Genomic DNA, 47,535 nt, shown 5'->3' with positions numbered 1-47,535 from the left:
GGCATTGGCGGACGAAGGAATCCCGGGCTTGATGCAAACGACGACGTTCATCATCGCGCTGGCTGACCAGTTGCTCTCGGCGTTGCACCAATTCCCGTAGCCGCTCGCGCTCTGGCGAAGGCACCGTGCTGGGCGCTTCCTCCAGCGTCTGCGCCAGATGCGCCAGGACGGCTGCATCGATGGGATCGGTCTTGGCCAGCTTGCCCATGGCCGTGGCAAAGGCTCGCACCCGTGTGGGGTTCAGCCGCGAAACCCTGTGACCGGCACGAGACAGGCTGAACATCACTCCGCACTCATAACCGCCGGTCGCCTCCAGCACGATACGTTCGGGCTTTTCCTCGGCGAACAGCGCCAGCAACTGCTGGTGGCCCTGCTCGTCATTGGAAACGCTGAAGTTCTTGCCTTGTGGACGCAGCCATACGGCCAGCGAATCCTTGGCGACATCGATACCGACCCAACACGTCATGACCAAACCCTCGTAAACTGCACGGCGAGAGCACTCTGACTGCCCACGCTTGTGGTTCGAGGTTTAGCTCGTTCAACTGTTCGGGCTTGAGTCAGAGGACGGCGGGAGGCAGCTTGGGCTCCTACTCGTGCTCGCAACACCGCGGACCTGCAGCTTGCCTCCCGTCGCTCTCATCTTCGATCCTATCGAAAGTCGCTGACACAAGCGGACCTTGTCCGCGATAGCCGGAGGTATCGGCGCGATTCGCGGATAAGATCCGCTCCTACGCTGCCCCACCCATGCCGTAACCATGTAGGAGCGCGCCCTGCGCGCGAAATCGCGGGCAGGGCCCGCTCCTACAGGTCGCCGTGAGGCGTGGCACTCTCCCCCGTAGGACCTTGTCCGCGATAGCCGGAGGTTCCGGCGCGATTCGCGGATAAGATCCGCTCCTACGCTGCCCCAGCCATGCCGTAACCATGTAGGAGCGCGCCCTGCGCGCGAAATCGCGGGCAGGGCCCGCTCCTACAGGTCACCGTGAGGCGTGGCACTCTCCCCCAAGGAGCGGACCTTGTCCGCGATAGCCGGGGGTATCGGCGCGATTCGCGGATGAGATCCGCTCCTACGCCGTCCCACCCGCACCATTCCCATGGGCGGCGCAATCCGCCTGCCTCTACCCCGCCAAACGCCCCCGAGGCGGGGCTTCAGCCGGCCACGCGCACCTGCGGGCGGCGCGTGGTGCCGGCCAGTTCCCGGGCCAGGCAGTGGTCGAGGAACAGTTCCATGTAGCGGAAGCTCTTGCAGATGGCCGCGCGCAGTTCGTCCCAGCGCCCGGGGGCGATTTCCTGGCCGCACAGGGTGCAGATGATCTCCAGGGCTTCCCAGGGGTGGTCGTCGTCGTAATGGGCGTGCAGGCGCAGCCACTTCATCGCGCTCTTGCGCAGTTCCGCCGGCAGCGTCTGCTCGTAGGCGTCGCTGGAGCAGACCAGCGCCGACCAGTCGCCGGTCACGCCCTCCACCGCGTAGTTGGTGGCCGCCATGGCCACCGCCAGGTCGTCCGAGGCGCTGCTGTGCCAGCACCAGTGGCCGAGGGCGTGCAACGCCTCGGGCACCTCCTGCGCACGCAGCGCCGCCAGGCCCACGCCATAGGCCTCGGCCCAGCGCAGCCAGTGGTCGGCGTGGTTCAGTTCGACGCGGATGTTGCGCATCAGCCAGCGCCGCGCCATGTCCTCGCCGGGGGAACGGCCGAAGCGTGTCTTCAGCAGATTCTGCGACATATAGAGGGGGAACTGCTCGACCACCGGCCAACCGCCGATGAGGTAGGTGCGCATGGTCGCGGCGCCAATCTGGCCGTCGCGCAGGCGGCGGTAGAACTCGTGCCCGGAGACCGCGCGGCGGGCGCCTTCGCAGGCGGCCACCAGGTCCTGTGCCCACTGCGGGTAGCTGGTCAGGTCCTTCAGCGACCCGACGCGGAGAAATGCTTCGTTCATGCTGGCCCATCCTTGTGCGTCGACGAAATCGACCGCCAGACTAGATGACGGGCCGCCGGCTGTCACCGTCCGGAGGTGGTGTCCGGCTCCACCAGGGCCGGCTCCGCCTGCCCGGAATAGTGACGGTTGAACGGCAGCGGGCGGCCCACGGCGTAACCCTGGGCATAATCGATACCGATTTCCCGCAGCACCTCGAGGATTTCCTCCGACTCGACGAACTCCGCCACCGTGCGCTTGCCCATGACGTGGCCGATCTGGTTGATCACCTGGACCATGGCGCGGTCGATGGGGTCGTCGAGCATGTCCTTGATGAAGCTGCCGTCGATCTTCAGGTAGTCCACCGGCAGGTGCTTGAGGTAGACGAAGGACGACATGCCGGCGCAGAAGTCGTCGAGGGAGAAGCGGTAGCCCATGGCCTTGAGTTCGTGGATGAACTGGGTGGCGCTGACCAGGTTGGCGATGGCGCTGGTCTCGGTGACCTCGAAGCAGATGTTCTCCGGCGCCAGGCCGTAGGCCGGCTGCAGTTCGCGGAGCATCTGGATGAAACTGGCGTCGCCGATGGTCGCCCCGGACAGGTTGATGGCGCAGGTGGCGATCGGCTCGCAGCCGGCCTCGCGGCGTTCGGCGAGGATCTCGAAGGCGCGGTTGGCCACCCAGCGGTCGATCAGCGGCATCAGGCCGTAGCGCTCGGCGGCCGGGATGAAGTCGTTGGGCGGCACCAGGCGGCCGTTCTCGTCCAGCACGCGCAGCAGCAGCTCGACGTGCAGGCCCTCCTCGGCCTGCGGGTCGACCGCGCGGATGCGCTGGGCGAACAGGCGGAAGCGGTCCTCGTCCAGGGCCTGGCGGATGCGCTGGACCCAGGCCATCTCGCCGAAGCGCATGGACAGCTCGCTGTCGTCCGGGCTGAACACCTGGGCGCGGTTGCGGCCCTTCTCCTTGGCCAGGTAGCAGGCCATGTCGGCGCAGCGCAGCGCCTCCTCCACCGACACCAGCATGGCCGTGACGTGCACCACGCCGATGCTGACGGTGATGTTGAAGGGCCGCCGGTCCCAGACGAAGTGCAGGTTCTCGACGCCCTGGCGGAGGTTCTCGGCGATCTGCTCGGCGACCTCCGGCGGGCAGTTCTCCAGCAGCACGCCGAACTCGTCGCCGCCCAGGCGCGCCAGGGTGTCGCCCTCGCGCAGGCAGCTTTCGAGGACGCTGCAGGCCTGGCGCAGCAACTCGTCGCCGGCGGCGTGCCCGCAGGTGTCGTTGACCAGCTTGAACTGGTCCAGGTCGAGGTACATCAGGCTGTGGCGGTCGTTGCGCTGCGCCGAGCGCTCCAGCGCCTGCTCCAGGCGGTACTCGAACTCGCGGCGGTTGCTCAGGCCGGTCAGGGAATCGTGGGTGGCCTGCCAGGACAGGCTTTCCATGTACTGCCGCTCGCGGGTCATGTCGTGCAGCACCAGCGCCGCGCCGACGATGCGCCCGCCGACGCGGATCGGCGTGCCCACCAGGGTCACCACCACGCCGCTGCCGTCCAGGCGCTGCAGCAGCTTGCTGATCTCGCTGCCGGCCTCCACCTCGCCGCGCAGGACCTGCCCGACCAGGGCCAGGTCCTCTTCCTCGGAGGTCTCGTCGAGCATGCGCAGCAGCGACTTCAGCGGCAGCCCCACGGCCATCTCGCTGTCCCAGCCGATCATGCGTTCGGCGGCCGGGTTGAGGTAGGCGATGTGGGCGTTCTCGTCGATGGTGATGACCGCGTCGCCGATCGCCGCCAGGGTCGTCTGGGCCTTCTCGCGCTCGCTGTCCAGGGCGCTCTGGAAAGCGCGCTGGGCCAGCAGCAGGTTGCGCGTGCGCCAGGCCGCCAGGAGGATCAGGGCCAGGCCGCTGACGATGTTGGCCGCCAGCAGCAGGCGCATCACCGAGCGCGAACCCTGGGCGAGCGCGGCGCTAAAGGCCATGGAGGCGGGGGTCACGCCTTCGTTGATGGCCTGGATGCGCTGGTCCCAGTAGCTGATGTCGCCGGGGCCGACCTGGCCGGTCTGGATGCGCTGGTGCATCTCTTCGGCGATGGCCTGGAGCTGGTCGAGGTAGCGGTCGCCCTCCTTCCAGTAGCGCACCGCCTCGTTGAAGTAGCTGAAGTCGTGGAAATAGCGGTAGAGGGTGATGATGGCGCCGACGTCGTCGGGATGGTTGCCGCCGGCGAGGATGCCTTTGCGCGCCAGTTCGTAGTCCGGCTGCGGGCTGTCCAGGGCGGTGCGCAGCAGGCGGTCGCCGAGGGGGATGGCGATGGCTTCCTGGTAGCGCCGGTAGTCGTCGGCGTCGCGCGTCTCGCCGTAGCGCTGCAGGTAGTGGATGGCGTCCTTCTGGCCCTTGGACCAGAGGCTCTCGCCGCCGACGTAGGCGCGCACTCCCGAAATCAGGTAAAGGCTGCCTACGCCAAGCAATCCCTGCAGCAGGACCACGGCGATGAACGGCCATACCAGCTTCCACAGCCGGGAGTCATGGCGAATACGGCTCTGCCCAGTAGCACCCATGGATATTGTCGGATTCCTTTCGTGTCCTTACCGCTGCGGCAGCCCGCCGTAGCCGGACTGGAGCGCAACGGCCCCTCCTTACTCTTAGCGCATGGTAGCCATTCCACAAGGCGGGGGTACAGGGCCTGGGCCGAGGAAAATCTCAAAATTGTCCGACAATATGCCGCCGGCCGTCGCCTGCGCCGCTGCCAACCCCCGCGCCAGGGCCTCCGGTCAGCCGATGGGCGACAGTGGCGCACTTCGTCGGTGGTGGACGTGTCGGTGCCGCAGGGCAATTCCGTTCGCGAACGCGAAGCGCAGCGATGCGGATTCAGGGTGACGTCGAGCGATCAGGCCACGCCGGCCGCCGGGGAGCGCCGTTCGCGAGCAAGCTCGCTCCTACATCCGCCGGCAAACACCATGCCCGTAGGGTGGGTTGACACGAAGCGATACCCATCGCCATGGCGATGGGTTTCGCAAGCTCAACCCATCCTACGAAAAGCGCCTCGGCGCGGGCGGCAAGACAGTGGCGTCGGCATGACAGGAGGAACACCGACGTAGGATGGCGTTGAGCGAAGCGATACCCATCACCACCAACAGCGAAACAGGAATCAGCCCTGGCGGCCGCGCTCCAGCCAGCGTTCCAGCATCGGCGCCAGTTCTTCAAGCGGTTGGTAGCCATTGGTCAGCAGGGCCAACTGGCCATTGCGCTCGGCCAACAGGGTGGGGAAGCCGGCGATGCCCAGGTCGCGGGCCCAGGAGAAGTCGGCCTGGGTCGCCAGGTGGTTTTCCTGGCTGTCGAACAGCTCGGCGAACTCGATGCGCGGCAGGCCGACGCTTTCGGCCAGCTGCGCCAGGGTCGCGGCCTCGGTGACGTCGCGTCCCTCGACGTAGAAGGCCTGCTGGATGGCCTTGACCAGCGCCCAGGCGGCCTCCTCGTCCAGGCGCCGGGCGGCGACCACCGCGCGGCAGGCCGGCTCGGTGTCGTAGACGAAGCCTTCGGGCAGCGCGCCCTCGAAGCGGAACGGCTGGCCGGTGGCCTGCTGCACCGCCTGCCAGTGCTCGAGGATGTAGCGCCGGGTGGTCGGCTCCAGCGCCGCGCCATGGCCGGTGCGCAGCCCGCCCATAACCAGCGCCAGCGGTACGCCGGCGGCGCCCGCCTGCTCGATCAGCGCCTGGGCCACCGGGGCGAAACCCCAGCACCAGGAGCACATGGGATCCATCACGTAGAGCAGGCGGGCGTTGGCCAAGGATCAGTCCTCCAGGACGGCCTGCCGCGGGTCGCGGCCGATGGGGTGGGGCTGGTTGCGCAGCTTCGCCAGTTCGATCTGCTTCTGCCGCTCGCGGGCGCTGGCGCGGGTCTTCTCGCTCAGCGTGTCCCAGCAGTGCGGGCAGCTGATGCCCGGGGCGTAGTGCTCGCTGGCGCGGTCCAGGGCCGAGATCGGGTTGCGGCAGGCGTGGCACTGGTCGTAGTCGCCCTCGGTGAGGTCGTGGCGCACGGTCACCCGGTTGTCGAACACGAAGCAGTCGCCGCGCCACAGGCTCTGTTCCTCGGGCACTTCCTCCAGGTACTTGAGGATACCGCCCTTGAGGTGGAAGACCTCTTCGAAGCCCTCGCCGAGCATGTAGCTGGAGGCCTTCTCGCAGCGGATGCCGCCGGTGCAGAACATGGCGACCTTCTTGTGTTTGGCCGGGTCGTAGTGGGCCTTGACGTATTCGGGGAACTCGCGGAACGACTTGGTCCTGGGATCGACGGCGCCTTCGAAGGTGCCGATGGCCACTTCGTAATCGTTGCGGGTGTCGATCAGCAGCACCTCGGGGTCGCTGATCAGCGCGTTCCAGTCCTGCGGCTCGACGTAGGTGCCGACGCGGCGGTTGGGGTCGACGCCGGGCACACCCAGGGTGACGATCTCTTTCTTCAGCTTGACCTTGGTGCGGTAGAACGGCTGCTCGTCGCAGTAGGATTCCTTGTGGTCGACGTCGGCCAGGCGCGGGTCCCGGCGCAGCCAGGCGAGCAACGCGTCGATGCTCTCGCGGGTGCCGGACACGGTGCCGTTGATGCCTTCCTCGGCGAGCAGCAGGGTGCCCTTGATGCCGTTGTCCAGCAGGGTCTGCAGCAGGGGTTCGCGCAGCGCGACGTAGTCCGGCAGGGAAACGAACTTGTACAGCGCCGCCACGACGATGGAGCGGGTCATGGGGTACATCCTCCAGTGGTCGCCCGCGTAAAGGGCGGACCGGGTCAGAAAAGACAACGCCGGCATCGGTTGCCGGCGTTGGCGCATTCTACCGCAACGACCGGGCAGCGTCAGTGGTCGTGCTTGCTGCCGCCGCGGCAGGTCGGCGAGTCGGGCGCGGCGCCCTGCCCGGCCCATTCCTCGGGGGTGTAGGTGTGCAGCGCGAGGGCGTGGAACTGGCCCATCAGCTCGCCGAGGGTGGCGTAGACCTTCTGGTGCCGCTTGACCGAATTCAGCCCGGCGAACACCGGGCTGACGATCACGGCCTTGTAGTGCGTTTCCTGGCCGCGGCTGTGCATGTGGCTCTCGTCCAGCACCTGCAGGTGCTGCGGTTCGAGGCCGGCTGCCAGGGCGGACTGGATACGTTCCTGCATGCTCATGTCGCTGTTTCCGTCACTTCTTCGCCGGGGCCTTCACGCCCAGTTCCTTGTCCATGTCGCCCAGCAGCTTGTTCACCGGGTCGACCGCGGTCTGCAGCTTGGCCTGGGTCAGCTGGGCGGACTGCGCGGTCAGGCGCGGCATCTTCTGCAGCACTTTCTGGCCCAGGGGCGAGGCGTAGAAGTCGTTCAGCTGCTTGAGCTCGGACTCGGTGAAGTTGTCCGAATAGAGCTTGACCAGCTCCGGCTTGATCTTCTCCCAGCCCACCGCGCGGTCCAGCTCGGCGTTGGCCTTGGCCTGGTAGCGGTCGAGCACCGCCTTCTTGCTGTCCGGCGCCTTCGCCTGGGCGAAGTGCTGGGCGAACATCTGCTGCACCTGGGCGTAGACCGGCACCGTGAGCTTGTCGGCGTGGACCTGCTTGAGGAATTTCTCGGCCTCGGCGGCGGAATCGGCCAGGGCCATGGAGCTGAAACCAACGAGGAGTGCAGCGGTGCAAATCTTGCGAAGGGCGGTCATGGGCAGTCCTTGAGTCTGTCTGGTGTGTCCCTTGGGACCCGCCATTCTGCGCCTAAGTTCTGAAAGCCCTCAAGCGGGAGCCGAGCAACGGCGTTTATGCCAGCCCAGTGGCAGAAATGACTGAAAGTTGCTGCCTACCCTTGTTCTGCCAGCGGCGAATCGGCATGCTGGGTCAGATTGTCACATGGATGTGTTCGATGACCTCCCAGGCCCGCCTCACGCTGCCTCCTGCCCTACCGATGTTGTGCGATGCGCGAGGCCACCTGGACCCGGGCGCCATCGGCTGGTCGTCGCGGCCGCTGCTGGATTGCGCCCTGCCCGGCCAGCGCGGCCGGCGCAAGCGCTGGAACCACTGGTGCCTGATCAGCCCGGGCTGGATGCTCTCGCTGACCATCGCCGACCTCGACTACCTCGGCTACGGCGCCCTCTACTTCCTCGACCTGAACACCGGCAAGGCCTATTCCCGCACCCAGATCTGCCCGCTGGGCCTGTGCTGCGAGCTGCCCGACCACCCCAACCAGAACCACGCCTTCCGCCACGAACGCCTCAACCTGGGCTTCGACGACCAGGGCGCGCGCCTGCGCATCCACGCCGACGCCGGCGACCTGGGCGGCCTGCCGCTGTCCCTGGCGCTGGACGTGCAGCGCCCGGCGCACCTGGACTCGGTCAACCTGGTGGTGCCCATGGGCGGCAACCACTTCCACGCCTGCAGCCGGCAGATGGGCCTGGCCTTCACCGGCGCCCTGCAACTGGGCGAGGAAACCTACCAGGCCCAGGCCGGGCAGAGCTTCGCCGCGCTGGACTTCGGCCGTGGCGTGTGGCCCTTCCGCAGCTTCTGGACGCGCGCCGCCTTCGCCGCGCCCGGCGGCATCGCCGGCAACTTCGGCTCGGGCTGGACCGACCGCAGCGAACACAAGGAAAACGCCCTGTGGTTCGGCGGCGAGCTGCAGCGCCTGCGCGGCGAGGTGGACATCCGCCAGGCGCCCAACGACCCGCTCGCCCCCTGGCGCCTGAGCACCGCCGACCAGCGCGTGGACCTTGCCTTCACCCCGCTCAAGCTGCACGAGGCCTCGCCGCGCCTGGGCCTGCTCTACGCCCACACCAGCCAGTGGTTCGGCCACTACGACGGCTTCCTGCGCAGCGTCGCCGGCGAGCAGGTGCCGGTCAAGCGCGCCCTGGGCTGGATAGGCGCCACCCACGCGCGCTGGTAGGCCCGCCGGCAAGCTATAAGCGCCATTGACGCAGCGCGGAACCCGAAAGCCGGCACAAGGCCTAAACTCCCTCAGATCATTCCGGGAGGACGCCTTCATGAAACGGACCGAAACCGACAGCCTGGGGCCCATCGAGGTCGACGAGCAGGCCTACTGGGGTGCGCAGACGCAGCGCTCGCTGGAGAACTTCGCCATCGGCGGGCAGCGCATGCCGCTGGCCGTGGTCTACGGCCTGACGCTGGTCAAGAAGGCCGCCGCGCGCATCAACGTGCGCCTGGGCGAGCTGCCGGCGGAGATCGGCCAACTGATCGAGCAGGCCGCCGACGAGATCCTCGCCGGCCAGCACGACGACCAGTTCCCCCTGGTGGTCTGGCAGACCGGCAGCGGCACCCAGAGCAACATGAACGTCAACGAGGTGATCGCCGGCCGCGCCAACGAACTGGCCGGCAACGCCCGCGGCGGCAAGGCGCCGGTGCACCCCAACGACCACGTCAACCGCGCGCAGAGTTCCAACGACAGCTTCCCCACCGCCATGCACCTGGCCGCCGCCCGAGCCGTGCACCAGGAGCTGCTGCCGGCCATCGCCGAGCTGGTCGGCGGCATAGCCGCGCAGTCGGCGCGCCACGCCGACCTGGTGAAGACCGGGCGCACCCACCTGATGGACGCCACGCCCATCACCTTCGGCCAGGAACTGTCGGCCTTCGTCGCCCAGCTCGACTACGCCGAGCGCGCCATCCGCGCCGCGCTGCCGGCGGTCTACGAGCTGGCCCAGGGCGGCACCGCGGTGGGCACCGGGCTGAACGCCCCGGCGGGCTTCGCCGAGGACATCGCCGCCGAGCTGGCCGGCCTCACCGGCCTGCCCTTCGTCTCGGCGCCGAACAAGTTCGCCGCCCTCGCCGGCCACGAGCCGCTGGTGACGCTCTCCGGCGCCCTGAAGACCCTCGCCGTGGCGCTGATGAAGATCGCCAACGACCTGCGCCTGCTCGGCTCCGGCCCGCGCGCCGGCATCGCCGAGGTACGCCTGCCGGCCAACGAGCCGGGCAGCTCGATCATGCCCGGCAAGGTCAACCCGACGCAGTGCGAGGCGCTGTCGATGCTGGCCTGCCAGGTCATGGGCAACGACGCCGCCCTGACCTTCGCCGCCAGCCAGGGCCACCTGCAGCTGAACGTGTTCAAGCCGGTGATCATCCACAACCTGCTGGAGTCCATCCGCCTGCTGGCCGACGGTTGCCGCAACTTCAACAGCCACTGCATCGCCGGCCTGCAGCCGGACGCCGAGCGCATGGCCGAGCACCTGGAGCGCGGCCTGATGCTGGTCACTGCGCTGAACACCCACATCGGCTACGACAAGGCCGCGGAAATCGCCAAGAAGGCCTACAAGGAAGGCACCTCGCTGCGCGAGGCGGCGCTGGAGCTGGGCTACCTGACCGATGCGCAGTTCGACGAATGGGTCCGCCCGCAGGACATGCTGGAGGCCGGGCAGCATGGTTGAATCCGGCAAATCCGGCGCCACGCCCCTGGAGGGCGACGGCAAGCGCATCCTGGTGATCCTCGGCACGCCCAAGGCCGACGGCTTCTGCCACGCCCTGGCCGACGCCTACCAGCACGGCGCGCGCAGCCGGGACCACGTGGTGCGCACCCTGAAACTCGGCGAACTGCGCTTCGACCCGGTGCTGCGCGGCGGCTACGAGCGCAGCCAGGACCTGGAGCCGGACCTGCTCGAAGCCCAGCGCCAGGTGCACTGGGCCCAGCACCTGGCGTTCGTCTACCCGATCTGGTGGGGCGGCCTGCCGGCGCTGCTGCAGGGCTTCTTCGACCGGGTGTTCCTGCCCGGCTTCGCCTTCCGCTACCGCACCCCGCAGGACCGCGAGTGGGAACCGCTGCTGGGCGGGCGCAGCGCCGACCTGCTGGTGACCCACGACCAGACGCACTGGCGCTACCGCCTGCGCCAGGGCGCCCCGGCGCACCGCCAGATGGTGCGCTGCATCCTCGGCCCGTGCGGCATCGCCACCCGCCACCTGGAAGAGTTCAGCCCCATGCGCGGCGCCAGCGAGGAACAGCGCCAGGCCTGGCTCAAGCGCGCCGAGTCGCTGGGCTCGCAGGTGTGAGCACCGGGCGGGCCGACGGCCCGCCCAGCATCCCATCTCCGGGAGCCGGGGCTTTTCCAGACGTTCCCTAAAGCCCCCTCCCGCCCTCCTCGCCTAGCATCCCGGCCCTTGCCGCCATTCCGGCGGCCCTTGGGTTCCTGGGAGGGAAACATGTTTCGCAAACTCGGTGCCGAACTCGTCGGCACCTTCTGGCTGGTCTTCGGCGGCTGCGGCAGCGCCGTGCTGGCCGCGCAATTCGGCAATGTCGGCATCGGCCTGCTCGGTGTGTCGTTGGCCTTCGGCCTGACCGTGGTGACCATGGCCTACGCCGTGGGGCCGATCTCCGGCGGCCACTTCAACCCGGCGGTGAGCCTGGGGCTGTGCGTCGGCGGACGCTTCCCCGCCCAGCACTTGCTGCCCTACGTGCTGGCCCAGGTAGCCGGCGGCCTGCTCGCCGGCGCCGCGCTCTACTGCATCGCCAGCGGCGCCGCCGGCTTCGACCCGTCGAAGGGCTTCGCCGCCAACGGCTACGCCGAGCACTCGCCGGGCGGCTACAGCCTGCAGGCGGTGCTGCTGTGCGAAGTGCTGATGAGCGCAGTCTTCCTGTTCATCATCATGGGCGCCACCGACCGCGACGCCCCCGCCGGCTTCGCGCCGCTGGCCATCGGCCTGGCCCTGGCGCTGATCCACCTGGTCAGCATCCCGGTCAGCAACACCTCGGTAAACCCGGCGCGCAGCCTGGGCGTGGCGCCCTTCACCGATCCCTGGGCGCTGCAGCAGCTGTGGGCATTCTGGGTCGCGCCGCTGGCCGGCGGGGTGCTCGGCGCCCTGGCCTGGCGGGTGATTCGCGGGCGTTAAGTGATTCGCGGATGGGGTCCGCTCGTTCAGGGGAATGACGTCGGCGCGCGGGCTTTCCCCTCACCCCAGCCCTCTCCCGGAGGGAGAGGGAGCTAGTCCGTGCCGAGAGGAGGCCTGGTTTCAGCCGGCAATCCCTGTGCTAGCCGGCTAATGCCGAAACACCAACGCACTCCGAACGGTCCCCTCTCCCTCCGGGAGAGGGTTAGGGTGAGGGGGCCGCAGGCCTGCTCGCTCGATTCCGTTTCCCCACACGCTCCATGAAGCCATGCACTTGTAGGAGCGGGCCCTGCCCGCGATTCGCGCGCAGGGCGCGCTCCTACAGGGAATGACATCGGTGCTCGGGCTTTCCCCTCACCCCAGCCCTCTCCCGGAGGGAGAGGGGGCTAGTCCGTGCCGAGAGGAGGCCTGGTTTCAGCCGGCAATCCCTGTGCCAGCCGGCTAACGCCGAAACACCAACGCACTCCGAACGGTCCCCTCTCCCTTCAGGGAGAGGAGGGTGCCCTGATCCACGGCCCCGCCGATCGCCCTTCCCGCATTCACGATAACGTCCCCGCACCGGCTTCATCCGCCCCTATCATTCGCGAAATCGAAGGGATGGCTCAGGACGACAGCGCCGCCCTCGCCCGCCGCGCCCGGTAGCTGCGCAGCAGCGACGGCGCCAGCGCGGTCAGCGCCGAACCCGACACCACCAGCAGCGCCCCCAGGTAGGCCAGGCCGTCGAGGCTTTCCGGCTGCAGGTGCCCGGGCCACAGGCTGGCCGCCACGGCCACGCTGGCGATGGTCACCAGGGGCGTCAGCGCCAGGGTCGCGCTGACCCGCGAGGCTTCCCAGTGGGCCAGGGCCTCGGCGAAGGCGCCGTAGGCCACCAGGGTGTTCAGGCAGCAGGCCAGCAGCAGCCAGGCCTGCACGCCATCGAGCAGCAGCGCCTGCTGCGGATGCGCCCAGGGGCTGAGCAGCAGCGCGCAGCCCAGGTAGATCACCATCATCACCTGCAGCGAGTTCCACTGCGTGAGCAACTGCTTCTGCGCCAGGCCGTAGAAGGTCCAGACGAAAGCCGCCAGCAGGACGATGAGCACGCCCAGGGTGTAGTCGCCCAGCGAGCCGAACAGTTCCCCGAGACGCTGGTTGAAGAACAGCGCGAAGCCGCCCAGCAGCACCAGCAGGCCCAGCCCCTGGCCGAGGCTGAAGCTCTCCTTGAAGACGAACAGGCTGCCGAGCAGCAGCAGGATGGGCGCGATCTGGATCACCAGCTGGGTGGTGCCCGGGGTGAGCATGCGCAGGCCGACCAGGTAGAACACGTAGTTGCCGGTCAGCCCCAGCACCGCCAGCAGCACCAGGCCGCCGCCGCGCCGGCCCAGCGGGCGGAAGCGCGGCAGCTGGCCGCGCAGCGCCAGCCAGACGAACAGCACGCCGCCGGCGGCCACCAGGCGAAACCAGGTGACGGTCACCGGGTCCATCACCTTCAGGACCTCCTTCAGCTTGATCGGCAGGATGCCCCAGAGCACGGCGGTGACCAGGGAGAGGAACAGGCCGAATTGCCAGCGGCCGGAGGAAACGTGCATGGAGGACAGCCCTTCGCGTGTGCGGTCAGCCATGCTAAGCCAGCCTCGGTGGCGCTCGACAGGAACAGTTCGGCGATACAACTGTACCGGTCCGACGGCACACCCGGGCGCAGGCGGGCGGAAGCGCTACTGGAGACCTACGAAAATCCTCTTCCCAGCTGTACCTGTCGCATTCCCGGCGCAGCGTCCTAGACTGCCCGTTCCCCATAGGAGAACCTCCATGCCGCTCAGCCTGCCCGCCCTCGAAGCCGCTGCCGCCATCGTCCACCGCAGCCTGCCGCCCACCCCGCAGATCCGCTGGCCCCTGCTGGTGGAGGCCCTGGGCTGCGAAACCTGGGTCAAGCACGAGAACCACTCGCCGGTGGGCGCCTTCAAGCTGCGCGGCGGGCTGGTCTACTTCCACCACCTGGCGGCCCAGGCGCCCTGCCCGGCCGGGGTGATCAGCGCCACCCGCGGCAACCACGGCCAGTCCATCGCCTTCGCCGCGGCGCGCCTGGGCATGCCGGCGACCATAGTCGTGCCCCACGGCAACAGCCGCGAGAAGAACGCCGCCATGCGCGCCCTGGGCGCCAACCTGATCGAGCACGGCGAAGACTTCCAGGCCTCCCGCGAATACGCCACCGCACTGGCCGAGCGCGACGGCCTGCACCTGATTCCCTCCTTCCACCCCTGGCTGGTGGCCGGCGTGGCCAGCTACAGCCTGGAGCTGCTGCGCGCCCTGCCCGGCCTGGACGTGTGCTACGTGCCGGTGGGCATGGGCTCGGGCATCTGCGGGATGATCGCCGCGCGCGACGCCCTGGGCCTGAAGACGCGCATCGTCGGGGTGGTCTCCAGCCATGCGCCGGCCTATGCGCTGTCCTTCGCCGCCGGGGAGCCGGTGTTCCACGCCACCAGCACGCAACTGGCCGACGGCATGGCCTGCACCACCCCGGAGCCGAACGCGGTGGCGATGATCCGCGCCGGCGCCGACCACATCGTCCAGGTCAGCGATGCGGAAATCGGCGCGGCCATGCGCCTGCTGTTCACCGCCACCCACAACGTCGCCGAGGGCGCCGGCGCCGCGGCGCTGGCCGCCGCCCTGCAAGAGCGCGAGGCGCTGCGCGGGCTGAAGGTGGGCCTGGTGCTCAGCGGCGGCAACGTCGACCGCGAGGTCTACGCCCGCGAGCTGTCCGGCGGCTGACCGTCCCAGTGCGCGCCCGGCCCCTGCTCCGCCAGCCTGTCGCCGGGGTTGCGCAGCGGGCAGCTCTCCAGCGACAGGCAGCCGCAGCCGATGCAGCCGTTGAGCTGGTCGCGCAGCAGCACCAGCTTGGCGATGCGCTCGTCCAGATCGTCGCGCCAGCGCGCTGAAAGCCGCGCCCAGTCGGCGGCCATGGGCGAACGCCCGCTGGGCAGGCTGGCCAGGGCCTCGGCGATCTCGTTCAGTGGAATGCCGACGCGCTGCGCCACCTTGATCACCGCCACCCGGCGCAGCACGTCGCGCGGGTAACGGCGTTGGTTGCCGGCATTGCGGGTGCTGTGGATCAGCCCCTTGGCCTCGTAGAAATGCAGCGCGGACACGGCCACGCCGGCGCGCCTGGCGAGTTCGCCGACGCTCAGTTCATGGGGTACGTGCAGGGCCTGGTGTTTTTTCGGCATGGCGGGCTTGACCTCAAGTTAAGTTGAGGTTTTACCCTCGCCAGCGTCTGCCTTCAAGCCCAGGAGCCCACCCATGATCATTCCCAGCGCCTACTGCAGCACCGACGCCGACCAGCCCGAGACCCCGACGCATTTCGCCCTGCTGATCGACATCGAGGTGGCGCCGGCGCAACAGCCCGACATCGCCGAGCGCCTGGGCCGCTACCTGGAGCAACTGCGCGAACTGTTCCACCAGGCGCCGGGCTACCTGGGCGCGGAACTGCGCGCCAGCGAAGACGGCCGCCACCTGCTCGGCTGCGTGCACTGGCGCAGCCGCGAGGACTGGGAAACCACCTGGGACTGCGCCGCCACGCGCAGCGAGCTGTTCAGCGACAGCCTGCTGCGGCTGGGGGCCAGGAGCATTCATTTCGACAGTTTCCTGGTGGCGGAGCGGTTGGCCTGAGGGGCGAAGCCGAGGCGCTCTTCGTAGGATGGGTTGAGCCTTGGCGAAACCCATGCGGCCGTGACGTTTCCCCTGTGGCGTATGCGGCCCATGGCCGCGAATCGCGCGCAGGGCGCGCTCCTACAGGTGAGTCCGGGGGTGCTCGCCTGCAAGGTACGCGAGCTGGCCACAGCGACCGGGTAGAGCCGCTAGGGCACGGCCCAGCACCAACCCTCGGCACTGGCCTGCAGTCGGCCGTCCAGCTCCAGGGCGGCGAGGAAGGCCTCGTCGTGGGAGACCACCAGCAACGCGCCACGGTACTGCCGCAGCAACGCTTCCAGAGCCTCCAGGGCCGGGAGATCGAGGTGGTTGTCCGGCTCGTCGAGCAGCAGCAATTGCGCCGGCTGTTCGGCGTACAGCTCGCAGGCCAGCGCCGCCTTGACCCGCTCGCCGCCGCTGAGCAGTGCCGTGGGCAGTTCGATGCGCGCGGCGCCCAGGCCCATCCGGGCCAGGCGCGTGCGCAGGTCGGAAGGCGCCATGCGGCGGTTGCGCTCCAGCAATGACTGCAACACCGAGCGATCCGCGCGCAGGCTGTGCAGATGCTGATCCAGATAGGCCGTGCGCACCGTCGTCTCGCAGTAGCCGGCGAGCGGCGCCAGGTGGCCGGCCAAGACCTTGAGCAGGGTCGACTTGCCGCAGCCATTCGCCCCGGTCAGGGCCAGCCGGCGAGGCCCGCAGAGCTGCAGATCGAGCGGGGCACGGCAGGTGCCGAAGGGCAGGCGCAGCCCTTCCAGCACGAGCACCCCGCGTTGAGCCGGCAGTTCGCAGTCCGGTGCGTCCAGCAGCACCTCGGCGTCCTGGCGCACCCGGGCGAAGGCTTCGCGAACCTCGTCGTCGAGTCGCTCGCGGCGCTCGCCGTGCTGGCTATGCAGCCTGGCGATGCTGGCCTGGCTTCGCTCCTTCTGTCGGTCCACCAGGATGGCCGCCTGATTGACCTCGCGGGCCTGATGCCGGCCCCTGGCCTGGCGGTGCTCCTGGCGCTCGCGCTGGGCCTGCATGGCGCGTTGCTGGCGTTCGCGCTCCAGCTTGCGCCGCTGCAATTCGCGCAGCGCGCCATCCCGCTCCAGGCGGTGCGCCTCGCGATAGGCGGAATAGCCTCCGGCGTAACTGCGCAGCCCATCCGCCGACAGTTCCAGGATGCGCTGCATGCCCTCCAGCAGCAGGCGGTCATGGCTGACCAGCAACAGGCCGCCGCGCCAGCGCTGCAACTGTTCGTGCAGGGCCTCGCGGGCGGGCCGGTCGAGGTGGTTGCTGGGTTCGTCGAGGATCAGGCAGTCGGCCCCGCTGAGCCAGGCGCCGAGCAGCGCCACCCGCGTGGCTTCGCCACCGCTCAGGCGCGCCGCCGGGGTTTCCGCCTCCAGGTGGCCGAGGCCGCAGGCGGTCAGCTCCGCCTCCAGGCGCTGGCGAACGTCCCAGCGGCCGTCGAGCAGTTCATAGTCCGCCGCGTCCACGCCACCGGCCTCGATACGCGCCAGGGCCTGCAAGGGAGCCGCCACGCCGGCAAGCTCCGCCACGCTGGCGGCGCCCGCCGGGTGCTGCGCCAGGTAGTGCACGCGCCCCTGGCGCAGGCAACGCCCGGCGCTGGGCGCCAGCTCGCCGGCGAGGATGCGCGCGAGCAGCGACTTGCCCACGCCGTTGCGCCCCACCAGGCCGGTGCGGCGTTCGTCGAGGCTTTCGTCAATATCGCGGAAGAGAATTTCGCCAGTGGGCAACTGGCAGGTGACGCCTTGCAGCGCCAGGGTGAAGGGGCTCGTCATACCGACTCCAATGGATGCCATGAATCCCCCAGGGCACACAGCCTGGGACGGAAACGGGCCGTGCGGGCACGGCGGCATCAATTGCGCATCGGACGAACACCTCGCGAAAGGAAATGAAGTGCGCACTATAAAGAGCGACAGCCACGGCTGTCAGCCCCCGGCGAGACGAACGGATTCAGTGCCGGCGCTGGCGCAGCCGGATTGGAAAGCCACCTGGGACTGCGGCACCTGAAAGGCCAGGAGCGTTCATTTCGACAGCTTCCTGGTGGCGGAGCGGTTGGCCTGAGGGCCGTCGCCGAGGCGCTCCTCGTAGGATGGGTTGAGCCTTGGCGAAACCCATGCGGTCGTGGCGATGGGTATCGCTTCGCTCAACACCATCCTACGCTGGAATTTCCGCGGCCCATGGCCACGAATCGCGCGCAGGTGGGTTCGGAGGTGCTCTTCGTAGGAGCGAGCTTGCTCGCGAATGAGCCCCGCAGCGGAGTCTGTTCGCGAGCAAGCTCGCTCCTACGAGAAGCCGGGGTTGCCCGCTCCTGCAAAAGAGCGACAGCCCCGGCGAGACGAACGGAATCAGCACGGGCGCTGGTGATTGCGCTGGAACGTCTCCTCGCCCATCGCCGCGATCTGCCCGTCGATCAGCGCCTCGAACGGCCGCAGCAGCGCGTCGAAGGACTGCGGTGCATCCAGCGCGTTCAACGCATGCACCACCGCCTCGATGGTCGACAGCGCGCCCTCGGCCGGTGCCTTGCGCAGGCGGTAGCGCGAGGTCAGGCCTTCGGGCAGCACCACCCGCGGCAGGGCCGCCAGGTTGGGGTTGAGGTGCAGCAGCTTGCGCGCCTTGCGCCAGGTGCCGTCGGGCACCACCAGCAGGCGCGGCCGGGTGGCCGGGCGGGCGGCCAGTTCGGCGAGGGGGATGGCGTTTTCGCCGGGGAACAGCAGCCAGGCGTCCTCGGCGGACAGGTCGAGGTCGCTGAAGTCCTCGCCCACCCGCAGTTCGGCGTTGGCCAGGCCGAGGGCCGCCAGGCGCGCGGTGTTCAGGGCGTGGCCGGTTTCGCTGGGGTGTTGCAGCAGGAGCACCCGGGTGCGGTTGTCCAGGCGCGGGATCAGCGCGCACAGGCAATGGCCGGCCGGGCGCAGGCAGCGTTCGCAGCGGGCGCGGCTCATGGCTTGCCCGGCTGCGTGCGCAGCAGGTCGCGGAAGTTCTGGATCAGCGGCTCGCGGGAGCGGCCGCGGCGCAGGATCAGCGAGAACGGCGCCTGGTAGCCGAAGGTGGCCGGCGACAGCGCGCGCAGCCTGCCCTGCTCCACCCAGGAATGTGCGTAGTGCTCGGGCAGGTAGCCGATGTAGCCGCCGGAAAGGATGAGGATCAGCTGCGCCTCCATGCTCTCCACCGTCGCCGCGCTGTGCTTGAAGCCGTGGCGCGCCAGTTCCGCCTGGCTCCAGTAGCCGCGGCCGACCATGCGCTGCTGGGTGATCAGCTCGGCGGGGATGCGCCGGCCGTCGAACAACGGGTGGCGGTCGCTGCAGTACAGCCAGTGCTGCTCGCGGTACAGCGGCTGGTAGACCAGGCCGTTCATGCGGCTGAAGAAGGAGCCGATGGCCAGGTCCAGGCGGTTGTCCAGCACCGCCAGTTGCAGTTCATAGGGGCTTTGTACCTGCAAGTGCAGGTGCACCGCCGGGTGCAGACTGCTGAACGAGCCGATGACGTCGGCCAGCGGCAGCGCCGGGTCGCTCACCGTGGAGTCGAGCACGCCGAGGTTGAGGGTGCCGCGCAGTTCGCCCTTCAGGGTCGCCGCGTAGCGCTCGAAGCCTTCCAGTTCGCCGAGGATGCGCAGGGTTTCCTGGTGGAACAGCTCGCCCTTGCTGGTCAGGCCGAAGCCGCCGCGACCACGGTGGCAGAGCACGATGCCCAGTTGGTTCTCCAGTTGGCTCATGTAGGTGCTGATGGCCGAGGTCGACAGGTTCAGCTCCTGCTGCGCCGAGGCGAAGCCCTGGTTGCGCACCACGCAGGCGAAAATCCGCAGAAGCTTGACGTCGGGCAGGGCGCTGGCGCTCATGAAGGGCTCCGCAATTCGGGGTGAAGGGGCTCCAGTTCAGCCCTCCCTGGACTGGCAATCGGCCAGACCGTCCGTCACTGCCCGGCCTGCAAGGCACATACGGCGGGCCCGGCGCCGCGGGGGCTGCGACAGGGCAGCGCAGTCTAGCCGTGGAAATAAGTTTAGAAAACTCTGAACTGATTATTTGTAGCCAGCGATTCTTCCCACTACCGGGCATGACCAGAATCCGGCCTCAGTATCAACAAGCCTGTTTCCACGAAAACAGCGAATCCCGTGAGGCCTACCCATGGACAAGAAACTCCACCAGCCCTTGGGCGGAAACGAAATGCCGCGCTTCGGCGGCATCGCCACCATGATGCGCCTGCCGCATATCCAGGCCCCCGAACAGCTCAACGAGCTCGATGCCGCCTTCGTCGGCGTGCCCCTGGACATCGGCACCTCCCTGCGCTCCGGCACCCGTTTCGGGCCCCGCGAGATCCGCGCCGAGTCGGTGATGATCCGCCCGTACAACATGGCCACCGGCGCCGCCCCGTTCGATTCGCTGAACATCGCCGACATCGGTGACGTGGCGATCAACACCTTCAACCTGCTGGAAGCCGTGCGCATCATCGAGGAGGCCTACGACAAGATCCTCGACCACGGCATCGTCCCGCTGACCCTCGGCGGCGACCACACCATCACCCTGCCGATCCTGCGCGCCATCCACAAGAAGCACGGCAAGGTCGGCCTGGTGCATATCGACGCCCACGCCGACGTCAACGACCACATGTTCGGCGAGAAGATCGCCCACGGCACCACCTTCCGCCGCGCCGTGGAAGAAGGCCTGCTGGATTGCGACCGGGTGGTGCAGATCGGCCTGCGCGCCCAGGGCTACACCGCCGAGGACTTCAACTGGAGCCGCAAGCAGGGCTTCCGCGTGGTCCAGGCCGAAGAGTGCTGGCACCAGTCGCTGGCGCCGCTGATGGCCGAAGTGCGCGAGAAGGTCGGCGGCGGCCCGGTGTACCTGTCGTTCGACATCGATGGCATCGACCCGGCCTGGGCGCCCGGCACCGGCACCCCGGAAATCGGCGGCCTGACCACCATCCAGGCGATGGAGATCGTGCGCGGCTGCCAGGGCCTGGACATCATCGGCTGCGACCTGGTCGAGGTCTCCCCGCCCTACGACACCACCGGCAACACCTCGTTGCTCGGCGCCAACCTGCTGTACGAAATGCTCTGCATCCTCCCGGGCGTACAGCGCCGCTGAGTGACCCCAAATGCATAACGACGCCTGCGTAGCACAGGTGCTGGAGGCTGCCCGCGCGCTCGTGGCAGCCTTCGCGCGCACCGACACTGAGGCCTACTTCGCGGCCTTCAGCGAAGACGCCAGCTTCATCTTCCACAACTGGCCGCAGCCGCTGCGCACCCGCGCAGCCTACCGCGAGGTGTGGGAGAGCTGGTTGCGCGACGACGGCTTCGAGGTCCTCGACTGCCAGTCCAGCAACACCTTCGTCAGCCTGCAGGGCGAGGACGTGGCGATCTTCAGCCACGACGTCGCCACGCGGCTGCGCATCCAGGGAACGGAGAGCCTGAACCACGAGCGGGAGACCATCGTCTTCCGCCGTGAACAACAACAAGGCCGCTGGCTGGCCGTCCACGAGCACCTGTCGCCTACGCCATGAGGCGGGACTTTCCCGGGAGGAAGTCATGGATAACAAGAACAACCAACATGCAATCACCACCATCGAGACATTCGGCGTCGAGCAGATTCCCGACGCCGAGCGCAACGCCACGCCCACCGACCTGTTCCGCATGATCTTCGGCGGCGCCAACACCTTCGCCACCGCCGTGCTCGGCAGCTTCCCGGTGCTCTTCGGGCTGTCGTTCCAGGCCGGTGCCTGGGCCATCGTCCTCGGCGTGCTGGTCGGCGCGCTGATCCTCGCGCCCATGGGCCTGTTCGGGCCGATCAACGGCACCAACAACGCGGTATCCTCCGGTGCGCACTTCGGCGTGCACGGGCGGATCGTCGGCTCCTTCCTGTCGCTGCTGACCGCCATCGCCTTCTTCTCGCTGTCGGTGTGGAGCTCGGGCGACGCCCTGGTCGGCGGCGCCAAGCGCCTGTTCGGCCTGCCGGAAACCGACCTCACCCTGGGTCTGGCCTACGGCCTGTTCGCGGTGCTGGTGCTGGTGGTGTGCATCTACGGCTTCCGCTTCATGCTGCTGGTCAACAAGATCGCCGTGTGGGCCGCCAGCCTGCTGTTCCTGCTGGGCGTGTTCGCCTTCGCCGGCCCCTTCGACGCCGCTTACGCCGGCAGCGTGCAGCTGGGCAGCGCGGGCTTCTGGGCCGCCTTCATCGGCGCCACCCTGCTGGCCATGAGCAACCCGGTGTCCTTCGGCGCCTTCCTCGGCGACTGGGCCCGCTACATCCCGCGCGAAACCTCGAAAAAACGCATCATGCTGGCGGTGCTGCTGTCGCAGCTGGCCACGCTGATCCCGTTCTTCTTCGGCCTGGTCACCGCCACCATCGTCGCCGTGAAAGCGCCGGACTACATCGCCGCGAACAACTACGTCGGCGGCCTGCTGGCCATCTCGCCGAGCTGGTTCTTCCTGCCGGTGTGCCTGATCGCCACCATCGGCGGCATGTCCACCGGCACCACCTCGCTGTACGGCACCGGCCTGGACATGTCCAGCGTGTTCCCGCGCCTGCTCAACCGCGTGCAGGCCACCCTGTTCATCGGCCTGCTGTCGATCGCCTTCATCTTCATCGGCCGCTTCGCCGCCAACCTGGTGCAGAGCGTGTCCACCTTCGCCGTGCTGATCATCACCTGCACCAGCCCCTGGATGGTGATCATGATCCTCGGCCTGATCGTGCGCCGCGGCTTCTACCACGCCGACGACCTGCAGGTGTTCACCCGTGGCCAGCAAGGCGGCGCCTACTGGTTCCACCACGGCTGGAACTGGCGCGGCATGGGCGCCTGGATCCCCAGCGCGCTGGCCGGCCTGTGCTTCGTCAACCTGCCGGGGCAGTTCGTCGGCCCGCTGGGCGAGCTGGCCGGCGGCATCGACATCAGCCTGCCGGTGACCCTGGGCCTGGCCGCCCTGCTCTACCTGGCGCTGCTGCGCACCTTCCCGGAATCCGCCGGGGTGTACGGCCCGCAGGGCCCGCGCTGGGTCGGCAGCCACGACCGCCCGGTGCTCGGCATCAACGAGCCGGCGGCCTGAACCCGCGACACCCGTAGTACCCGTGAGACGCCGACGGGCCGGTCGCCACCGGTCCGCCGGCCTACCGCCCGCCAGCCGCGGGCGGCAACAATGACAATTCGAGTGTGAGGAGCCGATCATGGCCTTGGATATAATCGTCGTTCTGATCTATGCCGCCGGCATGCTGGTACTGGGCTGGTACGGCATGCGCCGGGCGAAGACCCACGAGGACTTCCTGGTAGCGGGACGCAACCTGGGCCCGTCGTTCTACATGGGCACCATGGCCGCCACCGTGCTCGGCGGCGCCTCCACCGTCGGCACCGTGCGCCTGGGCTACGTCCACGGCATCTCCGGCTTCTGGCTGTGCGCCGCGCTGGGCGCCGGCATCATCGCGCTGAACCTGTTCCTGGCCAAGCCGCTGCTGAAGCTGCGCATCTTCACCGTCACCCAGGTCCTGGAGCGCCGCTACAACCCCATGGCGCGCCAGGCCAGCGCGGTGATCATGTTCGCCTACGCGCTGATGATCGGCACCGTCTCCACCCTGGCCATCGGCACCGTGATGCAGGTGCTGTTCGGCCTGCCGTTCTGGGTCTCGATCCTGCTCGGCGGCGGCGTGGTGGTGGTCTACTCGACCATCGGCGGCATGTGGTCGCTGACCCTCACCGACATCGTCCAGTTCATCATCAAGACCGTCGGCCTGATGTTCCTGCTGCTGCCGATCTGCCTGTATCGCGTGGGCGGCTGGGACGAGCTGGTGGCCAAGCTGCCGGCCAGCGCCTTCAGCTTCCACACCATCGGCTACGACACCATCATCACCTACTTCCTGATCTACTTCTTCGGCATCCTCATCGGCCAGGACATCTGGCAGCGCGTGTTCACCGCGCGCAGCGAGGGCGTGGCCAAGTACGCCGGCACCGCCGCCGGCGTGTACTGCGTGATCTACGGCCTGGTCGGCGCGCTGATCGGCATGTGCGCCAAGGTCCTGCTGCCCGACCTGGACAACGTCAACAACGCCTTCGCCGCCATCGTCCAGGCCTCGCTGCCGGACGGCATCCGCGGCCTGGTGATCGCCGCCGCCCTGGCCGCGATGATGTCCACCGCCAGCGCCGGCCTGCTGGCCGCCTCCACCACCCTGACCGAGGACCTGCTGCCGAAACTGCGCGGCGGCAAGACCTCCAGCCTGGGCATCAACCGCCTGTTCACCGCCCTCACCGGCGTCGTGGTGCTGGCCATCGCCCTGGTGGTGAACGACGTGATCAGCGCCCTGACCCTGGCCTACAACCTGCTGGTGGGCGGCATGCTGATCCCGCTGATCGGCGCCATCTACTGGAAGCGCGCCACCACCGCCGGCGCCATCACCAGCATGACCCTGGGCTTCGTCACCGCCCTGGCGTTCATGCTCAAGGATGGCTTCGACGCCAACACGCCGATCTACTACAGCCTGGCCGTCGGCCTGGTCAGCTTCGTCGTGGTCAGCCTGCTGTCGCGCCGCCCGCAGGCGGCCGCCAGCGTCGCCTGACGCGTACGCTGCGATGAACAAGGGCGCGGCGAGTCGATCTCCGCGCCCTCTTCGTTTGAGAATCCCCTCACCCACGAACAGAAAGGAACTGCCATGACCACCTGCGGCGAATTCCTCGTCAAGCAACTCGAAGCCTGGGGCGTGGATACCGTCTTCGGCATCCCCGGCGTGCACACCGTCGAGCTGTACCGCGGCCTGCCGGGCAGCGCCATCCGCCACGTCACCCCGCGCCACGAGCAAGGCGCCGGCTTCATGGCCGACGGCTACGCGCGCGTCACCGGCAAGCCGGGCGTGTGCTTCATCATCACCGGCCCGGGCATGACCAACATCCTCACCGCCATGGGCCAGGCCTACGCCGACTCCATCCCGATGCTGGTGATCAGCAGCGTCAACGAGCGCTCGCGCCTGGCCCACGGCAACGGCTACCTGCACGAACTGCCCGACCAGCGCGCCATGACCGCCGGCGTCAGCGCCTTCAGCCACACCCTGATGAGCGTCGAGGAGCTGCCGGCGGTGCTGGCCCGCGCCTTCGCCGTGTTCGACAGCGAGCGCCCGCGCCCGGTGCACATCGAGCTGCCGCTGGACATCATCACCGCCCCCGCCGGGCACATGCAGGTGCGCCCGCGCGTGCAACTGGCGCGCCCGGCCCCGGCGCGCTCGCCGCTGCACGAAGCGGCGGCCAAGCTGGCCAAGGCGCAGAAGCCGCTGCTGCTGCTCGGCGGCGGTTGCGTCGCGGCGCAAGCCGAAGCCCGCGCCCTGGCCACCGCGCTGGACGCCCCCACCGCGCTGACCGTCAACGCCAAGGGCCTGCTGCCGCCGGAGCACCCGCTGCTGGTCGGCAGCAACCAGTCGCTGGTGCCCGTGCGTGAACTGGCACTGGAGGCCGACGTGGTCCTGGCCATCGGCACCGAGCTGGGCGAGACCGACTACGACGTGGTGTTCGACGGCAACTTCCGCATCGGCGGCGAGCTGATCCGCATCGACATCGACCCGCAGCAGCTGATGCGCAACCAGGTCCCGAGCATCGCCATCCAGGCCGACGCCCGCACCGCCATGCGCGCCCTGCTGGAACTGCTGCCGGCCCGCGAGGCCAGCGCCGCCAGCCCCGGAGCCCAGCGCGCGGCCAAGGTGCGCGCGCAGCTGGCCGAGGACTTCAGCGGCTGGGCGCACTACCGCACGCTGTTCGGCAAGATCCTCGAAGCGCTGCCGGACGCCCGCTTCGTCGGCGACTCCACCCAGACCGTGTACAGCGGCAACCACCTGGTGGAACTGGACGGCGGCCGCCGCTGGTTCAACTCCGCCAGCGGCTACGGCACCCTCGGCTACGGCCTGCCGGCGGCCATCGGCGCCAAGCTCGGCGAACCGGGCCGCCCGGTGATCAGCCTGATGGGCGACGGCGGCCTGCAGTTCACCCTGCCGGAACTGGCCAGCGCCGTGGAGGCCAGGGTGGGCATCATCGTGCTGCTGTGGAACAACCACGGCTACGGCGAGATCAAGCGCTACATGGAACGCCGCGACATCACCCCGCTGGGTGTGGATATCTACACGCCGGACTTCCTCGCCATCGCCCGCGGCTTCGGCTGCGAAGCGGAGCGGGCGCGGGATTACGAGCACCTGCAAGAGTTGCTGCGCAATGCGCCGAGTGATCGGCCGTTGATCGTGGAAGTAATGGAGGCGGCGCCGTTCGCGCCTTGAGGCGATGGAGTGAGGCGCGGCAACCCTCTCCCCCCGCCCTCTCCCTGAAGGGAGAGGGAGCCTGTCCGTGCCCGCTGAAAGTCATGTCCAACTCATGCCAAGGCATCCGGCGAACACAGAAACCCCAGCACACGCCGAACGGTCCCCTCTCCCTTCAGGGAGAGGGTTAGGGAGAGGGAAAGCCCCCCCACCCGGCACCGCCCTCACAGGTATGCCACCCTGTAGGAGCGGGCCCTGCCCGCGAAATCGCGCGCAGGGCGCGCTCCTACACAAAACACAAAGACACCAGGCCCCACCATGAAAATCGTCACCCGCGACCGCTGGTTCGAAGTCCGCCACTGCTACGACGGCGTCAGCCTGATCCACGAGCCCTGGGTGCGGCCCTTCTACCGCTGCAACATGTGGCACATCCAGGGCCGCGAGCGCGACCTGCTGGTGGACAGCGGCTCCGGCCTGGTCAGCCTGCGCGAGCAGTTGCCCTGGCTCACCGAGCGGCCGCTGCTGGCGGTGGCCAGCCATACCCACTTCGACCACATCGCCGGCCACCACGAATTCCCCGAACGCCTGTGCCACCCGGCCGAGGCCGACATCCTCGCCAGCCCCGACGGCGAGAGCACCCTGGCCACGGCCTTCGTCGGCGACGAGATGTTCGAAGCACACCCGGACTGCCCGCTGTGCTACGCCGAGTACCGGGTGAAGGCCGCGCCGGCCACGCGCACCATCGATGAAGGCGACGTGCTCGACCTAGGCGACCGCGTGCTGGAGGTGCTGCACACCCCCGGCCATTCACCGGGCGGCATCAGCCTGTGGGAAGCACGGACGCAGACGCTGTTCTCCGGCGACATCGTCTACGACGGCCCGCTGATCGAGGATGCCTACCACTCCAACCTGGACGACTACGCCCGCAGCCTGGAGCGCCTGCGCCAACTACCGGTGCGCACCGTGCACGGCGGGCACTTCCCGAGCTTTTCCGGGGAACGCCTGCGGCAGATCATCGACGAGTGGTTCGCGGCCCACGGCTGAAATACCGGGGCTCAACGCAATCTGCCCGCGTGAGCGGGCAGAAGGTGTGTCCAGCAGATGCTTCAGGAGTCAGCGTCGGCGTTGCTGTGTGTAGCGCCGTTGCTCATCGCTTGGAATGGGAATGGGTTGCAGGCGCGGAGGCTCGATGAGGCCGAGCGTGACACCCAGTTTCCATGCCAGGGTTTGCAGCCAGAGTTTCATGGGATGCCTCCTTTGCGGCGGAAGGGTCGGGCGGCCCGCTTCCGGGCCGCCCTAAGAGTAGAGTAGCCCGGCGTCCCACTCTCCGCCCGTGCCACTCACTCCTTGCAACAAAGACTACGCGTCGGCCGGCCGCGATCCGCTGACCTGGATCAAGTTCAGGCACGCTTGCCGCGCAATGCCCGACGCACCCACGCCTCGCAACTGACCAGGGAAATCCCCGCCAGCACCAGCGCCGCCCCGGCGACGAAGTTCCAGGCCAGCGGCTCGTGCAACAGCAGCACGCCGAAGGCGATGCCGAACAGCGGCGTCATGAAGGAGAACACCGCCAGGTTCGACGCCAGGTAGCGGCGCAGCAGCCAGAACCAGGCGAAATAGCTGAAGAAGGACACCACCACGCCCTGGAACAGCACGCTGCCCACGCCCAGCGCGGTGAAGCGCACGTTGCCGAACTCGCCCAGGGCCAGGGCGATGAAGGGCAGCAGCAGCGCGGCGGCGAACAACTGGTAGAACAGCGTCAGGCTGGTCGGCGCCTCCGACAGCCGCGTGCTGCGCACCACCACCGTGGTGGCGCCCCAGGACGCCCCGGCGAGCACGCCGAAGAAATCCCCCAGCAGCATGCGGCTGTCCATGTGCCGCAGGTCGAAGCCGCCGCCGAAGCACAGGGCGATGCCGCCGAAGCACACCGCGATGCCCAGCCACTGCAGCGGCCGCAGGCGCTCGCTGGGCAGCAGGAAGTGCAGGCCCAGGGCGGAGAAGATCGGCGCCGTGTAGATGAACACCGCCATGTGCGAGGCGCTGGTGTACACCAGGCCCTGGGCGATGAACAGGAACTCCATGGCGAACAGCAGCCCGGCCAGCGCGCCGCCGGCCAGGGTGCCGCCCGCGGCCTTCCAGTCGCCGCGCCAGAGCACCAGCAGGCCCACCAGCGTGGCGGCCAGCAGGTTGCGGGCGAAGGCCTGCATGATCGGCGCTATGTCGCCGGCGGCGAGCTTCACCGCCACCTGCTGCACGCCCCAGATCAGGCACAGCAGCAACATCGCCTGCAGGGCGAAGGCATCGGCGCCCTTGCGCGGGGGTAGCGGCGTCATATGCACCTCCGCAGTCCGGGCGAAGGAAGGGAGCAACGGCAGCAAGGCAGTTTCATGGCAAGGCTCGGCAGTGAGCGGGCACCAAGACGAGGAAACGGCGGTACCCCAAGGGTATACCGCCGATTATTCCAGTTAAGCGACGAACGGCACCAGCGCAAATCCGACACCGCCGGCCGCCAGGGCGTCAACTCACTGCCCGGTCTTGACCTTGCTCCAGGTGCGGGTGCGGATGCGCTCCAGCTTCGGCGGCAGCATCTCCACCGAGTACAGCCTGGCCTGCACCTCGGCCGGCGGGTAGACGTTGGGGTTGTCGCGCAGGTCGGCGGAAATCAGCTTGTCCGCCGCCTGGTTGGGGTTGGCGTAGGCCACGTAGTCGGAGATCGGCGCCACCACCTCCGGGCGCAGCAGGTAGTTGAGGAAGGCGTGGGCCTGCTCGACGTTCTGCGCGTCCCGGGGGATGGTCAGCACATCGAACCAGGCCGCGGTGCCCTCCTTGGGAATGCGGTATTCGATGTGGATGCCGTTGTTCGCTTCCTTGGCGCGGTTGGCCGCCTGCATGGCGCCGCCGGACCAGGCCATGGCCACGCAGACGTCGCCGTTGGCGAGGTCGGTGACGAACTTCGAGGAGCTGAAGTAGGTGATGTACGGGCGCAGGCTGCTCAGCAGCGCCTCGGCCTTGGCGTAATCCGCGGGGTCGTGGCTGTTCGGCGACAGCCCCAGGTAATGCAGGGCCTCGGGGATCACCTCGGTGGGCGAGTCGAGGAAGGCCACGCCGCACTGCTTGAGCTTGGCGAGGTTCTCCGGCTTGAAGATCAGGTCCCAGGAATCCACCGGCGCGTCGGCGCCGAGGATGGCCTTCACCTTGTCGACGTTGTAGGCGACGCCGTTGGTGCCCCACATGTACGGCATGGCGTACTGGTTGCCCGGGTCCTTGCTCTCCAGCACCTTGAGCAGCGCCGGGTTGAGGTTCTTCCAGTTCGGCAGCTTGCTCTTGTCCAGCTTCTGGAACACGCCGGCCTTGAGGTAGTTGGGCAGGAAGCTGTCGCTGGGCACCACCAGGTCGTAGCCCGAATGCCCGGAGAGCAGCTTGGCCTCCAGCACCTCGTTGCTGTCGTAGACGTCGTACTTGGGCGCGATGCCGCTGTCCTTCTGGAAGCCCTTGAGGGTGTCCGGGCCGATGTAGTCGAACCAGTTGTAGATGCGCACCACCGGTTCGGCGCTGGCGCTGCCGGCGGCGGCCAGCAGCGCGGCGCCGAGCAGGCCGCGGATGATCTTGTTGTTCTTGCGCATGAGTCGCTCCTCGAAACGGCGCGCCCTTAGAGCCTGTTTACGATCTCGCGAGCTAGAGCAGAACAAGGCAAAAACAGGCGAGGGAGCGGAGTTTAGGCCGCTAAATGAGCATCGCTCGCCTGTTTTTAACGCAGTTATGCCGACGCGCAGCAGATCGTAGACAGGTTCTTAGCGGGCGGCGCCCTCGTAACCTTGCAGGACGTTGACCGCGTTGACGCCGATGGCCTCGACCGCGTAGCCGCCTTCCATGATGAACAGCGTCGGCAGGCCGAGGGCGGCAATGCGTTCGCCCATGCGCAGGTAGTCCGGGGAGTCCAGCTTGAACTGGGAAATGGGGTCGTCCTTGTAGGTGTCCACGCCCAGGGACACCACCACCGCGTCCGGCGCGTAGGCGGCGATCTTGCGGCAGGCGTCTTCCAGAGCGGCGGACCAGCCGTCCCAGCCGGTGCCGTGGGCCAGCGGGTAGTTGTGGTTGAAGCCTTCGCCCGCGCCTTCGCCGCGCTCGTCGGCGTGGCCGAGGAAGTACGGGTACTCCACCAGCGGGTCGCCGTGGATCGAGGCGAACAGCACGTCGCCGCGGTTGTAGAACAGCTCCTGAGTGCCGTTGCCGTGGTGGTAGTCGACGTCGAGGATGGCCACGCGCTGGGCGCCCTGGTCGAGGAAGGCCTGGGCGACGACGGAGGCGTTGTTGATGAAGCAGTAGCCGCCCATGAAGTCGCTGCCGGCGTGATGGCCCGGCGGGCGGCACAGGCCGAAGGCGGTGCGCGCGCCCTGGCGCATGTGATCCTGGGCGGTCAGCGCGACCTGGGCCGAGCTGTACACGGCCTGCCAGGTGCCGGCGGTGATCGGCGCCTCGGTGTCGAAGCTGTAGTGACCCAGCTCGCCCATCAGGGCAGTGGGGATGGGGCCGTCGCGGCGCAGGCGGCGGCCCGGGAAGGTGGTGGAGACCAGGTCGCCGCTGTGGCCCTCGGCGGCCCAGCGGGCCCAGGCGCCCTTGAGGAAGGCGACGTACTTCGGATCGTGCACGCGGTGGATGGCATCCAGGCCGAAATCCTTCGGCGCGATGATCTCGCCGAGCTGCTGCGACTTCACCCGGGCCAGCACGGTGTCGGCGCGGCTGGGCATTTCGAAGCAGGGCTGGAGCTTGCCATCGACCAGTTCGGACTGGCCGAAATGCAGGCGGTGATCGTCGCTGTAGACGGTCAGCATGAGTAAAACCTCTCGGCTTTGTTGTTCTTGGTGGGGGGATTCTGCCCATTCGGGCGGCCTCGGCTGAACGGTGGCGGCGGCCAAAAGGGGATAGATATGGCCAACATTTATGGCCCTTTACTACAGCGAACCTGCGTATCCACGCCGGCTCGCTATGCTCTGGGGAATGGCTGCCGGCCCCATCGGTCGAACGGCATGCACCTGGCGAAGGAAGAAGAGATGTCGGGGGACCGCAAGATCCTGCTCCGTTGCCTGTTGATCCTGAACCTGTTCTGCGCCGGCTGGGCCCTGGCCGCGCCGGCCCCGGGCCTGCCCGCCGACGAGTTGCCGACGCTGGCCGACGACGCCGGCCTGCCAACCCTGGCCGAGCGCCTGGAAAGCATCCGCCAGGGCGTCTCCGAGCAGGTCGGCGACGACGAGCTGGCGCGCCTGCGCCTGGCCACCCTGGAGGTGCAGAGGATGGCGGGTGAGCGCGGCGACGAGCTGCAGGCCCGCCTCGACCGCCTGTCCGACCAGCTCAACGTGCTCGGCCCGCCGGTCGCGGGCGAGGCCGCCGCTCTGGCACTGCAGCGCACCGAGCTGAACCAGCAGAAGGCCGAACTGCAGGCCCAGGCCACCCAGGCCGCGCAGATCCTGCGCTCGGCCCAGGACCTGGCCGCGCAGATCGTCAACCTGCGCCGCAGCCTGTTCAACTCGCAGATCGCCACCCGCTCCGCGCCGCCCTTCAGCCCCGTCTTCTGGTCCACCCTGACGCGCCCCACCGAGGACGACCTGGCGCGCCTGCGCAACCTGGGCGACAAGCTCACCGCCAGCCTGGAGGACACCTGGCATGGTGCGCGCCTGCCGCTGCTGGCCTGCCTGGTCGCCGCCGCACTGCTGTGGATACCGGGCCGGCGCCTGCTGGAAAGGTTCGCCGGCTACCTGGCCAGCCACTTCATCCCCGAGGGCCGCCTGCGCCGCAGCAGCCTGGCCCTGGCCATCGCCCTGGCCAGCGTGGTCACCTTCGGCGGCGCCGCCGCGCTGGTCCACCAGGGCCTGGACTGGAACGAGGGCCTCGACAACGGCCTGGCCAGCCTGGCCGGGCAGATGGTCACCCTGGCGGTGTTCAGCGCCTTCATCACCGGCCTGGGCCGCGCCCTGCTGATGGTCAGCCGGCCCTCCTGGCGCCTGCTGCCGATCCCGGACACTGCCGCCAGGGCGGTGGCCCACTTCCCCGGGCTGCTGGCGCTAGTGGCCATGCTGCTCGGCGCCCAGGACCGCATCAACAGCGCCATCGGCGCCAGCCTGGCGCTGACCGTGGCGGTCAACGGCCTCACCGCGCTGCTGATCGCCGTGCTCTTCGGCATCGCCCTGCTGCGCCTGCGCCGCAGCGACGAGGAGGACGAGGAACACCCGCGCCCGGCGCTGGCCGGGGTGATCCACCTCATCGCCCTGCTGGTGGTGCTGCTGATCGTCCTGGCGCTGCTCAGCGGCTACCTGTCGCTGGCCTTCTACCTGGCCACCAAGCTGCTGTGGATCAGCGCCGTGGCGGCGACCGGCTACCTGATCACGGCCTTCTTCGGCGACCTCTGCGACACCCTGCTGTCACCGCGCCAGGCCAGCGGCAAGACCCTCGCCCGCGCCCTCGGCCTGTCGTCGCAGCACCAGGCCCAGGCCGCCACCCTGCTGTCCGGGGTGGGCCGCACCCTGCTGGTGCTGATGACGCTGATGGTGATGCTCTCGCCCACCGCCAGCACCCCCGACGAACTGCTCGCCGGCGTCGAGCGCCTGGCCCAGGGCGGCCAGGCCCTGGGCAACCTGAACATCGTCCCGCAGGACATCCTGCTGGCCCTGCTCACCCTGCTCGGCGGGCTGTTCGCCCTGCGCCTGCTCAAGCGCTGGCTGGCCGAGCGGCTGCTGCCGGAAACCAGCATGGACGCCGGCATGCGCGCCTCGCTGGTGACCCTGGTCGGCTACCTCGGCTTCGTCCTGCTCGGCCTGCTGACGCTCTCGGCCCTGCGCATCAACCTGACCAGCCTGACCTGGGTGGTCAGCGCCCTGTCGGTGGGCATCGGCTTCGGCCTGCAGGCCATCGTGCAGAACTTCATCAGCGGCCTGATCCTGCTCACCGAGCGCCCGGTGAAGGTCGGCGACTGGGTCAGCCTCGGCGGCGTGGAGGGCGACATCCGCCGGATCAACGTGCGCGCCACGGAAATCCAGCAGTCGGACAACTCCACGGTGATAGTGCCCAACTCGCAACTGATCACCCAGAACGTACGCAACGTGACCATGGGCGGAGCCCTGGGCAGCGTCGGCATCAGCCTCACGCTGCCGCTGGACACCGACGTGCACAAGGTCCGCGAACTGCTGCTGGCGGCCTACGCCGAACACCCGGCGATCCTGGAAACCCCCAGGCCCTCGGTGAGCTTCACCCAGCTCACCGAGCAGGGCCTGACGCTGGCGGCCAGCGGCAGCGTCAGCAGCCCGCGGGGGGTCTCCAGCGCCCGGAGCGATCTGCTGTTCACCATCTTCGGCAGGTTGCGCGAGGAAGGCATCAGCCTGGTGGCGCCAAGGAGTTTGCGGTTGGTGGGGAGTGATGGAAGGTTGGTGGAGGATGCTGCTTCGGGTGAAAAGCCAAAGCCTGAGAGCCCCTCTCCCCAGCCCTCTCCCTGAAGGGAGAGGGAGCCGTTCGGTGTGAAGTGAAGCGATGGCGCTCGCCGGCAACACCTGGCTATCAGGATGACGCGGGACATATAGCCGCTCAGAACCAGTCCCCTCTCCCTTCAGGGAGAGGGTTAGGGAGAGGGAACGGACTCAACCGACGCAGCGGAATCTCCGGCGAACATCCGTTCGCGAGCAAGCTCGCTCCTACGAAAAGCCAGAGCGTCCTCTAGCCCTTCCTCGCCAACACCGCCGCCGCTCCCTGCGCCTTGCGCGAATACCAGAACACCCGGCTCACCCCGCGCGTCACGGCCACATAGGCCAATCGCAAGCTCTCATCCTGCATCGCCTGGTCATAGCTGTTGCGGAAGAACCCACTGTGCGCATACAGCACGTTGCGCAACGGATGGCGCTCCGGCGGCGCGCAGTCGTCGATGATGATCGCCACCTCCGCCTGCAGGCCCTTGGCGCGGTGGATGCTCATGGCCTTCACCGGCAGCTTGGCGTCGAGCTGCGCCTGGATCTGCTGCAGCGGCTCGTTGCGCCGGCTCAGCAGCATCACCGCGGTGCTCTCGCGGCTGCCGCGCTGGGCCACGTGCTCGCACTGGGCGCGGATGTCGGCCACCAGCCTGGGCAGGTCGCGGGCCAGGTCGAAGCGGGTTTCCACGCGCACGCCGTGGTCGCCCGGCTGCATAGGCTTGAAGGCGCGGCAGGTCTTGGCCTGCTTGAAGTTCACCTCGGCCAGCACCGACTCGGCATCGCGGATCACCGGCTCGATGCTGCGGTAGTTGGTCTCCAGCAGCAGCACCGTGCTCTGGCGGCTACGGCCCTTGCTGGGGAAATGCTTGTCGAAGTCCATGAACAGCTCCGGTGAGCTGCCGCGCCAGCCGTAGATCGACTGCCAGTCGTCGCCGATGGCCATCAGGCTCGGCGCCTTGCCGCTGCGCGCCAGGAAGCGGTGCAGGGCCTGCAGCCAGAGGACGATCTGCGGCGAGATGTCCTGGAACTCGTCGATCAGCAGGTGCGTCATCGGCTCGGCCGCTTCGAGCTTGGCATCGCCTTCGGCAAAGCGCTTGGTGAGCTGCTGGAAGGCGGCGTTGAAGGTGGTCAGGCGCTGGCGCTTGAGCAGGGCCAGGAAGAAGCTCCAGTAGATGGCCAGGGCTTCGAGGAAGATTTTCTCGCGGGTCGAGCAGTCCAGCTCGGCCACCTTCAGGTCCTGCGGGCGCAGGCCAAGGCTCTCCATGAAGCCAGCCTGGGTGTGGAAGACTTCCACCAGCGGCGCCTCGACGAACTCGCCGGGCAGGCGGAACGGCTGGACCGGCGCCGGGCCCGGCACTTCCTCCGGCTTCTCCAGGCCCAGCAGGCGGTGCACCTTGGCGCGGAAGGCGCCGTTGACCGCGTAGCATTCCTCGTAGGCCTCCAGCAGCAGGCGCTGCTGCGCCGGGCGCAGGCGGCCACCGGTGAGGGGGTTGTCCGGCTCGTCGGGGTTGCGCTCCTCCAGTTGCTCGAACCAGCGCTGCTTGCCCAGCAGCTCGCGGGCCTGCACGCCCATGGCCGAGTGGAAGGTGCGCACGCATTCACGGGCGCGGGCCATGTCGAAGGGGTACTGCCAGAAGGCGAGCACACGCACCAGCTGTTCGCGCAACTGCGCGCAGGAGGCGTTGGTGAAGGAGATCACCGTGACCTTGTCGGCCTCGATCCCCAGGTGGCAGAGCATGAACACCAGGCGCAGCACCAGGGTGGTGGATTTGCCCGAGCCTGCGCCGGCGAAGATGCGCGCCAGCGGCTGGCGGCAGAGGATCATCGCCCACTGCTCGTCCGACGGCGGGCTGACCACGCCGGCGCTGACCGCCTGGCGCACCCGCTCGCGCATCGCCTCGACCTGCTCCGGGCGCACCGCCAGGGCGCGCGCCGGGTAGATGCCGGCGGGGCCTTCCGCCGCGGGCTTCGCCGAAGGTTTCTCGCCCGCCTCGGCCTTGGGTTTGCGCGGCGCGCGGGGCTTGGCCACGGCGCCGTCCTTCTTCCGCGCCGTGGCGCGCGGCTTCTTCGCCGTTGGCGGCTGGGCGGCCTCGTTCTGCTCGCGCAGATAAGCGGTGGTGCGCGGGAAATACCGCGCCAGGGATTCGGACAGCAGCAGTTTGTAGCGCCTTACGGCAGACAGCATCGGAAGGCTCCGGCCCTGGAGGATGTCGCTGAATGATAAGGGGTTTCAGTGACGATCCGACAGCGCCGGGCGCCTTGCGTTCGCCTCAGGCGCCGGTCCAGCGGCGCAACAGCACGCTGGCGTTGACGCCGCCGAAGCCGAAGCCGTTGGACAGCGCGTATTCCGTCTGCAGCGCCCGAGGCGCGCCACGCACCAGGTCGATGCCGGTGGCGGTTTCGTCCGGCTCGTCGAGGTTGAGGGTCGCCGGGGCCAACTGGTCGCGCAGGGCCAGCAGGGTGAAGATCGCCTCCAGCCCGCCGGCCGCGCCCAGCAGGTGGCCGGTGGCGGACTTGGTGGCGCTCACCGCCACCGAGCCGGTATCGCCGAATACCGCGCGGATGGCCGCCAGCTCGCCCTTGTCGCCCACCGGCGTGGACGTGGCGTGGGCGTTCAGGTGGCCGATCGACGCCGGGTCGATGCCGGCCTGGGCGATGGCCAGTTGCATGGCCCGGCGCGCGCCGCTGCCGTCCTCGGGGCCGGCGGTCAGGTGGTAGGCATCGGCGCTGGTGCCGTAGCCGACCACTTCGGCCAGCGGCTGCGCGCCGCGGGCCAGGGCATGTTCCAGCGACTCGATCACCAGCAGCCCGGCGCCCTCGCCCATGACGAAGCCGTCGCGCTGGCGGTCGAAGGGCCGCGAGGCCTGCTGCGGCCGGTCGTTGAAGCCGCTGGACAGCGCCCGCGCCGCGGCGAAGCCGCCCAGGGCGACGCGGTCGATGGAGGCCTCGGCGCCACCGCACAGGGCGACGTCCGCCTCGCCGGCGCGGATCATCCGCGCGGCATCGCCGATGGCCTGCACGCTGGCGGCGCAGGCGGTCACCGGCGCGCCGATCGGCCCCTTGAAACCATGGCGGATGGACACGTGGCCGGCCGCCAGGTTGACCAGGAACGACGGGATGGTGAACGGCGACAGGCGCCGCGGCCCGCGCCCGTCGGTGGTGCGCACGGCGTCGGCGATGGCGCTGAAGCCGCCGATGCCCGAGCCGATCACCGTGGCCGTGCGCGTCTGCCCGCGTTCGTCCCGGGGCGCCCAGCCGGCCTGGGCCAGGGCCTCCTCGGCGGCGGCCAGGGCGAAGAGGATGAAGCGGTGCATCTTCTTCTGCTCCTTGGCCGGCGCGGCGCGCTCGGCATCGAAGCCGGCCTCGGCGTCCGCGGCGAGGTCCGGCACCGGGCCGCCCACCTCGCAGGGCAGGTCGCGGACGAATTCGTCGGCCAGCCGGACGATGCCGGAGCGCCCCTGCAGCAGGCGCTGCCAGGCCTTCTCGGTGCCACATCCGAGGGGGCTGACCACCCCGGTCCCGGTTACCACGATGCGTTGTACGGCCATGATTTCACCTGCATGGGGATGGCTTTGCCATCATTGAATTACGATCAACCTATAACATCCCGGGTAGCCGACCATCCGTCGTCGCGCCCGGCGCGGCGGGACGCGATCGACCACCCTTGCCCGGGTCCCGTATCCCTACAGAGGAGATCAGCCATGCGACTGGAAGGTTCCTGCCATTGCGGCGCCGTGACCTTCAGCCTGGAGAGCGCTCACCCATACCCCTACCAGCGCTGCTACTGCTCGATCTGCCGCAAGACCCAGGGCGGCGGGGGCTACGCCATCAACCTCGGCGGCGACGCCGCCAGCCTCAAGGTGCGCGGGCGCAAGCACCTGCGCGTCTACCACGCCAAGCTGCGCGAGCCCGGCCAGCGCACCCGCACCAGCACTGCCGAGCGCAACTTCTGCGGCGAATGCGGCAGCGCCCTGTGGCTGTTCAGCCCGGAATGGCCGGAACTGATCCACCCCTTCGCCTCGGCCATCGACACCCCATTGCCGGTGCCGCCGGAACACACCCACCTGCTGCTGGACTCCAAGGCCCCCTGGGTGGAGGTGGAAAAGCACCCGCGCGACCTGTACTTCGACGGCTACCCGGAGGAATCCATCGCCGACTGGCACCGGCGCCTGGGGCTGGAGCGCTAGGCCTGCAGGCGGAACACCGCGAAGGCCGGCTCGGCGCTGCTCCAGTGCTCGCGCACCAGCCAGCCGCCGCGCTCGGCCAGCGTGCGGAAGTCGTCGATGGCGTACTTGTAGGAGTTCTCCGTGTGCAGGCGCTCGCCGGCGCGGAACAGGTACTCCATGCCGGCGATGCGCACGCGCTGCTCGACGCGGCTGACCAGGTGCATCTCGATGCGGCTGTGCTCGGCGTTCCAGAAGGCCAGGTGGTCGAACTGGTCGAGCTGGAAGTCGGCGTCCAGCTCACGGTTGATGCGCTGCAGCAGGTTGAGGTTGAAGCGCGCGGTCACGCCCTCGGCATCGTTGTAGGCGGCCTCCAGCACTTCCACGTCCTTGCGCAGGTCGACCCCGACGATGAAGCTCGCCCCCGGCCCCAGCAGTTCGTGGGCGCCCTGGAGGAAGGCCAGGGCCTGTTCCGGGGCGAAGTTGCCGATGGTGGAGCCGGGGAAGAAGCCCAGCCGCGGGCCGTCGGCCAGCGCCGGGGGCAGCGCCTCCAGGCGGGTGAAGTCGGCGCACAGGGGCTCGACGCGCAGCGCCGGGTAGTCGCGCTGCAGGCGCGCGGCGGCCTTGTCCAGGGCCGCCGGGCTAATGTCGATGGGCACGTAGCGGCGGATCTGCGGCGCCGCATCCAGCAGCAGGCAGGTCTTCTCGCTGGCGCCGCTGCCGAACTCCACCAGGGTGCAATCGGCCGGGATGCGCTCGGCGAGGGCCGGGGCGATGCGCTTGAGCAACGCGGTCTCGCTGCGCGTGGGGTAGTACTCGCGGGTGCGGCAGATGGCCTCGAACAGCTCGGAGCCGGCGGCATCGTAGAAGTACTTGGGCGATAGCTGCCGCGGCTGCAGCGAGAAGCCCGCCTCCAGATCCTCGGCCAACTCGCGGGCGCGCGGGTCCAGCGCGGCCTGTTCGGGCAGGTCGCGGGCCAGGCGCAGGCCGGCGAACATCCAGCGCTTCTCGGGGTGGAAGAAGTTGCGGTAGCTGGGTCGCGAATGCCCGGCCGGGGTGATGCAGGCGCCGCCGCGCAGGACCATCTGGCTGACCATGAACTTGCCGTTGTACTCGCCCACCGCCCCGGCGCCGGGACGGAAGCCCGGGTACGCCGCATAGGCGCTCTGCGTCCACTGCCAGGCGGCGTCGTAGAGCTGGCGCAGGCGGCCGTCGCGGGCGGCCACTTCCCATTCCATTTCGGTGGGCAGGCGCGCGCCGGCCCAGTTGGCGTAGGCGCTGGCCTCGTAGTAGCTGACGTGCAGCACCGGCGCGTCCAGGTCCAGCGGGCGCAGGCCGGCCAGGCCGAACTCGTGCCAGCCGTCGTCCTGCCGTCGCCAGTACAGCGGCGCTTCCCAGCCCTCCTCCTGGACCTTCGCCCAGCCGTCGGACAGCCAGAATTCCGCGCGCCGATAACCGCCATCCTCGATGAACGCCAGCCACTGGCCATTGCTCACCAGCGACTTGGCGATCTCGAAGGGCGCCAGGAAACAGCGGTGCGCCGGCGCCTCGTTGTCGAAGGCGAAACCCTGGCCGTCATGGCCGATGCCCAGCAGCCCGCCCTGGATCGCCAGGAAGCGCTGCGGCCCGCAGGCCGGGGGCGCATACCCGTCGCCATAGGCCGGCGCCAGCGGCGACAGGCTGAACAGGTGGAGGATGTCCATCAGCAGCAGTTCCTGGTGCTGCTCCTCGTGGGCCAGGCCCAGGCGCACCAGGGCTTCCAGCTCGGCGTCGGGTTCCCCGTCCAGCAGCGCCTGCATGTGCTCGTCGACGTGCAGCCGGTAGTCGAGCACCCGGTGCAGCGGCGGCCGCGTCAGCATCCCCCGCTGCGGCCGCGGCTGGCGAGCGCCCAGAGCCTCGTAGTAGGAATTGAACAGGTAGCCGAAGCTGGCATCGAACTCGGCGTAGCCGGCCAGCCGCGGCTTGAGCAGGAAGGTCTCGAAGAACCAGGTGGTGTGCGCGATGTGCCACTTGGCCGGGCTGGCGTCGGGCATCGACTGGGCGACCGCGTCCTCGGCGCCGAGGGGGGCGATCAGTTCCTCGCTGTGCCGCCGCACCTGGCGGTAGGCATCGAGCAGGGATGGGGCCTTGCTGGACATGGGGTGGTCCCCTTTTCCGTGGGCGGGTTCGGAACGCAGGCGGCCATTCGTTCTCGAGGCTGACCTTCTCCGGGTGGAAGGCACCGCTGCGTCGCACTCATCGGGTTCGAGCCGCGGCCCCGGTCAAAGGTTGCAACGAAGTGTCGCCGGGGCCGCACCTTTTCAGGGTAGAAGCGCTCGCCGCGCCGGCCGGGAAAAACCGATGGGCGTGCCCGCTTGCCCCACCCGCCCGGCTGGCCGATAGTCGCGCTTCGACAAGGAGGCAGCATGTTCAGCAGAAGACAGATCAACCGCGCCATGCTCCTGGCGCCCCTGGCCGGCCTGCTCGCCGGCACCGCGCGGGCGGAATCCACGCTGGAGCGCCTGCAGCAACTGGAACGCGACAGCGGCGGGCGCCTGGGCGTGGCCGTGCTCGACACCGGCGACGGCCGCTGCTTCGGCCTGCGCGAGGACGAGCGCTTCCCGCTGTGCAGCACCTTCAAGCTGCTGCTCGCCGCCTGCATCCTAGCCCGCGTGGACCGCGGCGAGGAGCAGTTGGCGCGGCGCATCGTCTACGGCCAGGCGGACTTGGTGGAATATTCGCCGGTCAGCGAGCGCCACGTCGGCCAGCCGGGCATGAGCGTCGCCGAACTCTGCGAGGCGGCGATCACCCTGAGCGACAACGGTGCCGCCAACCTGTTGCTGGCCAGCCTGGGCGGCCCCACCGGGCTGACCGACTGGCTGCGCAGCACCGGCGACGGCGTCAGCCGCCTGGACCGCAACGAGCCCACCCTCAACCAGGCCCTCCCGGGCGACCCGCGCGACACCAGCACCCCACGGGCGATGGTCGCCACCCTGCAGCGCCTGCTGCTGGGCGACGTCCTGCAAGCCGCCTCGCGCGACCAGCTGAACGCCTGGCTGGCGGCCAACAAGACCGGCGACAAGCGCATCCGCGCCGGCCTGCCAACGGGCTGGAAAGTCGGCGACAAGACCGGCACCGGCGAGCGCGGCACCAGCAACGACGTGGCCATCCTCCGGCCGCCGGGCCGCGCGCCGATCCTGGTGGCGGCCTACCTCACCGGCAGCCCGGCCCCGGCGGAAAAGCGCGATGCGCTGCTGGCGGAGGTTGGGCGGCTGGCGGCGGGGTTGGTGGAGCAGCCATAGAACGCAGCAACACTAGCAATGGCTGCGCTTGATCAAAGTACAACGTTCTGTACAATCCTCTCGTCCAGCACAGGATCAGCCATCCGCAATCCATTCCCGTCGGAAGATTCAATCAGCCCTGGCTTCGCCAGGAGGTACCCGCCATGCAAATTCTGACATTCAGCCAAGCGCGAGCCAGCCTGAAACAGGCCATGGATGACGTATGCCGCGATCATGAGCCGACTGTCATCACCCGGCAAAGAGGCGAACCTGTGGTTCTGCTTTCGCTGGAGGACTACAACGGCATGCGCGAGACCATGTACCTGCTGCAGTCCTCGGCCAACGCACAACGGCTGCATGAATCCATCGAGCAGTTACGAGTCGGCAAGAGCGTGCCAAGGGAATTGAGCCTCAGTGACGACGCAGAAGAAACGTAACAAGGCCGGCGCCCGAAAGACGGTCTCAGTGGCTTTCACCGATCACGGCTGGGATGACTACCAATACTGGAAGGGCCAGGATCCGAAGATATCCGCAACCCTGGACCGACTCATCGGCGAATGCCTGCGTACCCCCTTCAGCGGCACCGGCAAGCCCGAAGCGCTGAAGGGTAATCTCAGCGGGCTCTGGTCCCGCCGCATAACCCGCGAACACCGGCTGGTCTACCTGTTCGAAGACGGCCAACTCTTCATCGTGCAATGCCGCTACCACTACGACGGCTGACTCGCCTTCTCCGACGGCTCAAGCACGCGCCTGGAACATCCGCTCGTCATACATGAAATCGTAGCTGTCCTCGACCCGCACCAGGCTCATCGCCGGGTGCCGCGGGTTGAGCAGGAGGTTCCATTCCAGCGGCAGCACCGCCGAGGGCACTATCAGGCCGAGCTGTTCGCCGGCCCGCAGCCAGCGGGTGCCGTAGTCCCTGCTCGGGCGGTCCGCCGGCAGGCTGTTCCAGCCCTCGGGCAGGTCCCGGGGATCGGGCTTGAGGTAGAGGTCGTCGCCTTCCGGGAGCCGGAAGGCGGTGATCTTCATCGGGAAGGTCGGCCGGCCGCTGGCGTGCACGAAGGTTTCCAGGCAGCAGATGGCCGGCGTCAGGCCCAGGTAGACGACCGGTACGTCACGATGATTCCAGCGCCCGCCGAGGATGGCCGCGCCCTGGCCGCTCAGGTCGCCGGCCCGGGCCGCCTTGGCGACGCGCCAGGCCCGCATCAGGCGGCCCCGCCCCACTCCAGCGCGTGCAGCACGCGGCGTACCTGGTTGGAGCCTATCTCGGTGTCGCAGAGGCTCAGCGGCGTCTGGCCGCCAAGGGCCTGGTTGGGGCGCGCCAGCCACTGGGCCGCGGAGTCCTTGTCTTCGAACACCTGTTCGGCCAGCACGGCCACCGAGGCCAGACGGTCGAGGCGCTCCGAGGTGACCAGGTCCAGCGCCTGGTCGGCCTTCTTCTTGCGCTCGTAGGTGGACAGGGAGATGTTGAACAGCTCGACGAAGCCGGGGCCGCTGATGCGGAAGGTATCGCGCACCGATTCGACCCAGCGCCAGCTCAAGCCGTGGCGGATGTGCTGCAGCCGCTGGGCCTCGGTGAGGCTGGCATGGTCGTGCACCAGATGCCAGAACACCGGGGACGGCGAGTCGCTGCGACGACGATCTTCCGTCTTGATGGCCAACATGCGACCTCCTCAAATGATGAAAAATAAACCGTCAAATGAAGGCTACTCTCTTCTGGCGGTTTTGCCCAGCCAGGATGCCGGGAGCAGGTGGGCGCACAGCACGATGAACAAAATATTGCACACCCATCTTGAACAGAAGACTTCCTGCCTGGGCCTCATCACAAGAAAATAATGAATTCCTGCGCCATCTACTCATTGCTTGAGCCTATCGATTTGCCAATCCTCCTAAGTTCAGGCAATATAGTGTTCATTATGTTGAACATCACGATTCAAACCCTCTTCACTTCCCGCCTGGTCTCCCGCGAGCGCCACTGGACCGGCGATCTCTAGCGCCCTCCCTCGAAGTCACGTCTTTGGTGACGATGTACCCGAGCCTAACGCTCGCCCTGCGTCACCTCCCCCGCTCCGACTTTCCGCCTGGCCGCACGTGCAAACGTGGAGGTAGCGGCTTGCCCAAGGGAGGGCTCGCTCATGCGTTCCTGGATCTATCTGTTCGCCGCCATCGGTTTCGAAGTGGTCGGCACCACTTCGATGAAACTCACCACCGCCCTGGCCCCGTTCTATGGCCACCTGCTGATGTACGCCATGGTCGGCCTGTCGTACTACTTCCTGTCGCTGGCCATCAAGCGCGTGCCGGTGGGCGTGGCCTATGCCCTCTGGGAGGGCATCGGCATCGTCCTCATCACCCTGGTCAGCGTCGCCTGGCTGGGCGAGAACCTGGCCCCGGAGAAGGTCCTGGGCCTGGCCGTGATGATCGCCGGCATCCTGCTGGTGAAGTCCGGCACCCGCAGCAAGCGCGAGCCGTCCGCAGAGGAGGCCGTCGCATGCTGAGCCTCGATTGGGTTCCATTCGCCTGGCTGGGCCTGGCGATCGTGTTGGAAGTGATCGCCAACCTGCTGCTGAAGTACTCCGACGGCTTCCGCAGGCGCGCCCTGGGCGTCACCTCGATCCTCTGCGTGCTGGGCGCCTTCTCGGCCCTGGCGCAGGCGGTGAAGGACATCGAGCTGTCGGTGGCCTATGCGGTGTGGGGCGGCTTCGGCATCCTCGCCACCGTGGCCATGGGCTGGGCCCTGTTCGGCCAGCGCCTGGTGTGGCGTGGCTGGCTCGGGTTGGGCTTGCTGGTGGCGGGGATGGCGCTGCTGAAGCTGGCCTGAGGAAACGACAACGGGGCGCCGCATTGGCGCCCCGTTTTCGTTTGGGAGTGACGGATACCTGTGGGAGCGGGCCCTGCCCGCGATTTCGCGCGCAGGGCGCGCTCCTACAAGGGCACGGCGTATGGGCGACCTGTAGCGGATCTCATCCGCGAATCGCGCCGGGATGGCCGGCTATCGCGGATAAGGTCCGCTTACGGTTGAACTACGTGCCTCACGGAAACCTGTAGGAGCAGGCCCTGCCTGCGAAATCGCGCGCAGGGCGCGCTCCTACAGGGGCACGGCGTATGGGCAACCTGTAGCGGATCTCATCCGCGAATCGCGCCGATATGTCCGGCTATCGCGGACAAGGTCCGCTCCTACGCCGCCCCACCCGCGCCATTCCCCTGTAGGAGCGCGCCCTGCGCGCGAAATCGCGGGCAGGGCCCGCTCTACACGGGAGGCATGGTATTTCACCGTAGGATGGGTTGAGCGAAGCGATACCCATCACCGTGGCAGCATGGGTTTCGCAGGCTCAACCCATCCTACGAAGAGCACCTCGGCGCGACCCGCAAGACAGGTTGACGCCGAACCACCCAGCCGTGCCGGGCGGTCACGGCTCAGGCCGGCAGCCTCTCCAGGCGCCGGCGGATCACGTCCACCAGCAGGTCCGGCTGGAACTTGGAGAGGAAGTCGTCGCAACCCACCTTGCGCACCATGGCATCGTTGAAGCTGCCCGACAGCGAGGTGTGCAGCACCACGTAGAGCCCGGCCAGGCGCGGGTCGTTGCGGATCTCGGTGGTCAGGCGGTAGCCGTCCATCTCCGGCATCTCGGCGTCGGTGAAGACCATCAGCAGCTTCTCGTCCATGTCCTCGCCGGCATTGGCCCAGGCCTGCAGCTGGCGCAGCGCGCGCAGGCCGTCGGTGGCCACGTGCAGCTTCAGGCCAAGCTGGCCGAGGGTGTCGCGCAGCTGGTTGACGGCGACGCTGGAGTCGTCCACCACCAGCACCTCGCGACCGCTGGTCTGCGCCAGCAGGTCGTCGTCCAGGCGCTCGGCGGAGACGCGGGTGTTCATCGGCACGATCTCGGCCAACACCTTCTCCACGTCGATGATTTCCACCAGGCGCTCGTCGATGCGGGTGATGGCGGTCAGGTAGTGCTGGCGCCCGGCCCCGCCGGGCGGCGGCTGCACCGCCTCCCAGTTGAGGTTGAGGATGCGCTCCACGCCGCCGACCAGGAAGGCCTGCACCGAGCGGTTGTACTCGGTGACGATGATGGTGCTGCGTTCCTCGGGGCGCAGCGGGCGCATGCCGATGGCGTGGGACAGGTCGATCACCGGCAGGGTCTGGCCGCGCAGGTTGATCACCCCGCAGATCATCGGGTGGCGCTGCGGGATCAGCGTCAGGCGCGGCAGCTGCAGCACCTCCTGGACCTTGAACACGTTGATCGCGAACTGCTGCCGGCCGGCCAGGCGGAACACCAGGATCTCCAGGCGGTTCTGCCCCACCAGTCGGGTGCGTTGATCGACGCTGTCGAGAATGCCGGCCATGGGGGCTCCTGAAATCGGGATGAATAGCGTGTCGCTGTATCGGCCAGAATTCCGGCGACGAAATACTGGCGCAACGCCATCATGCCTCAGAAGCCCGTCCCGGGCCAGCCCCGGCGATCAGCCGCCGAGCAGCGGCGAATTCGCCGGCAGGTGCAGGCGCAGCGCTGCCGGGCGCACCTCGAAGCGCGCCCTTCGCGCCTCCAGAGGCTCGCCATCGAGGTTGATCGCCAGGCCCTCGCCCGCCTCCAGTTCGAGCCACGGCAGGCGCGCGCGGACGAACAGCTCCTGCAGCCCGCCACCGCTGCCGAGCAGGCTGCCCAGGGCGGACAGCATGTCGCCCGGCGCCGGCAGGATGCTGACGTCGAGCAGGCCGTCGTCGGCCAGCGCCTGGGCGCACAGCGGGTGCCCGCCGCCGGCCTGGCGGCCGTTGCCGATGCCCAGGGCGAGGAATTCGCCCTGCCAGTCGAAGCCCGGGCCGCGGAAGTGGCCTTCGGCCGAGTGCACCTCGGAGAAGCGGCTGATCCCGGTCAGCAGGTAGGCCGCGCCGCCCAGGGCCTTCTTCAGGTCTTCGGAGGTGTTGGCCGTGACCGTGGAACCGAAGCCGCCGGTGGCCATGTTGAGGAAGATGCGTCCCTCCACTTCGCCCAGGTCGATGGGCCGCGCCGCCTCCTCCAGCAGGCCCAGCGCCGCGGCCGGCTCCAGCGGGATGCCGGCGGCGCGGGCGAAGTCGTTGGCCGTGCCCAGCGGCAGCAGCGCCAGGCTGGCCTCGGCATCGGTGCGGTACAGCGCCTCGGCCACGGCCCGCGCGGTGCCGTCGCCGCCGCCGGCGACCAGCGTCGGGTAGCCGGCCGCCAGGGCTTCGCCGACCAGGCGCTCGGCATCGCCCTCCTCCCAGGTGACGCGCACGTCCAGCCGCCAGCCGGCCTCGCGGCGCGCCAGCACCGCCGCGCGCACCTCATCGTTGGCCGCCTGCTTGCCGTGCAGGATGAGCATCGCTTCGGGTTTCGCCATGGTCCCTCTCCCCTCCTTGAAGTCCATTCACTATGGACCATCGAACCGGGGCGCGAAGTTCAGGCCGGGTAGCCGGTGATCTCGCGAATGCTCCGGTACAGCGGCTTCAGTTGCCGGTACATGCGCTGGTAGACCTCGCGGTACAGCCGCTCGTAGGTGTGCTGCGCCTGCGGGCGCGGCTGGAACACCTGGCCGACGCGGGTCATGGCGGCGATGGCGGCGGCGAAGTCCGGGAACAGCCCCAGCCCCACCGCGCAGTCGATGGCCGCGCCCAGGCCGGAGGCCTCGTAGACGTGCGGGCGCTCCGCCGGCAGGCCGAAGATGTCGGCGGTCAGCTGCATGGCCGCATCGCTCTGCGAGCCGCCGCCGGCCACGCGCAGGCGCTCGATGCGGGTGCCGGAGCGCTTCTCGATGCGCTCCTTGCCCTGGCGCAGCGCATAGGCCAGGCCTTCGAGGATGGCGCGGTAGATGTGCGCGCGGGTATGCACGTCACCGAAACCGATGATCGCACCCTTGGCTTCCAGGCCGGGTTCGCGGATGCCCGGCGTCCAGTAGGGCTGCAGCATCAGGCCCATGGAGCCGGGCGGCACCTGCTCGACCAGTTCGTCGAACAGTTTCTCCGGCTCCACACCCAGCTCGGCGGCGCGCTGCATCTCGCGCAGGCCGAACTCGCGCTTGAACCAGCTGACCATCCAGAAGCCGCGGTAGATCATGACTTCGGTGTTGAAGTGATCGGGAATCGCCGCCGGGTACGGCGGGATCAGCGGGATGGTCTCCAGGTAGCGCGCGCGGGTGGTGTTGATGGTCGCGGTGGTGCCGTAGGACAGGCAGGCCACGCTGGGTTCGATGGCCCCGGCGCCGAGCACCTCGCAGGCCTTGTCGGCGCCGGCGGCGATCAGCGGCAGGCCCTCGGGGATGCCGGTGTGGCGGCTAGCCTCGGCGCTGATCGTGCCGAGCCTGGCGCCGGGCTTGAACAGCTCGGGCAACTGCTCCTGGCGCGCCTTCACCGCCTGCCATTTCCAGTCCCGCGGGGCGGCCCACTTCAGGCGTTTGTAGTCGAACGGCAGGTAGGCCACGCTGCACGCCAGGGAGTCGACGAAGCGCCCGCACAGGCGATGGGTGAGGAAGCCGGACAACAGCAGCACCTTGTGCGTGGCCGCGTGCAACTCCGGCTGCTGCTGAGCGACCCAGTTGACCTCGGCCTGGCTGCGGAAGTAATCCACCGCGCCTTCGGCGCCGGCCAGCTTGAACAGCCAGCCCCAGAGCCCCTTGATACGGCCCTCGACCTCGGCGCGGCGCTGGTCCAGCCAGAGGATCGCCGGGCGCAGCGGTTTGCCCTGCCCGTCGACGTGGATCACGGTGCCGCGCTGGGTGGTCAGCGACACGCCGCGGATCAGGCTGCGGTCGATGCCGCTCTGCGCCCAGAGCAGCTGGCAGGCCTCGCCGAGCTTGGCCCAGTAGTACTCCGGGTCCTGCTCGGCCCAGCCGGGCTGGCTGGAATAGTAGGCCTCCAGCTCGACCTTGCCCTTGCCCACCAGGTTGCCGGCGAGGTCGAAGAGCAGCGCGCGCACGCTCTGGGTGCCGTTGTCGATGGCCAGCAGGTAGCTCTGTTCGCTCAAGGTGCGATCCTTCTCGTCAGGGGGCCTTGCCGGTGATGGGTCTCGTCGAGCCGATGGCACGGGCTCCACGTAGGATGGGTTGAGCCTGCGATACCCATCACGCTTCAC

The 47,535-nt window shown here is 68.7% G+C and carries 44 protein-coding genes (1 of these 44 only partly in view); 19 read left to right on the top strand and 25 right to left on the bottom strand.

Going from position 1 to position 47,535, the window contains the following annotated elements:
• From QSJ95_RS23445 to QSJ95_RS23415, 7 genes are all read right to left on the bottom strand, one after another.
• The coding region (locus QSJ95_RS23445; RefSeq protein ID WP_285645615.1) for an IS110 family transposase at nucleotides 1–466 on the bottom strand (466 nt) is incomplete at its 3' end.
• A 680-nt stretch (nucleotides 467–1,146) separates the two neighbouring features.
• Nucleotides 1,147–1,932, bottom strand: a complete 786-nt coding sequence (locus QSJ95_RS23440) for an iron-containing redox enzyme family protein (RefSeq protein WP_043270856.1) — start codon at nucleotides 1,930–1,932, stop codon at nucleotides 1,147–1,149.
• A 62-nt stretch (nucleotides 1,933–1,994) separates the two neighbouring features.
• A complete protein-coding gene (locus tag QSJ95_RS23435) occupies nucleotides 1,995–4,451 on the bottom strand; it encodes an EAL domain-containing protein (RefSeq protein ID WP_285645612.1) in 2,457 nt (818 codons plus the stop codon).
• 590 nt (nucleotides 4,452–5,041) lie between these two features.
• A complete protein-coding gene (locus QSJ95_RS23430; protein WP_276216187.1) occupies nucleotides 5,042–5,644 on the bottom strand; it encodes a DsbA family protein in 603 nt (200 codons plus the stop codon).
• Nucleotides 5,645–5,683: 39 nt separating this feature from the next.
• Nucleotides 5,684–6,625: an oxygen-dependent tRNA uridine(34) hydroxylase TrhO gene (trhO, locus tag QSJ95_RS23425; protein WP_009621578.1), complete on the bottom strand. Its 942-nt coding sequence runs from the start codon at nucleotides 6,623–6,625 to the stop codon at nucleotides 5,684–5,686.
• Nucleotides 6,626–6,735: 110 nt separating this feature from the next.
• The gene (locus QSJ95_RS23420) at nucleotides 6,736–7,044 is read right to left on the bottom strand and encodes a BolA family protein (RefSeq protein ID WP_009621576.1); all 309 of its coding nucleotides are present in this window, start codon (nucleotides 7,042–7,044) and stop codon (nucleotides 6,736–6,738) included.
• 13 nt (nucleotides 7,045–7,057) lie between these two features.
• Entirely contained in the window at nucleotides 7,058–7,603 is a 546-nt protein-coding gene (locus QSJ95_RS23415; protein ID WP_285645608.1) for a DUF2059 domain-containing protein, read from the bottom strand.
• A 152-nt stretch (nucleotides 7,604–7,755) separates the two neighbouring features.
• On the opposite strand from QSJ95_RS23415, the gene QSJ95_RS23410 reads away from it, so the two are divergent.
• The 4 genes from QSJ95_RS23410 to aqpZ all read left to right on the top strand — a co-directional run bounded on the left by QSJ95_RS23410 (nucleotide 7,756) and on the right by aqpZ (nucleotide 11,714).
• Nucleotides 7,756–8,769, top strand: coding sequence for a DUF2804 domain-containing protein (locus QSJ95_RS23410; RefSeq protein ID WP_502945313.1), 1,014 nt, complete (start codon nucleotides 7,756–7,758; stop codon nucleotides 8,767–8,769).
• Between the two features lie 97 nt (nucleotides 8,770–8,866).
• On the top strand, nucleotides 8,867–10,261 hold the full coding sequence (locus QSJ95_RS23405) for a class II fumarate hydratase (RefSeq protein ID WP_009621570.1): 1,395 nt from the start codon (nucleotides 8,867–8,869) through the stop codon (nucleotides 10,259–10,261).
• Nucleotides 10,254–10,877 carry an NAD(P)H-dependent oxidoreductase gene (locus QSJ95_RS23400; RefSeq protein ID WP_043312831.1) on the top strand — a complete coding sequence of 208 codons (624 nt, stop codon included), beginning with the start codon at nucleotides 10,254–10,256 and terminating at the stop codon, nucleotides 10,875–10,877. The genes QSJ95_RS23405 and QSJ95_RS23400 overlap by 8 nt, the downstream gene beginning before the upstream one ends.
• 150 nt (nucleotides 10,878–11,027) lie before the next feature.
• Nucleotides 11,028–11,714: an aquaporin Z gene (gene aqpZ / locus QSJ95_RS23395; protein ID WP_009621566.1), complete on the top strand. Its 687-nt coding sequence runs from the start codon at nucleotides 11,028–11,030 to the stop codon at nucleotides 11,712–11,714.
• A 599-nt stretch (nucleotides 11,715–12,313) separates the two neighbouring features.
• Here aqpZ and QSJ95_RS23390 read toward each other — a convergent pair.
• Nucleotides 12,314–13,276: a DMT family transporter gene (locus QSJ95_RS23390; RefSeq protein ID WP_285645617.1), complete on the bottom strand. Its 963-nt coding sequence runs from the start codon at nucleotides 13,274–13,276 to the stop codon at nucleotides 12,314–12,316.
• Nucleotides 13,277–13,496: 220 nt separating this feature from the next.
• Here QSJ95_RS23390 and QSJ95_RS23385 point away from each other — a divergent pair, with 220 nt between their 5' ends.
• Nucleotides 13,497–14,456 carry a threonine dehydratase gene (locus tag QSJ95_RS23385; RefSeq protein WP_069863916.1) on the top strand — a complete coding sequence of 320 codons (960 nt, stop codon included), beginning with the start codon at nucleotides 13,497–13,499 and terminating at the stop codon, nucleotides 14,454–14,456.
• Here QSJ95_RS23385 and soxR read toward each other — a convergent pair.
• A complete protein-coding gene (gene soxR / locus QSJ95_RS23380; protein ID WP_052267625.1) occupies nucleotides 14,429–14,911 on the bottom strand; it encodes a redox-sensitive transcriptional activator SoxR in 483 nt (160 codons plus the stop codon). The genes QSJ95_RS23385 and soxR overlap by 28 nt on opposite strands.
• Nucleotides 14,912–14,984: 73 nt before the next feature.
• On the opposite strand from soxR, the gene QSJ95_RS23375 reads away from it, so the two are divergent.
• Entirely contained in the window at nucleotides 14,985–15,353 is a 369-nt protein-coding gene (locus QSJ95_RS23375; protein ID WP_285645600.1) for an antibiotic biosynthesis monooxygenase family protein, read from the top strand.
• A gap of 188 nt (nucleotides 15,354–15,541) precedes the next feature.
• On the opposite strand, the gene QSJ95_RS23370 is transcribed toward QSJ95_RS23375, so the two are convergent.
• The 3 genes from QSJ95_RS23370 to QSJ95_RS23360 all read right to left on the bottom strand — a co-directional run bounded on the left by QSJ95_RS23370 (nucleotide 15,542) and on the right by QSJ95_RS23360 (nucleotide 19,206).
• A complete protein-coding gene (locus QSJ95_RS23370) occupies nucleotides 15,542–17,149 on the bottom strand; it encodes an ABC-F family ATP-binding cassette domain-containing protein (RefSeq protein ID WP_285645599.1) in 1,608 nt (535 codons plus the stop codon).
• A 570-nt stretch (nucleotides 17,150–17,719) separates the two neighbouring features.
• Nucleotides 17,720–18,313 (bottom strand): tRNA-uridine aminocarboxypropyltransferase, encoded by a 594-nt coding sequence (locus QSJ95_RS23365; protein WP_285645598.1) that lies wholly within the window; start codon nucleotides 18,311–18,313, stop codon nucleotides 17,720–17,722.
• Nucleotides 18,310–19,206: a LysR family transcriptional regulator gene (locus QSJ95_RS23360; protein ID WP_009623521.1), complete on the bottom strand. Its 897-nt coding sequence runs from the start codon at nucleotides 19,204–19,206 to the stop codon at nucleotides 18,310–18,312. Before QSJ95_RS23360 ends, QSJ95_RS23365 begins: the two co-directional genes overlap by 4 nt.
• A 286-nt stretch (nucleotides 19,207–19,492) precedes the next feature.
• Between QSJ95_RS23360 and speB the strand changes: the two genes are divergently transcribed.
• The 6 genes from speB to QSJ95_RS23330 all read left to right on the top strand — a co-directional run bounded on the left by speB (nucleotide 19,493) and on the right by QSJ95_RS23330 (nucleotide 26,623).
• A complete protein-coding gene (gene speB, locus QSJ95_RS23355) occupies nucleotides 19,493–20,452 on the top strand; it encodes an agmatinase (protein WP_058072822.1) in 960 nt (319 codons plus the stop codon).
• Between the two features lie 10 nt (nucleotides 20,453–20,462).
• A complete protein-coding gene (locus QSJ95_RS23350) occupies nucleotides 20,463–20,867 on the top strand; it encodes a YybH family protein (protein WP_009623523.1) in 405 nt (134 codons plus the stop codon).
• A gap of 25 nt (nucleotides 20,868–20,892) precedes the next feature.
• Nucleotides 20,893–22,407 carry a purine-cytosine permease family protein gene (locus QSJ95_RS23345; protein WP_285645596.1) on the top strand — a complete coding sequence of 505 codons (1,515 nt, stop codon included), beginning with the start codon at nucleotides 20,893–20,895 and terminating at the stop codon, nucleotides 22,405–22,407.
• 118 nt (nucleotides 22,408–22,525) lie between these two features.
• A complete protein-coding gene (locus tag QSJ95_RS23340) occupies nucleotides 22,526–23,905 on the top strand; it encodes a sodium:solute symporter family protein (RefSeq protein WP_009623525.1) in 1,380 nt (459 codons plus the stop codon).
• 93 nt (nucleotides 23,906–23,998) lie between these two features.
• On the top strand, nucleotides 23,999–25,600 hold the full coding sequence (locus QSJ95_RS23335) for a 5-guanidino-2-oxopentanoate decarboxylase (protein WP_285645594.1): 1,602 nt from the start codon (nucleotides 23,999–24,001) through the stop codon (nucleotides 25,598–25,600).
• 297 nt (nucleotides 25,601–25,897) lie between these two features.
• A complete protein-coding gene (locus QSJ95_RS23330; protein ID WP_285645592.1) occupies nucleotides 25,898–26,623 on the top strand; it encodes an MBL fold metallo-hydrolase in 726 nt (241 codons plus the stop codon).
• 69 nt (nucleotides 26,624–26,692) lie between these two features.
• Here QSJ95_RS23330 and QSJ95_RS23325 read toward each other — a convergent pair whose 3' ends face one another.
• The 4 genes from QSJ95_RS23325 to QSJ95_RS23310 all read right to left on the bottom strand — a co-directional run bounded on the left by QSJ95_RS23325 (nucleotide 26,693) and on the right by QSJ95_RS23310 (nucleotide 30,411).
• Entirely contained in the window at nucleotides 26,693–26,824 is a 132-nt protein-coding gene (locus QSJ95_RS23325; protein WP_285645591.1) for a PA1414 family protein, read from the bottom strand.
• A 155-nt stretch (nucleotides 26,825–26,979) separates the two neighbouring features.
• Entirely contained in the window at nucleotides 26,980–27,912 is a 933-nt protein-coding gene (locus QSJ95_RS23320) for a DMT family transporter (RefSeq protein WP_043312810.1), read from the bottom strand.
• A 189-nt stretch (nucleotides 27,913–28,101) separates the two neighbouring features.
• Nucleotides 28,102–29,202, bottom strand: a complete 1,101-nt coding sequence (locus QSJ95_RS23315) for an extracellular solute-binding protein (RefSeq protein ID WP_285645588.1) — start codon at nucleotides 29,200–29,202, stop codon at nucleotides 28,102–28,104.
• Nucleotides 29,203–29,370: 168 nt separating this feature from the next.
• Nucleotides 29,371–30,411: a histone deacetylase family protein gene (locus QSJ95_RS23310; protein WP_285645585.1), complete on the bottom strand. Its 1,041-nt coding sequence runs from the start codon at nucleotides 30,409–30,411 to the stop codon at nucleotides 29,371–29,373.
• Between the two features lie 219 nt (nucleotides 30,412–30,630).
• On the opposite strand from QSJ95_RS23310, the gene QSJ95_RS23305 reads away from it, so the two are divergent.
• Nucleotides 30,631–33,063: a DUF3772 domain-containing protein gene (locus tag QSJ95_RS23305; protein ID WP_285645583.1), complete on the top strand. Its 2,433-nt coding sequence runs from the start codon at nucleotides 30,631–30,633 to the stop codon at nucleotides 33,061–33,063.
• 217 nt (nucleotides 33,064–33,280) lie between these two features.
• Here QSJ95_RS23305 and QSJ95_RS23300 read toward each other — a convergent pair whose 3' ends face one another.
• Both QSJ95_RS23300 and fabF read right to left on the bottom strand, forming a co-directional pair.
• The gene (locus QSJ95_RS23300; RefSeq protein ID WP_285645581.1) at nucleotides 33,281–35,215 is read right to left on the bottom strand and encodes a UvrD-helicase domain-containing protein; all 1,935 of its coding nucleotides are present in this window, start codon (nucleotides 35,213–35,215) and stop codon (nucleotides 33,281–33,283) included.
• Between the two features lie 85 nt (nucleotides 35,216–35,300).
• Nucleotides 35,301–36,578: a beta-ketoacyl-ACP synthase II gene (gene fabF / locus QSJ95_RS23295; RefSeq protein ID WP_285645580.1), complete on the bottom strand. Its 1,278-nt coding sequence runs from the start codon at nucleotides 36,576–36,578 to the stop codon at nucleotides 35,301–35,303.
• A 153-nt stretch (nucleotides 36,579–36,731) separates the two neighbouring features.
• On the opposite strand from fabF, the gene QSJ95_RS23290 reads away from it, so the two are divergent.
• Nucleotides 36,732–37,217: a GFA family protein gene (locus QSJ95_RS23290; protein WP_009623540.1), complete on the top strand. Its 486-nt coding sequence runs from the start codon at nucleotides 36,732–36,734 to the stop codon at nucleotides 37,215–37,217.
• Here QSJ95_RS23290 and egtB read toward each other — a convergent pair.
• Nucleotides 37,214–39,331 (bottom strand): ergothioneine biosynthesis protein EgtB, encoded by a 2,118-nt coding sequence (egtB, locus tag QSJ95_RS23285; protein ID WP_285645577.1) that lies wholly within the window; start codon nucleotides 39,329–39,331, stop codon nucleotides 37,214–37,216. The genes QSJ95_RS23290 and egtB overlap by 4 nt on opposite strands.
• 267 nt (nucleotides 39,332–39,598) lie before the next feature.
• On the opposite strand from egtB, the gene bla reads away from it, so the two are divergent.
• From bla to QSJ95_RS23270, 3 genes are all read left to right on the top strand, one after another.
• Complete coding sequence (gene bla, locus QSJ95_RS23280) at nucleotides 39,599–40,474, top strand: class A beta-lactamase (protein ID WP_285645576.1); 876 nt, start codon at nucleotides 39,599–39,601, stop codon at nucleotides 40,472–40,474.
• A gap of 143 nt (nucleotides 40,475–40,617) precedes the next feature.
• On the top strand, nucleotides 40,618–40,890 hold the full coding sequence (locus QSJ95_RS23275) for a type II toxin-antitoxin system Phd/YefM family antitoxin (protein ID WP_043270908.1): 273 nt from the start codon (nucleotides 40,618–40,620) through the stop codon (nucleotides 40,888–40,890).
• A 28-nt stretch (nucleotides 40,891–40,918) separates the two neighbouring features.
• The gene (locus tag QSJ95_RS23270; protein ID WP_043270910.1) at nucleotides 40,919–41,173 is read left to right on the top strand and encodes a Txe/YoeB family addiction module toxin; all 255 of its coding nucleotides are present in this window, start codon (nucleotides 40,919–40,921) and stop codon (nucleotides 41,171–41,173) included.
• Nucleotides 41,174–41,191: 18 nt separating this feature from the next.
• Here the strand turns inward: QSJ95_RS23270 and QSJ95_RS23265 are convergent, their stop codons facing one another.
• Both QSJ95_RS23265 and QSJ95_RS23260 read right to left on the bottom strand, forming a co-directional pair.
• On the bottom strand, nucleotides 41,192–41,659 hold the full coding sequence (locus tag QSJ95_RS23265) for an RES family NAD+ phosphorylase (protein WP_267853163.1): 468 nt from the start codon (nucleotides 41,657–41,659) through the stop codon (nucleotides 41,192–41,194).
• Nucleotides 41,659–42,117, bottom strand: a complete 459-nt coding sequence (locus tag QSJ95_RS23260) for an Xre family toxin-antitoxin system antitoxin (RefSeq protein ID WP_267853164.1) — start codon at nucleotides 42,115–42,117, stop codon at nucleotides 41,659–41,661. Before QSJ95_RS23260 ends, QSJ95_RS23265 begins: the two co-directional genes overlap by 1 nt.
• A 471-nt stretch (nucleotides 42,118–42,588) precedes the next feature.
• On the opposite strand from QSJ95_RS23260, the gene QSJ95_RS23255 reads away from it, so the two are divergent.
• Together QSJ95_RS23255 and mdtI are read left to right on the top strand one after the other, a co-directional pair.
• On the top strand, nucleotides 42,589–42,948 hold the full coding sequence (locus QSJ95_RS23255) for an SMR family transporter (protein ID WP_281687241.1): 360 nt from the start codon (nucleotides 42,589–42,591) through the stop codon (nucleotides 42,946–42,948).
• Nucleotides 42,942–43,271 carry a multidrug/spermidine efflux SMR transporter subunit MdtI gene (mdtI, locus tag QSJ95_RS23250; protein ID WP_009623555.1) on the top strand — a complete coding sequence of 110 codons (330 nt, stop codon included), beginning with the start codon at nucleotides 42,942–42,944 and terminating at the stop codon, nucleotides 43,269–43,271. The genes QSJ95_RS23255 and mdtI overlap by 7 nt, the downstream gene beginning before the upstream one ends.
• A gap of 596 nt (nucleotides 43,272–43,867) precedes the next feature.
• Here the strand turns inward: mdtI and QSJ95_RS23245 are convergent.
• The 4 genes from QSJ95_RS23245 to QSJ95_RS23230 all read right to left on the bottom strand — a co-directional run.
• On the bottom strand, nucleotides 43,868–44,797 hold the full coding sequence (locus tag QSJ95_RS23245; protein ID WP_058490681.1) for a chemotaxis protein CheV: 930 nt from the start codon (nucleotides 44,795–44,797) through the stop codon (nucleotides 43,868–43,870).
• A 117-nt stretch (nucleotides 44,798–44,914) separates the two neighbouring features.
• On the bottom strand, nucleotides 44,915–45,808 hold the full coding sequence (gene yegS / locus QSJ95_RS23240) for a lipid kinase YegS (RefSeq protein WP_285645567.1): 894 nt from the start codon (nucleotides 45,806–45,808) through the stop codon (nucleotides 44,915–44,917).
• A 59-nt stretch (nucleotides 45,809–45,867) separates the two neighbouring features.
• Nucleotides 45,868–47,427 (bottom strand): FGGY-family carbohydrate kinase, encoded by a 1,560-nt coding sequence (locus tag QSJ95_RS23235; RefSeq protein ID WP_285645566.1) that lies wholly within the window; start codon nucleotides 47,425–47,427, stop codon nucleotides 45,868–45,870.
• A gap of 97 nt (nucleotides 47,428–47,524) precedes the next feature.
• Nucleotides 47,525–47,535: the end of a glycerol-3-phosphate dehydrogenase/oxidase gene (locus QSJ95_RS23230; RefSeq protein WP_285645565.1), read on the bottom strand. 1,567 nt of this gene lie beyond the right edge of the window; only the last 11 of its 1,578 coding nucleotides appear in the window; the start codon falls outside the window, past its right edge; its stop codon occupies nucleotides 47,525–47,527.

The organism is Pseudomonas sp. NBRC 100443, assembly GCF_030268185.1.
Lineage (GTDB): Bacteria > Pseudomonadota > Gammaproteobacteria > Pseudomonadales > Pseudomonadaceae > Pseudomonas > Pseudomonas citronellolis.
This window is presented reverse-complemented; position numbering and strand designations above follow the sequence as displayed.

What these genes read in the sequence shown, in the direction of transcription:
- QSJ95_RS23415 (WP_285645608.1), bottom strand. Translation starts at nt 7,603, where the DNA reads ATGGCGGGTCCCAAGGGACACACCAGACAGACTCAAGGACTGCCCATG.
- mdtI (WP_009623555.1), top strand. Translation starts at nt 42,942, where the DNA reads ATGCTGAGCCTCGATTGGGTTCCATTCGCCTGGCTGGGCCTGGCGATC.
- QSJ95_RS23410 (WP_502945313.1), top strand. Translation starts at nt 7,756, where the DNA reads ATGACCTCCCAGGCCCGCCTCACGCTGCCTCCTGCCCTACCGATGTTG.
- QSJ95_RS23320 (WP_043312810.1), bottom strand. Translation starts at nt 27,912, where the DNA reads ATGACGCCGCTACCCCCGCGCAAGGGCGCCGATGCCTTCGCCCTGCAG.
- QSJ95_RS23335 (WP_285645594.1), top strand. Translation starts at nt 23,999, where the DNA reads ATGACCACCTGCGGCGAATTCCTCGTCAAGCAACTCGAAGCCTGGGGC.
- QSJ95_RS23365 (WP_285645598.1), bottom strand. Translation starts at nt 18,313, where the DNA reads ATGAGCCGCGCCCGCTGCGAACGCTGCCTGCGCCCGGCCGGCCATTGC.
- QSJ95_RS23420 (WP_009621576.1), bottom strand. Translation starts at nt 7,044, where the DNA reads ATGAGCATGCAGGAACGTATCCAGTCCGCCCTGGCAGCCGGCCTCGAA.
- QSJ95_RS23350 (WP_009623523.1), top strand. Translation starts at nt 20,463, where the DNA reads ATGCATAACGACGCCTGCGTAGCACAGGTGCTGGAGGCTGCCCGCGCG.
- QSJ95_RS23245 (WP_058490681.1), bottom strand. Translation starts at nt 44,797, where the DNA reads ATGGCCGGCATTCTCGACAGCGTCGATCAACGCACCCGACTGGTGGGG.
- QSJ95_RS23255 (WP_281687241.1), top strand. Translation starts at nt 42,589, where the DNA reads ATGCGTTCCTGGATCTATCTGTTCGCCGCCATCGGTTTCGAAGTGGTC.
- egtB (WP_285645577.1), bottom strand. Translation starts at nt 39,331, where the DNA reads ATGTCCAGCAAGGCCCCATCCCTGCTCGATGCCTACCGCCAGGTGCGG.
- QSJ95_RS23405 (WP_009621570.1), top strand. Translation starts at nt 8,867, where the DNA reads ATGAAACGGACCGAAACCGACAGCCTGGGGCCCATCGAGGTCGACGAG.
- QSJ95_RS23305 (WP_285645583.1), top strand. Translation starts at nt 30,631, where the DNA reads ATGTCGGGGGACCGCAAGATCCTGCTCCGTTGCCTGTTGATCCTGAAC.
- QSJ95_RS23400 (WP_043312831.1), top strand. Translation starts at nt 10,254, where the DNA reads ATGGTTGAATCCGGCAAATCCGGCGCCACGCCCCTGGAGGGCGACGGC.
- yegS (WP_285645567.1), bottom strand. Translation starts at nt 45,808, where the DNA reads ATGGCGAAACCCGAAGCGATGCTCATCCTGCACGGCAAGCAGGCGGCC.
- QSJ95_RS23260 (WP_267853164.1), bottom strand. Translation starts at nt 42,117, where the DNA reads ATGTTGGCCATCAAGACGGAAGATCGTCGTCGCAGCGACTCGCCGTCC.
- QSJ95_RS23290 (WP_009623540.1), top strand. Translation starts at nt 36,732, where the DNA reads ATGCGACTGGAAGGTTCCTGCCATTGCGGCGCCGTGACCTTCAGCCTG.
- QSJ95_RS23430 (WP_276216187.1), bottom strand. Translation starts at nt 5,644, where the DNA reads ATGTGCTCCTGGTGCTGGGGTTTCGCCCCGGTGGCCCAGGCGCTGATC.
- QSJ95_RS23390 (WP_285645617.1), bottom strand. Translation starts at nt 13,276, where the DNA reads ATGCACGTTTCCTCCGGCCGCTGGCAATTCGGCCTGTTCCTCTCCCTG.
- QSJ95_RS23360 (WP_009623521.1), bottom strand. Translation starts at nt 19,206, where the DNA reads ATGAGCGCCAGCGCCCTGCCCGACGTCAAGCTTCTGCGGATTTTCGCC.
- QSJ95_RS23345 (WP_285645596.1), top strand. Translation starts at nt 20,893, where the DNA reads ATGGATAACAAGAACAACCAACATGCAATCACCACCATCGAGACATTC.
- trhO (WP_009621578.1), bottom strand. Translation starts at nt 6,625, where the DNA reads ATGACCCGCTCCATCGTCGTGGCGGCGCTGTACAAGTTCGTTTCCCTG.
- soxR (WP_052267625.1), bottom strand. Translation starts at nt 14,911, where the DNA reads ATGCCGAAAAAACACCAGGCCCTGCACGTACCCCATGAACTGAGCGTC.
- aqpZ (WP_009621566.1), top strand. Translation starts at nt 11,028, where the DNA reads ATGTTTCGCAAACTCGGTGCCGAACTCGTCGGCACCTTCTGGCTGGTC.
- QSJ95_RS23300 (WP_285645581.1), bottom strand. Translation starts at nt 35,215, where the DNA reads ATGCTGTCTGCCGTAAGGCGCTACAAACTGCTGCTGTCCGAATCCCTG.
- QSJ95_RS23435 (WP_285645612.1), bottom strand. Translation starts at nt 4,451, where the DNA reads ATGGGTGCTACTGGGCAGAGCCGTATTCGCCATGACTCCCGGCTGTGG.
- QSJ95_RS23340 (WP_009623525.1), top strand. Translation starts at nt 22,526, where the DNA reads ATGGCCTTGGATATAATCGTCGTTCTGATCTATGCCGCCGGCATGCTG.
- QSJ95_RS23370 (WP_285645599.1), bottom strand. Translation starts at nt 17,149, where the DNA reads ATGACGAGCCCCTTCACCCTGGCGCTGCAAGGCGTCACCTGCCAGTTG.
- QSJ95_RS23325 (WP_285645591.1), bottom strand. Translation starts at nt 26,824, where the DNA reads ATGAAACTCTGGCTGCAAACCCTGGCATGGAAACTGGGTGTCACGCTC.
- speB (WP_058072822.1), top strand. Translation starts at nt 19,493, where the DNA reads ATGGACAAGAAACTCCACCAGCCCTTGGGCGGAAACGAAATGCCGCGC.
- QSJ95_RS23275 (WP_043270908.1), top strand. Translation starts at nt 40,618, where the DNA reads ATGCAAATTCTGACATTCAGCCAAGCGCGAGCCAGCCTGAAACAGGCC.
- QSJ95_RS23375 (WP_285645600.1), top strand. Translation starts at nt 14,985, where the DNA reads ATGATCATTCCCAGCGCCTACTGCAGCACCGACGCCGACCAGCCCGAG.
- QSJ95_RS23315 (WP_285645588.1), bottom strand. Translation starts at nt 29,202, where the DNA reads ATGCGCAAGAACAACAAGATCATCCGCGGCCTGCTCGGCGCCGCGCTG.
- fabF (WP_285645580.1), bottom strand. Translation starts at nt 36,578, where the DNA reads ATGGCCGTACAACGCATCGTGGTAACCGGGACCGGGGTGGTCAGCCCC.
- QSJ95_RS23330 (WP_285645592.1), top strand. Translation starts at nt 25,898, where the DNA reads ATGAAAATCGTCACCCGCGACCGCTGGTTCGAAGTCCGCCACTGCTAC.
- bla (WP_285645576.1), top strand. Translation starts at nt 39,599, where the DNA reads ATGTTCAGCAGAAGACAGATCAACCGCGCCATGCTCCTGGCGCCCCTG.
- QSJ95_RS23310 (WP_285645585.1), bottom strand. Translation starts at nt 30,411, where the DNA reads ATGCTGACCGTCTACAGCGACGATCACCGCCTGCATTTCGGCCAGTCC.
- QSJ95_RS23265 (WP_267853163.1), bottom strand. Translation starts at nt 41,659, where the DNA reads ATGCGGGCCTGGCGCGTCGCCAAGGCGGCCCGGGCCGGCGACCTGAGC.
- QSJ95_RS23385 (WP_069863916.1), top strand. Translation starts at nt 13,497, where the DNA reads ATGCCGCTCAGCCTGCCCGCCCTCGAAGCCGCTGCCGCCATCGTCCAC.
- QSJ95_RS23440 (WP_043270856.1), bottom strand. Translation starts at nt 1,932, where the DNA reads ATGAACGAAGCATTTCTCCGCGTCGGGTCGCTGAAGGACCTGACCAGC.